This window comes from Mucilaginibacter calamicampi (genome assembly GCF_042676765.1).
Taxonomy (GTDB): Bacteria; Bacteroidota; Bacteroidia; order Sphingobacteriales; family Sphingobacteriaceae; genus Mucilaginibacter; species Mucilaginibacter calamicampi.
In genome coordinates, this window is sequence record NZ_JBHTHU010000005.1 from 805,234 (window position 1) to 862,904 (window position 57,671).

Annotated in this window: 52 protein-coding genes (2 of these 52 only partly in view); 25 read left to right on the forward strand and 27 right to left on the reverse strand. The window is 41.7% G+C overall.

The features are described 5' to 3' along the window. The 4 genes from ACFQZS_RS09260 to ACFQZS_RS09275 form a co-directional block, all read right to left on the reverse strand. A protein-coding gene (locus ACFQZS_RS09260) for a DUF3500 domain-containing protein (RefSeq protein WP_377099482.1) crosses the window boundary here: on the reverse strand, positions 1 to 1,013 show its 5' portion. It extends 97 nt beyond the left edge of the window; 1,013 of the gene's 1,110 nt are visible here — the first part of the coding sequence; its start codon is at positions 1,011 to 1,013; the stop codon falls past the left edge of the window. Positions 1,014 to 1,053: 40 nt separating this feature from the next. Then, entirely contained in the window at positions 1,054 to 2,325 is a 1,272-nt protein-coding gene (locus tag ACFQZS_RS09265; RefSeq protein WP_377099484.1) for a HupE/UreJ family protein, read from the reverse strand. Positions 2,326 to 2,558: 233 nt separating this feature from the next. Further along, positions 2,559 to 3,437: a diiron oxygenase gene (locus ACFQZS_RS09270; protein ID WP_377099486.1), complete on the reverse strand. Its 879-nt coding sequence runs from the start codon at positions 3,435 to 3,437 to the stop codon at positions 2,559 to 2,561. 330 nt (positions 3,438 to 3,767) lie between these two features. After that, the gene (locus ACFQZS_RS09275; protein WP_377099488.1) at positions 3,768 to 4,223 is read right to left on the reverse strand and encodes a DUF6265 family protein; all 456 of its coding nucleotides are present in this window, start codon (positions 4,221 to 4,223) and stop codon (positions 3,768 to 3,770) included. A 60-nt stretch (positions 4,224 to 4,283) separates the two neighbouring features. On the opposite strand from ACFQZS_RS09275, the gene ACFQZS_RS09280 reads away from it, so the two are divergent. After that, positions 4,284 to 4,658 (forward strand): VOC family protein, encoded by a 375-nt coding sequence (locus ACFQZS_RS09280; protein ID WP_377099490.1) that lies wholly within the window; start codon positions 4,284 to 4,286, stop codon positions 4,656 to 4,658. Positions 4,659 to 4,667: 9 nt separating this feature from the next. Here ACFQZS_RS09280 and corA read toward each other — a convergent pair whose 3' ends face one another. Both corA and ACFQZS_RS09290 read right to left on the reverse strand, forming a co-directional pair. Further along, positions 4,668 to 5,789 carry a magnesium/cobalt transporter CorA gene (gene corA, locus ACFQZS_RS09285; protein ID WP_377099492.1) on the reverse strand — a complete coding sequence of 374 codons (1,122 nt, stop codon included), beginning with the start codon at positions 5,787 to 5,789 and terminating at the stop codon, positions 4,668 to 4,670. Beyond that, positions 5,790 to 6,404: a WbqC family protein gene (locus tag ACFQZS_RS09290; RefSeq protein WP_377099494.1), complete on the reverse strand. Its 615-nt coding sequence runs from the start codon at positions 6,402 to 6,404 to the stop codon at positions 5,790 to 5,792. 35 nt (positions 6,405 to 6,439) lie between these two features. On the opposite strand from ACFQZS_RS09290, the gene ACFQZS_RS09295 reads away from it, so the two are divergent. Together ACFQZS_RS09295 and ACFQZS_RS09300 are read left to right on the forward strand one after the other, a co-directional pair. Then, complete coding sequence (locus ACFQZS_RS09295; protein ID WP_377099496.1) at positions 6,440 to 7,315, forward strand: lysophospholipid acyltransferase family protein; 876 nt, start codon at positions 6,440 to 6,442, stop codon at positions 7,313 to 7,315. Further along, positions 7,316 to 8,344 carry a glycosyltransferase family 2 protein gene (locus tag ACFQZS_RS09300; protein WP_377099498.1) on the forward strand — a complete coding sequence of 343 codons (1,029 nt, stop codon included), beginning with the start codon at positions 7,316 to 7,318 and terminating at the stop codon, positions 8,342 to 8,344. On the opposite strand, the gene aroQ is transcribed toward ACFQZS_RS09300, so the two are convergent. Next, positions 8,345 to 8,761, reverse strand: coding sequence for a type II 3-dehydroquinate dehydratase (gene aroQ / locus ACFQZS_RS09305; RefSeq protein WP_377099500.1), 417 nt, complete (start codon positions 8,759 to 8,761; stop codon positions 8,345 to 8,347). Positions 8,762 to 8,802: 41 nt separating this feature from the next. On the opposite strand from aroQ, the gene xerD reads away from it, so the two are divergent. Both xerD and ACFQZS_RS09315 read left to right on the forward strand, forming a co-directional pair. Continuing rightward, positions 8,803 to 9,702 (forward strand): site-specific tyrosine recombinase XerD, encoded by a 900-nt coding sequence (gene xerD / locus ACFQZS_RS09310; protein ID WP_377099502.1) that lies wholly within the window; start codon positions 8,803 to 8,805, stop codon positions 9,700 to 9,702. Between the two features lie 75 nt (positions 9,703 to 9,777). Then, positions 9,778 to 10,650 carry a YitT family protein gene (locus ACFQZS_RS09315; RefSeq protein WP_377099504.1) on the forward strand — a complete coding sequence of 291 codons (873 nt, stop codon included), beginning with the start codon at positions 9,778 to 9,780 and terminating at the stop codon, positions 10,648 to 10,650. Between the two features lie 231 nt (positions 10,651 to 10,881). On the opposite strand, the gene msrA is transcribed toward ACFQZS_RS09315, so the two are convergent. Both msrA and ACFQZS_RS09325 read right to left on the reverse strand, forming a co-directional pair. Next, positions 10,882 to 11,532, reverse strand: a complete 651-nt coding sequence (msrA, locus tag ACFQZS_RS09320; protein WP_377099506.1) for a peptide-methionine (S)-S-oxide reductase MsrA — start codon at positions 11,530 to 11,532, stop codon at positions 10,882 to 10,884. A 73-nt stretch (positions 11,533 to 11,605) separates the two neighbouring features. Continuing rightward, the gene (locus ACFQZS_RS09325) at positions 11,606 to 11,884 is read right to left on the reverse strand and encodes a DUF3820 family protein (RefSeq protein ID WP_377099508.1); all 279 of its coding nucleotides are present in this window, start codon (positions 11,882 to 11,884) and stop codon (positions 11,606 to 11,608) included. 116 nt (positions 11,885 to 12,000) lie between these two features. On the opposite strand from ACFQZS_RS09325, the gene ACFQZS_RS09330 reads away from it, so the two are divergent. From ACFQZS_RS09330 to ACFQZS_RS09340, 3 genes are read left to right on the forward strand one after another with little or no spacing between them, the layout of a single operon-like run. Further along, positions 12,001 to 12,873: a sugar phosphate isomerase/epimerase family protein gene (locus ACFQZS_RS09330; protein ID WP_377099510.1), complete on the forward strand. Its 873-nt coding sequence runs from the start codon at positions 12,001 to 12,003 to the stop codon at positions 12,871 to 12,873. 33 nt (positions 12,874 to 12,906) lie between these two features. Beyond that, positions 12,907 to 14,229, forward strand: coding sequence for an MFS transporter (locus ACFQZS_RS09335; protein WP_377099512.1), 1,323 nt, complete (start codon positions 12,907 to 12,909; stop codon positions 14,227 to 14,229). A 6-nt stretch (positions 14,230 to 14,235) separates the two neighbouring features. Next, positions 14,236 to 15,234: a Gfo/Idh/MocA family protein gene (locus ACFQZS_RS09340; RefSeq protein ID WP_377099514.1), complete on the forward strand. Its 999-nt coding sequence runs from the start codon at positions 14,236 to 14,238 to the stop codon at positions 15,232 to 15,234. 140 nt (positions 15,235 to 15,374) lie between these two features. Here the strand turns inward: ACFQZS_RS09340 and ACFQZS_RS09345 are convergent, their stop codons facing one another. Then, complete coding sequence (locus ACFQZS_RS09345; protein ID WP_377099516.1) at positions 15,375 to 16,772, reverse strand: MBL fold metallo-hydrolase; 1,398 nt, start codon at positions 16,770 to 16,772, stop codon at positions 15,375 to 15,377. Positions 16,773 to 16,826: 54 nt separating this feature from the next. Continuing rightward, complete coding sequence (locus tag ACFQZS_RS09350; protein ID WP_377099518.1) at positions 16,827 to 17,606, reverse strand: SAM hydrolase/SAM-dependent halogenase family protein; 780 nt, start codon at positions 17,604 to 17,606, stop codon at positions 16,827 to 16,829. A 100-nt stretch (positions 17,607 to 17,706) separates the two neighbouring features. Between ACFQZS_RS09350 and ACFQZS_RS09355 the strand changes: the two genes are divergently transcribed. From ACFQZS_RS09355 to ACFQZS_RS09370, 4 genes are all read left to right on the forward strand, one after another. Continuing rightward, positions 17,707 to 18,663 (forward strand): PhoH family protein, encoded by a 957-nt coding sequence (locus ACFQZS_RS09355; RefSeq protein WP_377099520.1) that lies wholly within the window; start codon positions 17,707 to 17,709, stop codon positions 18,661 to 18,663. Between the two features lie 85 nt (positions 18,664 to 18,748). Continuing rightward, positions 18,749 to 19,693: a phosphoribosylaminoimidazolesuccinocarboxamide synthase gene (locus ACFQZS_RS09360; RefSeq protein WP_377099522.1), complete on the forward strand. Its 945-nt coding sequence runs from the start codon at positions 18,749 to 18,751 to the stop codon at positions 19,691 to 19,693. 52 nt (positions 19,694 to 19,745) lie between these two features. After that, on the forward strand, positions 19,746 to 20,123 hold the full coding sequence (locus ACFQZS_RS09365) for an STAS domain-containing protein (protein ID WP_377099524.1): 378 nt from the start codon (positions 19,746 to 19,748) through the stop codon (positions 20,121 to 20,123). Between the two features lie 21 nt (positions 20,124 to 20,144). Beyond that, positions 20,145 to 21,056 carry a ribonuclease Z gene (locus ACFQZS_RS09370; RefSeq protein WP_377099526.1) on the forward strand — a complete coding sequence of 304 codons (912 nt, stop codon included), beginning with the start codon at positions 20,145 to 20,147 and terminating at the stop codon, positions 21,054 to 21,056. A gap of 43 nt (positions 21,057 to 21,099) precedes the next feature. Here the strand turns inward: ACFQZS_RS09370 and ACFQZS_RS09375 are convergent, their stop codons facing one another. Both ACFQZS_RS09375 and ACFQZS_RS09380 read right to left on the reverse strand, forming a co-directional pair. After that, positions 21,100 to 22,047 (reverse strand): MlaD family protein, encoded by a 948-nt coding sequence (locus ACFQZS_RS09375; RefSeq protein ID WP_377099528.1) that lies wholly within the window; start codon positions 22,045 to 22,047, stop codon positions 21,100 to 21,102. A 10-nt stretch (positions 22,048 to 22,057) separates the two neighbouring features. Beyond that, a complete protein-coding gene (locus ACFQZS_RS09380) occupies positions 22,058 to 22,978 on the reverse strand; it encodes an N-acetylmuramoyl-L-alanine amidase family protein (protein ID WP_377099530.1) in 921 nt (306 codons plus the stop codon). Between the two features lie 52 nt (positions 22,979 to 23,030). Between ACFQZS_RS09380 and ACFQZS_RS09385 the strand changes: the two genes are divergently transcribed. The 4 genes from ACFQZS_RS09385 (at position 23,031) to ACFQZS_RS09400 (ending at position 29,079) form a co-directional block, all read left to right on the forward strand. Continuing rightward, positions 23,031 to 25,763 (forward strand): putative LPS assembly protein LptD, encoded by a 2,733-nt coding sequence (locus ACFQZS_RS09385; protein ID WP_377099532.1) that lies wholly within the window; start codon positions 23,031 to 23,033, stop codon positions 25,761 to 25,763. After that, entirely contained in the window at positions 25,763 to 27,010 is a 1,248-nt protein-coding gene (locus tag ACFQZS_RS09390; RefSeq protein WP_377099534.1) for a competence/damage-inducible protein A, read from the forward strand. The genes ACFQZS_RS09385 and ACFQZS_RS09390 overlap by 1 nt, the downstream gene beginning before the upstream one ends. A 43-nt stretch (positions 27,011 to 27,053) precedes the next feature. Beyond that, positions 27,054 to 28,634, forward strand: a complete 1,581-nt coding sequence (locus ACFQZS_RS09395) for a dihydrolipoamide acetyltransferase family protein (protein WP_377099536.1) — start codon at positions 27,054 to 27,056, stop codon at positions 28,632 to 28,634. Positions 28,635 to 28,731: 97 nt separating this feature from the next. Further along, positions 28,732 to 29,079 carry a phosphoribosylpyrophosphate synthetase gene (locus tag ACFQZS_RS09400; RefSeq protein ID WP_377099537.1) on the forward strand — a complete coding sequence of 116 codons (348 nt, stop codon included), beginning with the start codon at positions 28,732 to 28,734 and terminating at the stop codon, positions 29,077 to 29,079. 69 nt (positions 29,080 to 29,148) lie between these two features. Here the strand turns inward: ACFQZS_RS09400 and sucC are convergent, their stop codons facing one another. Then, positions 29,149 to 30,342: an ADP-forming succinate--CoA ligase subunit beta gene (gene sucC, locus ACFQZS_RS09405; protein ID WP_377099539.1), complete on the reverse strand. Its 1,194-nt coding sequence runs from the start codon at positions 30,340 to 30,342 to the stop codon at positions 29,149 to 29,151. Positions 30,343 to 30,562: 220 nt separating this feature from the next. Between sucC and ACFQZS_RS09410 the strand changes: the two genes are divergently transcribed. The 4 genes from ACFQZS_RS09410 to ACFQZS_RS09425 are packed head-to-tail and all read left to right on the forward strand — an operon-like array spanning position 30,563 to position 33,724. Then, positions 30,563 to 31,222, forward strand: coding sequence for an ABC transporter ATP-binding protein (locus ACFQZS_RS09410; RefSeq protein WP_377099541.1), 660 nt, complete (start codon positions 30,563 to 30,565; stop codon positions 31,220 to 31,222). Next, a complete protein-coding gene (locus tag ACFQZS_RS09415) occupies positions 31,222 to 31,539 on the forward strand; it encodes a hypothetical protein (RefSeq protein WP_377099542.1) in 318 nt (105 codons plus the stop codon). Before ACFQZS_RS09410 ends, ACFQZS_RS09415 begins: the two co-directional genes overlap by 1 nt. Continuing rightward, on the forward strand, positions 31,529 to 32,146 hold the full coding sequence (locus tag ACFQZS_RS09420) for an HAD family hydrolase (protein WP_377099544.1): 618 nt from the start codon (positions 31,529 to 31,531) through the stop codon (positions 32,144 to 32,146). Before ACFQZS_RS09415 ends, ACFQZS_RS09420 begins: the two co-directional genes overlap by 11 nt. Positions 32,147 to 32,167: 21 nt before the next feature. Next, positions 32,168 to 33,724: a S41 family peptidase gene (locus tag ACFQZS_RS09425; protein ID WP_377099546.1), complete on the forward strand. Its 1,557-nt coding sequence runs from the start codon at positions 32,168 to 32,170 to the stop codon at positions 33,722 to 33,724. Between the two features lies 1 nt (position 33,725). Here the strand turns inward: ACFQZS_RS09425 and smc are convergent, their stop codons facing one another. Continuing rightward, the gene (gene smc, locus ACFQZS_RS09430; protein ID WP_377099548.1) at positions 33,726 to 37,268 is read right to left on the reverse strand and encodes a chromosome segregation protein SMC; all 3,543 of its coding nucleotides are present in this window, start codon (positions 37,266 to 37,268) and stop codon (positions 33,726 to 33,728) included. A gap of 141 nt (positions 37,269 to 37,409) precedes the next feature. Here smc and ACFQZS_RS09435 point away from each other — a divergent pair, with 141 nt between their 5' ends. Next, complete coding sequence (locus ACFQZS_RS09435; RefSeq protein WP_377099550.1) at positions 37,410 to 37,847, forward strand: hypothetical protein; 438 nt, start codon at positions 37,410 to 37,412, stop codon at positions 37,845 to 37,847. Here ACFQZS_RS09435 and ACFQZS_RS09440 read toward each other — a convergent pair. The 9 genes from ACFQZS_RS09440 to proB form a co-directional block, all read right to left on the reverse strand. Further along, positions 37,819 to 38,223, reverse strand: coding sequence for a hypothetical protein (locus ACFQZS_RS09440; protein ID WP_377099552.1), 405 nt, complete (start codon positions 38,221 to 38,223; stop codon positions 37,819 to 37,821). The two genes, ACFQZS_RS09435 and ACFQZS_RS09440, sit on opposite strands and share 29 nt — an antisense overlap. 80 nt (positions 38,224 to 38,303) lie before the next feature. Next, positions 38,304 to 40,646 carry a type I DNA topoisomerase gene (topA, locus tag ACFQZS_RS09445; RefSeq protein WP_377099553.1) on the reverse strand — a complete coding sequence of 781 codons (2,343 nt, stop codon included), beginning with the start codon at positions 40,644 to 40,646 and terminating at the stop codon, positions 38,304 to 38,306. 164 nt (positions 40,647 to 40,810) lie between these two features. Further along, the gene (gene mnmA / locus ACFQZS_RS09450) at positions 40,811 to 41,899 is read right to left on the reverse strand and encodes a tRNA 2-thiouridine(34) synthase MnmA (RefSeq protein WP_377099555.1); all 1,089 of its coding nucleotides are present in this window, start codon (positions 41,897 to 41,899) and stop codon (positions 40,811 to 40,813) included. Positions 41,900 to 42,191: 292 nt separating this feature from the next. Beyond that, on the reverse strand, positions 42,192 to 42,944 hold the full coding sequence (locus ACFQZS_RS09455; RefSeq protein WP_377099557.1) for a LytR/AlgR family response regulator transcription factor: 753 nt from the start codon (positions 42,942 to 42,944) through the stop codon (positions 42,192 to 42,194). 4 nt (positions 42,945 to 42,948) lie between these two features. Continuing rightward, positions 42,949 to 44,592, reverse strand: coding sequence for a sensor histidine kinase (locus ACFQZS_RS09460; protein ID WP_377099558.1), 1,644 nt, complete (start codon positions 44,590 to 44,592; stop codon positions 42,949 to 42,951). A gap of 166 nt (positions 44,593 to 44,758) precedes the next feature. Further along, complete coding sequence (locus ACFQZS_RS09465) at positions 44,759 to 44,968, reverse strand: hypothetical protein (RefSeq protein WP_377099560.1); 210 nt, start codon at positions 44,966 to 44,968, stop codon at positions 44,759 to 44,761. 136 nt (positions 44,969 to 45,104) lie between these two features. After that, positions 45,105 to 46,469 carry an NAD-dependent succinate-semialdehyde dehydrogenase gene (locus ACFQZS_RS09470; protein ID WP_377099562.1) on the reverse strand — a complete coding sequence of 455 codons (1,365 nt, stop codon included), beginning with the start codon at positions 46,467 to 46,469 and terminating at the stop codon, positions 45,105 to 45,107. Positions 46,470 to 46,941: 472 nt separating this feature from the next. Beyond that, a complete protein-coding gene (locus tag ACFQZS_RS09475; RefSeq protein ID WP_377099564.1) occupies positions 46,942 to 48,186 on the reverse strand; it encodes a glutamate-5-semialdehyde dehydrogenase in 1,245 nt (414 codons plus the stop codon). A 5-nt stretch (positions 48,187 to 48,191) separates the two neighbouring features. Further along, positions 48,192 to 49,271 carry a glutamate 5-kinase gene (gene proB, locus ACFQZS_RS09480; RefSeq protein WP_377099565.1) on the reverse strand — a complete coding sequence of 360 codons (1,080 nt, stop codon included), beginning with the start codon at positions 49,269 to 49,271 and terminating at the stop codon, positions 48,192 to 48,194. A gap of 337 nt (positions 49,272 to 49,608) precedes the next feature. Here proB and ACFQZS_RS09485 point away from each other — a divergent pair, with 337 nt between their 5' ends. Next, entirely contained in the window at positions 49,609 to 50,559 is a 951-nt protein-coding gene (locus tag ACFQZS_RS09485) for a CvpA family protein (protein ID WP_377099567.1), read from the forward strand. Positions 50,560 to 50,562: 3 nt separating this feature from the next. Here the strand turns inward: ACFQZS_RS09485 and cobA are convergent, their stop codons facing one another. Further along, positions 50,563 to 51,291 (reverse strand): uroporphyrinogen-III C-methyltransferase, encoded by a 729-nt coding sequence (gene cobA, locus ACFQZS_RS09490; protein ID WP_377099569.1) that lies wholly within the window; start codon positions 51,289 to 51,291, stop codon positions 50,563 to 50,565. A 180-nt stretch (positions 51,292 to 51,471) separates the two neighbouring features. Between cobA and ACFQZS_RS09495 the strand changes: the two genes are divergently transcribed. Then, complete coding sequence (locus tag ACFQZS_RS09495) at positions 51,472 to 52,278, forward strand: glycosyltransferase family 2 protein (protein WP_377099571.1); 807 nt, start codon at positions 51,472 to 51,474, stop codon at positions 52,276 to 52,278. Here the strand turns inward: ACFQZS_RS09495 and ACFQZS_RS09500 are convergent. After that, complete coding sequence (locus tag ACFQZS_RS09500; protein ID WP_377099573.1) at positions 52,271 to 54,976, reverse strand: ATP-binding protein; 2,706 nt, start codon at positions 54,974 to 54,976, stop codon at positions 52,271 to 52,273. The genes ACFQZS_RS09495 and ACFQZS_RS09500 overlap by 8 nt on opposite strands. A 190-nt stretch (positions 54,977 to 55,166) precedes the next feature. On the opposite strand from ACFQZS_RS09500, the gene ACFQZS_RS09505 reads away from it, so the two are divergent. Then, complete coding sequence (locus ACFQZS_RS09505; RefSeq protein WP_377099574.1) at positions 55,167 to 55,562, forward strand: response regulator transcription factor; 396 nt, start codon at positions 55,167 to 55,169, stop codon at positions 55,560 to 55,562. 14 nt (positions 55,563 to 55,576) lie between these two features. Beyond that, positions 55,577 to 56,782: a sugar transferase gene (locus tag ACFQZS_RS09510; protein ID WP_377099576.1), complete on the forward strand. Its 1,206-nt coding sequence runs from the start codon at positions 55,577 to 55,579 to the stop codon at positions 56,780 to 56,782. Positions 56,783 to 56,846: 64 nt separating this feature from the next. Here ACFQZS_RS09510 and ACFQZS_RS09515 read toward each other — a convergent pair whose 3' ends face one another. Then, on the reverse strand, positions 56,847 to 57,671 hold the 3' portion of the coding sequence (locus ACFQZS_RS09515; RefSeq protein WP_377099578.1) for a DUF4394 domain-containing protein. The gene runs 696 nt beyond the window's last position; only the last 825 of its 1,521 coding nucleotides appear in the window; the start codon falls outside the window, past its right edge; it ends in the stop codon at positions 56,847 to 56,849.

Genomic DNA, 57,671 nt, shown 5'->3' on the forward strand with positions numbered 1-57,671 from the left:
AACGAAGGCCCGTCCAAACGCACATAATCATTGCGGGTTACAAAATCGGTGGTTCCGGTAAAAGACAGGTAGGTATTATCCAGCTCTTTAGTATATTTTTTCAGATAAGCAGCGGCATCCTTTGCATCAATATCATCGGTATAAGTATTAATAGCCGCTATCACCAGCTTTTTTTGTGCCGACGTAAGACCGCCAATTTTTATACCCAGTGGGGTAGCCGGAAATTGCCCGTCTTTATTAGGACCCAGCACAACATCACGAAAGGTGTTGGTTAACCTGGCGGCTTGTTGCTGTTCTGGTGTTAGGGATGCCAGTATTGCAGCAAAAGCAGCATGCTCCTGCACCATAGGCTCGTTACTGCGGCCATTTTGCTCAAACTTACCAAAGGGTTCGGCACCGCGGAAGGATGGCGTAGCGCCTATTAAAACACCATCTTTGTAGGTATTGGCAAAAGCGGTGTGGTGGCCGCCGTATTGAATTTCAAATGCACCGGTTGCAGATGGTGTACCTAAAAACGCCATATAAAAGTTGCCTGCTCCGTAATCGCTGGATTTTTTTAGGGCCAGGTAATCATCGGCATTTAATAATTGCTGCATTTCATCAAAACCCTCATTAACATCAGTTCCGGATACCTCCTTTAGCAACGCCTTGGCAGCTTGCAATTGCTCGGGCGTTAAGTTGCCAAACTTTATACCTATGCGTTTAGCATTAGCAAAAGTTGCCGGCAGGTTACTCCATTTTTGCGCGTCGGCTTTTGAGTAGGGTAATTGTAAGGTAGCCAGTTGCTCGGCGTTAAGCATTCCCTTAAAAGTTTCGGCCAGGCAAACAACTTTGGCAATTCCCTTTGCTTTACCGCAATCAGGCGCAATAGCTGCAATAGGGGTAACGCTTTGATAACTGTTATCTGGCTTGCCGGGAAGCATAAAAAAGCCTGCTGCTAAAACAGATGCCATGCCAATAAAAAGTATATTATTTGCTGCCGGACTTAACCGCGCGGTTACAGAAACTGCCATAAAAGGAGTATAATTGGTTTGTAAAGTAAATATACTTTTTTTATTGATTGTCAATACGCTGCGTGCGCTTTAATTTGATGCTGAACAGGCAAGCCGTTATAGCTAACAAAATAATTAGCCGCGGTGCATAAGGTGTTATGTTATTCAGGGCTATGGTTATAGCATTTGCCCTGCCGGTAACGCGTTCCGCTATCCAGCCAAGCGCGGCAATGCCCGCTAATACAGCCGCAGGTATTCTGAATAGGGCGTAAAAATTGGTTCTGCTTAACAATATCAGCCATGGCGCTATTATCAATATAATAAAAAGCTGCATCAGCTCAATACCTAAATTAAAGCCAAGGATACTTAGCGCCAGCGTGCTTACATTCAGATCAAGCCCTGCTAGCACAGATGCAAAAGCCATCCCATGTATCAAGCCAAAACCAGCCGCTATATATACCTCCCTGCCCGGAAACAGCGGACGAACAGCATGGGCGGCTGACACCAATATGGACCCTGCAATTAGTATTTCTATAGGCTGGGAGGGAACGTTCAACCACCCGGAAGCGCATAACAGGAGCGTAATGGAATGGCCTATAGTAAAAGCGGTAACTATCTTTATCAGGTTAGTAAGGCTGTATTTAAGGCCGCCAAAGCGCCCCCATTTTTTATTCTCTGCAATAAGCATGGCAGGCAGCAAAAGCACTATCAAAAACAGCAGGTGATCAGTACCCTCTTTTATATGCTGCATGCCTAATTGCATCATACTAACAAAGCCTTTCCAGGTGCTGCCTTCTTCAAGCTTGATGGATAGTGGGTATATTTTGCCGCTGGGCACGTCCAGTTTTATGGTGCCTATAACACGCGCAGCGCTTTCTTCGTTAAGGCCTGTATACCAATCCTGTTGTAAAAGCACCAATGCCTCGTGCGTTATCACCTGGTGCATTATAACATCATAATCAAAAGTAAATTGACGCAGATCGGCAGCCTTTGCGGGTGTTAATTCAAACGTAATTTCTACTTGTTGATATTTACCAACAGCGGCGTCCTGTGCCATAGTTAACTTAACCGACCTGATAACGGCACGCCGCCATGCAGTTACACCTGTAAAAGCCTTAATATGGTCTGCAAAGTAAATTCTGAAGTAAGGGTCGGTAGTGATATGATCAACAGGATGATTTATCGCGCTTTCCAATTCCGGTAGCGGCATTTTTGCTTCGCCTTTGATGTAACCATCCATAACGGATAGTTTGACTACAGATGCAGGCATGGGGTGCGCGTAACCTATCGCAACTGCAAATAATAGAAGAAAGCTAAGAATGTATTTACGCATTCAGAATAATTGGTGGTTGGAAGGTAGTGATTTTTTAATTAGAGATTAATCATCGGTAAGCGGCTATGCATAAAACATCCCGTCATGCTGAATTTATTTCAGCATACCATTTGCTCAGCAGGCCGCAAAGCATATCGGATATACAAAATTCAATACCTACAGGTGGGATGCCGAAATAAATTCGGCATGACGGAGCGGGATGTTAAAAAAGTGGTGCCTAAAGTTTCCCGCACTTACACTTTAGCACCCAAAACCCATCGCCAGGCAAAGCGGGTCAAACGGTTAAAGCCGCGCCATTCCTTCACAAAATCAATAATATCATCCAGGCATTTTTCGGCAAATTTTTGTTTAAAGTTTTTGCGGGCCATCCGGTAAACTTCATCGGGGTTTGCTACGCTAATACGCTCATATATTTCGCGCTTAACGTACATGGTACGTACAAAAAGGATATTGAAAAGAATAACATAGCTGTATAGCGTACGCTTGATGTAGCCAGCTTTGGCGGCGTAGTCATTCAGCAGACTTTTGGTGAATAGAATATGGCGGCCTTCCTCAATGTTATGCAGATCAAACATCTTTTTTATTACCGGGTAAATATCCGGCGAGCGGCGTGCATAATTACCGTACACATCTGTAACCAGCTCAACCGACACGCTGCCCATAAACAGATAATCTGCCGGAAGATACTTATTGCTAAAGTGGCCAAAGAACTTGTGCATTCTGCTTTGCGGCAGGGGCTTTCCACCCAACTTGGCAATGGCCTGTGCAAACATTTCCTGGTGGCGCAGTTCCTCAATCATCTCCCGTATCAAAAACTGATGTTCAACACCATCAGGTGGTAGGGTAAGCATGTGGCGCGTCATAAAAAGGCAAAACAACAGCTCACCCCATCCATAGGATGCTATCACCTGTACCAGCTCATGCCGGCCCAGCTCAGTTTTTTGGGTGGGGGTAAGGGTTTCATAGATATCCAAACCCTGCAAAGAAGTAAGCGTTTCGGGCAGAAAAATATCATCAGCCTCAGGCTCCAGTTGCCAGGGAATATACGTTTCGGGCATCAGCGGCCTTTCACGACTGATCTTTATTAGCCGCTCTATCTCCTTTACATTCATATAATGTATATACGCATATATTGGTTAAACGTTTACAATACGGTTTTCTTTTTTAAAGTGCCATTCCAATTACAATAACTACAATGGCAAAATTGACGGCCAGACCAATTAAATGCACTTTTTTTGATTCGTGTATTATTGAATCGATTATCAAAAATACAATACCAATCAAACATACCATTAAGGAGATTAATAACGGCATGGGTGGGGTATGTGAATCAGTAAAGCCGTACCTGATTCCGCAAAATAGAGATGTTAAAAATCCAAAGCTATATAAGGTATAGTAGACTTTTTCGCGTAGAGACATTATTATATGAATTAATTAATCATTTACCTAACCCGCTTATAATAATAATCTATCTTTTCATACTTCCCCTTAAATTTTCCGTCAACCCATGCATGTATAGAGTCGGGTTTTATAAAATGATAAATAACACGCTGCGGAAAATCGTGCGTCTGGTCTTCAAATATGTACTGATTGTTCTTCGCTGATTTTAATTTAAAAGATGTTTTGTCGCCGCTTTTTGCGCCTGTTACATTGTAAGATATAATGCCGCCTTTGTTAACCAATCTCACCCGTTCAAGCACTGTGGTATCTTTCCCCTTAACATCAAATGCAATAGACGATAACTCGTTACCGCTAACTTTGACCCATTGCTCGCAACTATAACTATTGGCGGTTTTCATTTTCCACGTACCGCCAACTAAAGCACTCAGCGCACTAAAATTATCAGCAGTAATAAAACCGCAGAACAGTATTGCAACAAACGGGAAAAATCTTTTCATGCTTAAATATACAAACAATAAATATCCGGGCGTGTTGCTTTTATAACAAACACTACAATTATGTTTAATAGTTCAAAAGCGTTTAGCGGCTTTTCTGTTGATGATATACAAAAAGCTAAAAAGTTTTACGAAGAAGTACTGGGTTTACAAACCGAAAGCCCTATGGGTATGCTTGCGATTAAAACCAATGGCAATAACAACATTCTTGTATACCCTAAGCCCAATCATCAACCTGCAACGTTTACGGTACTCAACTTTCCGGTTGATAATATTGAAAAAACGGTTGATGCACTGATAGCTAAAGGTGTTACGTTTGAGCAATACCATTTTGGAGAGATTGATACCGATGAAAAAGGCATTGCACACGGCGAGCCAAAGATTGCCTGGTTTAAAGACCCGGCGGGTAATATTATTTCGGTAATTGAAGAAAAATAAACGGCCCCATTATAGCTTGCTAAACCAACCCTTGCGCCAGAAAATAATTATCTGAATTACCGCTATAAATAGCATAGCGGCAACAGCATAATAATACCCGTGTTCGCTATACAATTCGGGCATGTTGTCGGGCATTACTTTATTGGTTACAGGGTCAATTTTGGCAAAATTCATTCCGTAAATCCCTGCTATGAACGTAAGCGGTATAAATATGGCCGAGATAATGGTCAACACTTTCATTATCTCATTCATGCGGTTACTCACCATAGAAAGGTACAGATCTATAATGCTTGATGTGATCTCCTTGTCATTTTCAATCAGATCCATTATTTGCACGCAATGGTCGTAAGCGTCGCGCAAATACATTTTAACATCTTTGCTTATAAGGCGATTATCCGTGCGCAAAATGTCGTTTATCTTATCCCGCTCGGGCCATACGGCCCTGCGTACATTTATTAATGACCGCTTTAATTGCTGCGCATTATACATTACACTCTTGTCGGGGCTGTCATACAGCTTATCCTCCAGCTCATCTAACGATTCGCCTATTTGTGCCAATACCACAAAATACAGGTCTAAAATAGTATCTGTAAGCGCATAGGCCATATAAGCTGGCCCTGCAGTGCGTATTAATCCCTTACCTGCACTAAGACGCGTTTTAACGGCCGGAAAACACTCCACATAAGTTTCCTGAAAAGTGATCAAAATGTTGCCTTTTATCAGCGCAGAAAATTGTTCGTTAGCCAGCTCACCTTCATCATTAAAATAAATAACGCGGCTAACCATAAAAACATAATCGTCGTATTCGTCAAACTTGGGGCGTTGGTGGGTATTAACAATATCCTCTAACACCAGCGGATTAATATCCAGGCTGGCGCCCAGCGTTTCAAGTAATTTTGCATCGCCAATACCACTTATTTGGATCCAATGCGTAAGCGATCTCTGTTTTTTAACCTGCTGAAGCACCACGTCAATGTCCTTTGCATCGGTAGTGGTTAAACCATCTTTGTTGTAAGAAAATACTTCCATTTTAGGCGTCAAAGCACTTTTATCAATGTTTAGTGTACCCGGCATAAGCCCAACGGTTCTGTACCGGCTTTTGCGCTGTATTTTCTTGATGCTGCTGGTCATTTACAAATAGTTGATAGTTTGCGGACCCTGATTAAACAGGAGGTCTACAATGCTCAGGTTTTTAATAAACCCGTGGCGTTCTTCAAAAACCTGAAAATAGGGCTTTTGTTGCAGATCAAATTCTTTTTTTGAGCTGAAGCTATGCCGTAGATCTACTACGTTAGCAGGATACACAGCCTGGTAACTTTCTGTTTTTTGTGGTGTTAGAGGTACTTTAACAGACTTTAACAGCAGACGCAACAACTCTTCATTAAAATCAAAAAGAAAATCAAACCGCTTTTGATAGAATGGTGCAAATGCATCCTCGTAATATTCAAAGTAAGCAGAGCGGCGATAGCATGATTCTAAGCTCATCCAATGCAGGCGCTGCCACCTAAAATCATAGCTTATCTTCACATCCTTCACGGGGGTATGCACTTTTGATCCTTTAATTACGGGTACCACTAATGACAGTACTCCATCAGGCGAATAAATATTGGCGCGGTTACGGTAAGTTTGCTTCGGAAAATGTTCCTGGTTTTCTATCAGAATATCAGGCTGATGAGCTATTAGTTGTGAGAACCACGCCACCGGTGGCAGATAAAACATGGGCAATAAAGCACCTTTTTCAATCATATCAATTATGTTTGCAGATACAACCGGCTAAAATAATGATAAATAAAGGGCTTTCGAGGCTATCACTATTCTTTTTGTACCTCATTTCCCTGCTTCCCTTCTGGTTGCTTTATTTGATATCCGATTTACTATTTGCAGTTTTATACTACATTGTGGGCTATCGCCGCCAGGTTGTACAGGAGAATTTACAAAATTCATTTCCTGAAAAAACAGAAGCCGAACGCAAACAGATTGAAAAGAACTATTTTAAATACCTTGCCGACCTGATTGTTGAAACAGTTAAAATGGTAAGCATTTCTAAAGAAGAACTGCAGCGCCGCGTGGTTTTAACCAATCCTGAAATTATTGAAAGGTACACTAAAGAGAATAAAAGCATTACGGCTGTTGCAGGCCATTATTGCAACTGGGAATGGGCAGGACTGGAGTTTAGTGTTGATTCGCGCTTGTTCTTTATTTATAAACCGTTAAGCAGCAAAACATTTGATGATTTTTTTATTAAGGTGCGCTCGCGGTTTGGTGGCGTAGCAGTGGCTATGAAGCAGACGTTGCGCACCATGGTGGCCCATAAAAACGAGTTTACGGTTACGGTTTTTGCAGGTGACCAAACACCGGTGCAAACCGATGCCAATTATTTTACCACTTTTTTGAATCAACCAACAGCCGTTTTTTTAGGGATAGAGAAAATTGCTAAATTGATAGACTCCGCGGTAATATTTTACGATATGAAGCGGGTTAAACGGGGCTATTACACCTATACCATTGTGCCATTGGTAGAGCATACAAAAAGCAGCGCCGAATATGAAATTACCGACGCGCACGTTAAATATCTTGAAATGATGATAAGGCGCGAGCCGCAATACTGGCTATGGTCGCACAGAAGGTGGAAGTTTAAGCCGGGAGACAATAATTAAATGAACGATAAACCAAAAGTTGCGATAGTTATATTGAATTGGAACGGTGTTAACCACCTGCGCAGTTTTTTACCATCAGTACTTACTTCTTCTTATCCCAACCTGGAAATTGTGGTGGGCGATAATGCCTCTACAGATAGCTCTCTTGCCTTTATTGAGTCTATGTATCCATCTGTTCGCGTTATTCGAAACAACGAAAATTATGGCTTTACAGGAGGCTATAATAGGGTGCTGGCACAGGTTGAGGCAGATTATTATATCTTGCTGAACTCTGATGTAGAGGTGCATCCCGGCTGGATTGAACCTGTTATTGAATTAATGGAAAGTGACCCGCTGATTGCGGTTGCCGCACCTAAAATACTCGACTTTAATAAAAAAGACCATTTTGAGCATGCCGGGGCAGCGGGAGGGTTTATTGACAGCTTTGGTTATCCCTTTTGCCAGGGCCGCATGTTTTACGAAATAGAAACGGATAACGGCCAATATAATACGTCACGTGAAGTATTTTGGGCAAGCGGTGCCGCCATGTTTATTAAAAAGAAGTGCTGGGATGAAGCGGAGGGTTTTGACGAGCGCTTTTTTGCCCACATGGAAGAAATTGATCTTTGCTGGCGATTAAAAAACCGTGGCTATAAAATAATGTATTGTGCCGATGCAGAGGTTTACCATTTAGGAGGAGGGACGCTGAACACTGAAAACCCCTTTAAAACGTATCTTAATTTTCGGAATAACCTTTTGTTGTTAAAAAAGAACTTGCCTTTTTGGCGAGGCGCTTCTATAATTATAGCGCGTTTCTTTCTTGATCTTACCGCCCTGCTCCGTTTTTTAAGCGAGGGTAAGCGCAAGGATGCCTGGGCCGTGAGCAAGGCGCATCAAAATTTTGTACGTAATATTTTTAAGTCGGAAAAAGAGCACCACAGAGGGAAACTGCCTATAAGGCTTACCGGCATGTACCGGGGCAGTGTAGTGTTGGCCTTTTTTGTAAAAAAGTGCCACAAGTTTAGCTGCCTTGATAAAAACAGGTTGTAATTAACCTATCAGGCTCTCAATACCCAGGCGATAACCGTCAAGGCCAAAGCCTACAATGATGCCCTTACAATTGGCTGAAATATAAGAGTGGTGCCTGAATGCTTCGCGCTTGTGTACATTGGAGATATGCACCTCCACTACGGGCGTATTTATAGCGGCAATAGCATCTGCAAGTGCTACGGAGGTATGTGTATAACCAGCCGCATTTAGTACAATACCATCAAAGCTAAAACCAACCTCGTGCAGCTTATTAATTATTTCGCCTTCTACATTGCTTTGGTAGTAGCTGATGTTAACGTCCGGAAAACGCTCTTTCAGACTGGCTAAATAGGTTTCAAAGCTGGCATCGCCATAGATTGATTTCTCGCGTGTGCCTAACAAGTTTAAATTTGGGCCGTTTATAATTTGTATATTCATTTGTTCAAACTTAAATATAAATCAATCAAAAGTAAAATCTATTGGACTGGCCATCGGCAATAAAAGGATTTAAAGTGTATATGAAGCTGGAGCGATCGCTATCAGCTAACTCTGTAGAAGCCTATAGCAGGGATATTGAAAAACTGTTTCAGTTTGCGCAAACCGGTGAAGTAACTTTAAAACCGGAGCAAATAACACTGACCGATCTTCGTCGCTTTATTGGTTTTATTAATGAATTAGGTGTGCTGCCGTCCTCACAGGCTCGGATACTCTCCGGTGTAAAAGCATTTTACAAATACCTGCTTACCGAAGATCTGATAGTGAGTGACCCATCAGAATTGTTGGAGTCGCCCAAAATTCAACGTAAACTACCCGACACGCTCAGTTATAGCGACATCAATAAATTAATAGCTGCTATTGATCTGTCAAAACCCGAAGGCCCCCGCAACAAGGCCATAATGGAGGTGCTATACGGCTGCGGGTTGCGTGTATCAGAATTAACGGAACTGAAACTATCCAACCTTTACCTGGATATTGAATTTGTAAAAGTTACAGGCAAAGGAAGCAAAGAACGTTTGGTACCTATCGGCGGCGAAGCTATAAAGGCGCTAAAAATCTGGATTGATAATGTAAGGGTGCACATCCCCATAAAAAAAAGCGAAGAGGACTTTGTGTTTTTAAACCGCAGGGGGGCGAGGCTTAGCAGGGTGTATATATTTATGATGATAAAGGATTTGGCCCTTACAACAGGTTTGCAGAAAACAATAAGTCCGCACACATTCAGACATTCCTTTGCAACGCATTTGGTGGAGGGCGGTGCTGATTTGCGCGCAGTGCAGGAGATGCTGGGCCACGAGAGTATTACCACTACCGAGATCTACACCCACCTCGATCGTGAGTATTTAAAAAGCACTATTATTCAGCATCATCCGCGTAATTAGCTCAATTTTCTGAGTCGTAACACTTCAATTCTACCATATTTTTCCTATTTTACAGCACCTTGAAAGATATATGCTATGACGAGAAAAACCAGTACGAGAACCGAAGCATCAAAAATTGCAATGATAGTAGCCGGTATTATATCTGCTGCTTTTGGATTAAAAGGCTTTTTAATTCCTAATCATTTTATTGACGGTGGCGTTACAGGTATCTCTCTTTTAGTTAGCTCCATAACCGGCTGGCCGCTGTCGATTCTGTTATTTATAATCAACATCCCGTTTATTTGGTTGGGCTATAAACGTGTGGATAGAATTTTTGCTTTGAAAACGCTGGTAGCTATTGTTGTGCTGGCATTGATACTGTTTTTGGTAGAGTTTCCGGACATTACAAACGATAAACTCCTCACAGCGGTATTCGGTGGTTTTTTCCTCGGATTGGGTATTGGTTTGGCTATGCGCGGCGGCTGTGTTATTGATGGTACCGAGCTGCTGGCTGTATACATCAACCCAAAATCTTTCCTTTCTATCGGGCAGATCATCCTGGTAATAAACATTGTAATATTTTGTATAGCCGCTTTTTTTCTCGGAGTAGAGTCGGCTATGTATTCCATTTTAACTTACCTGGCTGCCTCAGAAACGATAAATTATGTAATACAAGGTTTTGATGAGTTTACGGCAGTAACCATTATATCACCAAAAAGCGAGCTGATCAAAAACGTTATTATGCGCCACCTGCACAGGGGAGTAACCGTTTACAAAGGCGAGCGCGGGTTTGGCAAAACCGTTTTTGAAGATAAAGACATTGATATATTGTTTACGGTAATAACCCGCCTTGATGTGCAGCGCCTTGTAACCCGTGTGCAGCAGATAGACCCCAACGCTTTCATTACCACCCATTCTGTATCTGAAGTAAGAGGAGGCTTGGTAAAACGACTAAATATCGGTCATTAAGTCGCTCTAAATCCGTTTAAAACCAATCAAAACATTTTGGCTAAAGCCGCATAATATGTTTTAATGAACCGTTGGCTAAAGCCAAACGGCAGTGAACTGAACCTTCCTATACGTGCCAATCATTGCCGTCACATTTATGTGACGGATATTATGAGTAAAGAAAAAGGGCTTTAGCCAAAGTTTAAGAGCGGTTTCGAGCTGTTAAGTCGAGATGCCAAGGTCACCACAAGCTTACTTTTTAAACTCGGGTTTTAACAATTCCGGAACAGCCTTGCGCATTTTCATTACTTTCGGAACTGATACGGTGCGTATGTAACCTCTGTCCTGATGTTCGCGATAGTAACCCTGATGATAGGCTTCGCCACCGTAAAATGCGTTATATGCTGCAACTTGCGTTACAATAGGGCCTTTATAATGCTTTGACGCGTTCACCTCTTTTATAACTTTCTGAATGACCTCTTTTTCAGCAGGCGTGCGGTAAAATATCGCCGAGCGATAGCTGGTGCCTTCATCAGGTCCTTGACGATTCAATGTAGTGGGGTCGTGCGCATAAAAAAACGCGGTAACCAGTTGTTCGTAGCTTATCACTTTTGGGTCATAGTAAACCTGTACTGCTTCGGCATGCCCTGTTTCTTCTGTACAAACATCTGCATAGGATGGATTTGGCAATTTACCGCCAGAATAGCCTGCTATAACCTGCTCCACGCCCTTTAACTCAGACATGGCTTCCTGCGAGGCCCAAAAGCATCCGGAAGCAAAAGTGGCAACTGCTTTACCAGCTTTAACCGCAGGTACGCGTACAAGCGTTTCGTCTTGTTCCTGCGCGTTTGCGCAGCCGAAAGACATTAATAATAGTGCGATATATAAAATAGATCTCTTCATAATTTTTGTATTTGATCAAATATACGCAGCAAGTTTAATTGCAGATGGTCATTAAAGCGTAAGATTGATTTGGTTAAAATTTTATTTTAGGAATTGTACCCACCGGCGACGATACGTTGTTACGCATAGCGGCTTTAATTAAATCCAGTATACGGGTAAGGCCATTCACTTTTATTTCATAAACGGTTGAGAGCATCATGCCTAATTTGCCCGCGGGCAAGCCTTTGTTTTTAAGCCACTCCAGGTAATACACAGGCAAATCACTTATTAATGTTCCTTTGTATTTGCCAAAGGGCATTTTAGTGGTAACAATATCTGTTAATACCTTAACGTCGGGCTTTATCGGTTCCATGCAGTTGCTAAGATAAACCTTATGCCTTTATCGCGTTAGCAAATGAAAAACTTTTAATAATGGCTAATTAAAAAAACTTAATACCTTAGATTTTCCAATATAAACTGTTCCCAACCATGATATCAAGAAGACATTTTGTTAAAACCTCGGCTATACTGTCTGCAGGAGTTTTGGCCGCCCCGCAATTATTGGCTGCCGATAAAAAGTATATCGGCCTGCAATTGTATACCGTTCGCAACGCTATGCAAAAAGATCCGGCCGGTACATTAGCCAGGGTAGCTGGCATAGGGTATAATTCGGTAGAAGGTGCAACGTATTCAGGCAGTGAGAAATTTTACGGTTTAGATGCCGCAGCATTTTCAAGTTTGCTTAAACAGAATGGTTTAGAAATGCTAAGCGGCCATTATGCGTTGGGCGAAGAAAAAACTAATCCAGGCAGCATACTGACAGGTTGGGAAAAAGCTGTTGACGAAGCAAAAAAAGTAGGGCTGAAATATATGGTATGTGCCTATCTGAACCCGAATGAGCGGGGCAGCCTTGATCATTATAAAAAATTAGGAGCCGATTTTAATAAAGCCGGCGAGCTTTGCGCCAAAGCCGGCATTCAATTTTGTTATCATAATCATGATTTTGAATTTATTCAGCAGGATGGCAAATATCCGTATGAAACGCTTTTAGCCAATACAGATAAGAACCTGGTAAAAATGGAAATGGATATTTACTGGGTTGCCAAAGCAAAGCAAGACCCTATAGCCTTGTTTAACCAGCATCCGGGCCGTTTCCCTTTGTGGCATGTTAAAGACATGGACAATACCCCTCGCGCTAACTTTACCGAAGTAGGCAACGGCGTTATTGATTTTAAAAAGATATTTACGCAGGCCAATAAGGCGGGTATGAAATATTTCTTTGTAGAGCAGGATAGCACACCCGGCGATCCGTTTGATAGTATCACCAAAAGCTTTACTTACATTAAACAGAATTTAGTTTAGGAAAGCAAAAAAGGAAATATCTTTAGCGCGTAAATGGAAGCTAAAAATAACCCCAAAACCATATGGGCGTGGTGCATGTTTGATTGGGCCAACCAATCATACAACATGGTTATCACATCAACTATTTTCCCGGCTTATTATGTGTATATAACAACAACAGCTAAAAATAAGGATATAGTTACGTTTTTTGGCCACAATTACGTTAACACGGTATTGTCTAACTATATGCTGGCTGCTTCGTACCTTATCGTTGCTGCGTTGTTACCCATCCTTACATCCATTGCAGACTATCGCGGTAATAAAAAGCGTTACCTGCAATTATTTACCTGGCTGGGCGCGCTGGCTTGTGTTGGCCTGTTCTGGCTAAAACCCGGCGGGCCCTATGAGTTTGGTATGATCTGTTTTGGCCTGGCATCAATAGGTTATTGCGGAGGCTTTGTGTTTTATAACTCCTATCTGCCCCAAATAGCCAGTCATGACAAACAGGATTCTGTAAGCGCCAAAGGTTTTATTTATGGCTATGTAGGCAGTATTGTAGTACAGATAATTTGTTTTGTGGTGGTTCTGTCGCCGCAAACCTTTGGTTTAAAAGACGATGATATGCCCGCGCGGATCTCTTTTTTAATAGTAGGCGCGTGGTGGCTTGGTTTTTCTATTATCCCATTTAAAATGCTGCCCATGGGTACACCTAATACAGGCTCGCATAAATTTAACGTGCTAACGGGCGGTTTTAAAGAACTGGCAAAAGTTTTCAATAAAGTTAAACAAATGCCTTTGCTAAAGCGCTATTTATCTGCTTTCTTCTTTTATTCCGTTGGTGTGCAAACCATCATGTTAGCTGCGGCTAACTTTGCCGCCAAGGAGCTTAAAATGCCCGAAGACTCGCTCATCACAATCATTTTGGTTATACAGGTTGTGGCTGTTCCGGGTGCTTTATTAGCTGCTAAATCATCAGATAAATATGGTAATACCAGAACACTGATCGGTTTGGTTGCAATTTGGACAGCCGTATGTTTTTGTGTTTTCCTGATAACCAGCTCTACCCAATTTTATGTAGCTGCAGTAGTAGTGGGCATAGTAATGGGAGGGGTGCAATCGCTTTCGCGTTCTACCTACTCTAAATATCTCCCGCAGAACATACCCGATACGGCTTCGTTTTTTAGTTTTTATGATGTTACAGAAAAGCTATCTATTGTTGTGGGATTATTCTGTTTCGGCTTTGTAGAGGCTATGACGCACGAAATGCGCGATTCAACTTTGGCGCTCGACGGTTTTTTTGCCGTTGGATTAATATTACTGATATTACTCTTTATAGCAGAAAAACGACACACTAACCCTGTAAATAAATTAAATTAAACCTGTATGAAAATTATACGCTGGGGCATTTTAGGTACCGGATACATTGCCCGCAGATTCGCATCAGATCTGAAACTGGTTGAAGGTGCTCAACTAACTGCCATAGGGTCTCGCAACCTTTCGTCTGCGCAGCAATTTGCTGATGAATATAATGTGGCAAATTACTTTGGCAGCTATGAAGAGTTGGCGGCGTGCAACGATGTTGATGTAGTTTATGTAGCTACACCACATACCCTGCATATGGAGAATACGTTAATGTGCCTCAATAACAACAAGGCGGTATTGTGCGAAAAACCTTTTGCTATTAATAGTCGCGATACGGAGGAAATGATTGCCCTTGCCCGGCAAAAGAAACTTTTTTTGATGGATGCCTTATGGACAAAGTTCCACCCGCATTATATAAAAATGCTGGATATGGTTAAGGGTGGTGAGTTGGGCGATATAAAATTAGTATTATCCAATTTTGGTTATGTAGTAACACCTGAGCATTCAACACGCCTTTTAGATCCGGCCCTGGGCGGAGGTTCAATTTTGGATATCGGCATCTATAATATTTTCACCACGCTGGATGTTTTAGGCGTGCCCGATGATATTAATGTTAAAATAGTTGCCACTGATAAAGGAATTGACGAGCAATGCTCGGTTGTATTCTCGTACAATAATGGCGCAATGGCCAGTCTGTTCTCAACCTTTAGAACTACGTTGGCTACCGAAGCAGAGGTTTGCGGTACTAAAGCCAGAGTAAAACTCACTCCGGATTTTTACACGGCTTCGGCAAATGTAGAGTTGTATGCAGATGGGGGTAAAAAAGATATACCGGTTAACCGCGAAAGCGGTTTTGGCTACCAGTACGAGGCACGCCACGTTAACGAATGCTTAAGGGCAGGGCTAAGCGAGAGCCCCGTAATTCCACATGATTATACTATAATGCTGATGGGTATTCTTGATAAAATACGTGGATTGGCAGGTGTGTCGTATATTGAGGATAAGTATTTTGGGTTGTAGCTAATAGTTTAACTTTTAGCCACTATTGCTAAGATTGTCATTGCGAGGTACGAAGCAATCGCACGCACAAAAGCGCACTATGCAAAGTTCGCGATTGCTTCGTACCTCGCAATGACACATTTTTTTTAGAATAGTCTTATCTACAGTACGTAAGCCACATCCTTCTCAGGAATAGTAACCTTATAACCATCAACTGTCAAAGCATCACTCAACGCCTGCATACTGCCTGTTTCGCCATGTACCAGGAAAATGTTTTTCAATGTTGATTTATCCTGGTGTTTCACCGTATTGATCAGGTCGTTATGATCGCCATGGGCGCTTAATACATCGGTTTGCTTTATAGTTGCATAAACGGCAAGGTCGCGGTCTTTTATATGGACAATAGAGTCGCCGCGCAATAAACGATGACCTAAAGTTCCTTTAGCGCAATATCCAATAAAGAGGATGGTACAATAATAGTTCTGAATGTTATAAAACAGGTGATCCTGAATACGCCCGCCCTCCAGCATCCCTGCCGATGAAATGATGATACAAGGCTCGTAATAGTTAGATACCTGGCGGCTGTCTTTCAGCGTTTCAACATAGGTAAGGTTATCAAACTCAAATTCATCGCCCTGTTTGTTATAAAACTCTTTAGCTTCATCGTTCACAAGGTTGTGGTGTTTTCTGAAAATAGTGGTTGCCATACCGGCCATGGGGCTATCAACAAACACTTTTACCTTAGGTAATAAGCCGCTGCTGAAAATTTTATTGAGCGAAAACACGAGCGATTGCGTTCTGCCGATACTGAACGCGGGAATGATCAAGCGGCCCTGTTCTTTGATACAAACTTTTTCTATTACCTCAACAAAGGTTTCCTCAACCGTTTTACCGTGCGTATGCATGCGCCCGCCGTAGGTTGATTCTGTAACCAGAAAATCAACAGGAGGGATAGGTTCGGGATCATTTAATACCGGGTAGTTTTTACGGCCAATATCACCCGTAAAGGCAATTGATTTTTCTTCCCCTTTATCCATCACCTTAAAAACTGCCGATGCCGCGCCCAACAAATGCCCGGCCGGGATGAAAGTAAGTTCCACATCGCCGCTTATTTTAAAAGGTTTGTTAAAGCCAATGGTAACAAAGCGCTCCATGGCATCCATAACATGCTTTTGCAGGTAAAGTGGCTGCGCGCCGCTGTTAAACTTGCCCTTGTTTTTACCGTATTTATTCTTTTTCCCCGCTTTGTTTAAAAAGATATTCACAGAGTCCATCAGCAGCAATTCGGTAAGGTCTGCAGTGGGAGGGGTGCACAGTATTTGCCCGGCAAAACCTAACCTTACCAAAGTTGGTATATTGCCCGAATGATCTATATGTGCGTGGGTTAAAACAACAACATCAATATCCCGCGGGTCGAATGGGAAATTTTCGTTGGTGTGAATGCTGTGGTCTTTCTCGTAGTCAAGCCCGCAATCAATCAGTATTTTGTAATTATCCAGTTCAAGCAAATGCATGCTGCCTGTAACCTGTTGGGCAGCGCCATGTATAGTTAATTTCATTTTATATCTTTCAGCACTTGGCTTGTGGATTTTTTTATCTGCCGTGAAGGGTTTTTAATTACCAAAGTCTATCAAAACACTGTCGCCCAAATTAAGGCCGAGCAGACCGCTGGCGTTGCCTTTGTTAATGGCAATCTCCAGGTGGTCGCTTATTCCAAACAGGCAAAGCTTTTCGCCTTCGGGTACTTCGTTATAATGCCAGCTTAAATGGGTAATGGTTTCGTTACGCTTAAAATATAATGTAAACTGCCTGCCCTGTTGTATACGGTTAAAAAACTCTTTGGTAATATTAGTTATAACGTTCTGAAAAGAATCAATATAGATAACCACGCCTTTTATCAGATTTTTTTCAATAACGGGCTGCAGGTTCATTTTGTTTTCAACGCTGTTTACGGGCAAACCAATTTCGCTTAGTTTCCCCCCATTCGCCATGTGTACTGCCGCCTTAACAAATATATCTGCCAGCGGAAAATGCAGGAATTTAAGATCCTGCATAATATTAAGCTCTACCATTTCATCAGGGGCATCGTTAAACATCAGCGAAAAAATGCCATTATCGGCCCCTATAAAAAAATGATTTTTGTATTGTACACCCAGGTAGCGGGTTTGTTCGTTAAAAACGGTATCAATACCTATAAGGTGTACCGTTCCCTCGGGAAAGTAGTAATAACTGTTTTTTAAGATAAAGGCTGCCTGCTGTACATTAAAGGCGGCAACGCTATGCGTTATATCAACAATTGTAACCGTGGGCAATAACTTTAGGATGCTTCCTTTAAGGGCGGCCTGGTATATATCCTTGTCGCCCAAATCAGTAGTTAAAGTTATAATTGCCATTAATTTTTTAAATATTTATTGCTAATCTTGTACAGGCAGCAAACGCTGCAAATATTCAATTTTAATTCATAAAAATCGGCAACAAAATAATCATTTACTATTGAACGAACTTAAATTATCTATCGAAAACATAAACCCGGCAGTGTTGTGGGGGCCTAATAATGATCATTTTGAGATCATTAAAAAGCAATATCCAAAGCTTAAAATTGTTGCGCGTGGCAATGATGTAAAAATATTAGGAGATGATGCCGAACTTTCATTGTTTCAGGAGAAATTTACGCACTTGTTACAGCACGTTGAGCGTTATGATAATTTAAGCATTACTGATATTGAGCGGATATTAGGCTCAAAGGTTGATAAAGCCGCTGCTCCGGAAAGTGTTGACAAATCAACCACCGGAGACGTGATTGTTTTTGGCCCCAACGGTGTAATGGTTAAAGCGCGTACCGCCAACCAGCACAAAATGGTGGATAGCATTAACAGAAGCGACATTTTGTTTGCTATTGGCCCGGCCGGTACAGGTAAAACTTATACCGCTGTTGCCCTTGCAGTAAGGGCGCTGAAGAACAAGGAGATTAAGCGTATTATTTTAACCCGCCCCGCTGTTGAAGCAGGAGAGAATCTTGGCTTTTTGCCCGGCGATTTAAAAGAGAAGATAGATCCTTACCTGCGGCCATTGTATGATGCTTTGGATGATATGATACCTGCCGAAAAACTTAAAGTATATCTGGAGAACCGTACTATCGAGATAGCTCCGCTGGCGTTTATGCGCGGCCGTACGCTGGATAACTGCTTTGTGATTTTGGATGAGGCCCAGAACGCTACAGATATGCAATTGAAGATGTTTTTAACGCGTATGGGGCCGTCGGCAAAGTTTATTGTTACGGGTGATGTTACGCAGATAGACTTACCAAAAAAGCAGCAGTCGGGCTTGCACACGGCCCTGCGTATTTTAACTGATATTAAAGGCATTGATATAGTTTACCTGAGTGGCGAAGACGTGGTAAGACACAAACTGGTACGTAAAATTTTAGCTGCTTACGGGGATATTCAATAGAGTGACGTGTGACGGGTAATGAGTGACGAGTTAATCACTTGTATATAATAACCCGTCACTCGTCACCCGCAACTCGACACTAACAATGAACGCAATAAAAGAAACACATTTTAATTTTGAAGGACAAACCGCCTTTTACAAAGGCAAGGTGCGCGATGTTTATACTGTAAAAGATAAGTACCTGGTAATGGTGGTTAGCGACCGCATATCTGCTTTTGATGTGGTGCTGCCTGAGCCTATACCTTACAAGGGGCAGGTGTTAAACCAGATTGCCGCAAAATTTTTAAAGGCCACGGCTGATATTGTACCTAATTGGGTAATAAATGTACCCGATCCAAGCGTTACTATTGGCCGTATTTGCGAGCCATTTAAGGTGGAGATGGTGATACGCGGTTACCTGGCCGGCCATGCAGCGCGGGAGTATGCTTTAGGTAAGCGCCAGGTTTGCGGTGTTAGCTTACCCGATGATTTAAAAGAGAACGATAAACTGCCTGAGCCTATAATAACACCGACCACAAAAGCGTCAGTTGGCCATGACGAAGATATTTCGCGTGAAGAGATATTGAGCAGGGGTATAGTATCTGAAGAAGATTACCTGCAACTGGAAAGGTACACCCGTGCGCTTTTTGCCCGTGGTACTGAGATAGCCGCAGCGCAAGGTTTAATTTTGGTTGATACCAAGTACGAATTTGGTAAAGTGGGCGATACCATTTACTTGATTGACGAGATCCATACACCCGATTCATCGCGTTATTTTTATAGCGAGGGCTACGAGGAGCGCCAGCAAAATGCCGAGCCACAAAAGCAATTGTCAAAGGAGTTTGTACGCAGGTGGTTAATTGAAAATGGCTTTCAAGGCAAGGAAGGACAGGTAGTGCCCGTTATGACGCCCGAAAAGGTGCAGTCAATATCCGAAAGGTATATTGAGCTTTACGAAAAAATAACAGGAGAAGGTTTTGTAAAACCAGAGGGAGAAAATGTTTTAAACAGGGTAGAGCAGGCTATTAATAATGCGCTGTCCGGTTTATAAGTTTTCTTTTTAAGAATATTCCTATATTAGCAGAACAATAGAAAGAAATAAGATGAAGTTTACCGTTGATAAACACGAAAAATATATATTACTGAAGTTGAATGAGTCAAAGTTAAACTCATTGATAACCCCTCAGTTAAAGTCTGAATTGATACTAACAAACACCGAAGGGCAGCGTAACATAATACTTGATCTTTCGCAGGTTAAATTTGCCGATTCTTCAGGTTTAAGCAGTTTATTAGTAGGTCATCGCCTGTGTAAAAATGCATCTGGTTCTTTTATCCTTACCGGCCTTAATGATGCTGTTTCGCGTTTGGTTACTATATCACAACTGGAAACGGTACTTACTATCGTTCCTTCATGCGAGGAAGCCATAGACCTGATATTTATGGAAGAGATAGAAAAAGAATTGAAAAAAGAAGCAAGATAAACCCTAAATTGTTTACCTGGTATGAGATTCGAAGTAACCATATTAGGGAGCAGTTCGGCTACACCCATTTATAACAGAAACCCTACTTCGCAGGTGCTCAATGTAAACGAGCGCCTGTATTTGATTGATTGTGGCGAAGGTACGCAACAACAAATGCTGCGGTTTGATATAAAAGCCAGTCGTATAGATCACATATTCATCAGCCATTTACATGGCGACCACTATCTGGGCCTTGTTGGTTTACTGTCCTCTCTGCATCTAAACGGCCGAAAAAAACCGCTTTTTCTTTTCGGCCCGGCTCCGCTAAAGGAAATTATTGATTTGCAGCTAAAATACTCAGAAACGGTATTGCAATACCCCATAGAGTTTACCCCTACAGACGCTAATAAAATAGAAACGTTGTTGGCTAATGAAGATGTGACAGTAGATACCATTCCACTTGACCATCGCATAGCCTGCACGGGATTTTTATTCCGTGAAAAAAAGCGCTTACGTAAATTGATTAAGGAGGAGATTGAGCGATTGGATGTACCTGTTCATTTATACACAGCTATTAAAAAAGGGGCAGATTATACGGCGCCTGACGGTAAAGTGTACCAAAATGATTTGCTATCTATAGACTCTGCTACGCCACGAACGTATTGCTACTGTTCTGACACTATGCCTGTTGAAAAATACTATGAGCAAATAACCGGTGCAGACCTGTTGTATCACGAAGCTACCTTTCTAAATACTATGCTTGACAGGGCAAAAGAAACGCATCATACCACGGCACTACAGGCGGGCGAAATTGCCTTAAATAATCAGGTAAAAAAGCTGTTGATAGGCCACTTCTCGGCACGTTATAAAGTGCTGGATGAATTGCTTGAAGAAGCCCGATCTGTATTCCCGGACACTGAACTGGCCATTGAAGGGAAGACGTTTTTGATTTAAGTAGCTACTTGATACTGCCTAAAAAGCTACTTGCTACCAAACCCTACTTATCCTTTCCGCCGCCAAACACAGAGAAGTGCACGTAACGTTTTGGATTAGCTTTCAGGTCAATAAACAGGGCATCTAAATTATTAGATGCGCTTTGCAAATTGCGGTACAACTGCTGGTCGTTTAATAATAAACCTAACGAGCCATTATTACTATTGATCTTAGCTGTAGTGGCTTGCAGATCAGCCATAGCCTTATTAGCATTATCAAGCGTTTGTTTAATGTTGCCATTGGCAATATCAGTGCTAAAACGGTCGAAATTGCCTGTTATCTTATTCAAATTGGCCGCGCTTACTTTTAAGCTGGCTGTTACATCTTCTGTATTGGTTAAAATGCCGTTAATATGGCCCGTTTGCGCGCCAACTAAATTGTCAATTTTTTTAGTTGTACCCTCTAAAGTTTGCAAAGAGTTGGCAATGCTGTTAAAGCTACGATCAACATTGCGCTGAAAATTTGGATTTAATATTTTGTTGATGGCCGCTAAAGACGAATCTAACTTATTCATCAGGTTTTCGGCTTTGGTTTGAATAGGTTGAAGACTTTCTGTAAGGCTGCCTTGTATATCAGCCTGAAGCGTATCTTTATTTTCTTTATATTGTTTACTATCGCCCAATTCAAAAACAATGGCTTTGCTACCTAGCAGGTCAGTACTTACCAAGCGGGCAACTGTGTTTACCGGGATGTTATATTTTGAGTCTACCTTAAATTCAACCGTAGTATGGCCAGACTGACCCAGTTCCATTTTGGATACGTGCCCTATAGGAAAGCCATTTACCAATACCGGTTTTGAAACCGAAAGGCCATCTACACTTTGATATATAGCATAAAATTTATTTGAGCTCGAGAATACGTCGTTTCCCCTCAGAAAACTATATCCTAATATCAATATTGTGATAGCTACAGCTGTTAGCGCGCCTATTTTGGTTTCGTTTGAAATTTTCAAAGTATGTTGTTTAATTTCTTATTACTGTTTGTTCAACCTGAAGTTTATAGCTTTTAATTGCCCGCAATATTGATGCAACTATTTCTTCCTGTCCTTTTTCGGAGTTAAGATAATCCTCTTCTTCTAAATTAGTTATATAACCTATCTCAATCAAAACCGAGGGCATCGCGGCATGTACCAAAACATTAAGGCTCTGTTCCCTAATTCCCTCTAATCTTCTTCCGTCTACGCTAACAAATTCATCGGCAAGAATGTTTGCAAGGGTTATGCTTTTCTGTCTAAAACGTCTTAAATACTCATTTGTTAAAATAATGGTGATCGGATCATTCGGATCTGCTTCATCGTCCATTTGACTTACCTGATTGCTTTTAATTTCCTTCTGCTGCTCACCTGATCTTTTTAAACCATACACCAGCATTAAAACACCCTTGCCAGATCTGTCTATCACACTTCTGGTGCTATAAACAGCCCTGCCTTTTTTAGTGCCTACACGCTCGCGTATTGTTTTATTCGGAAGCGCGTTGCAGTGTATAGAAATAAATAAATCTCCTTTATTCTCATTTGCTATTTCCGGCCTGCGTTGTAATGATACGTCGGTTTCGGTTTTACGGGTCATAACTACATTTACACCCTCTATATCTTTTTCTATGGCCTTTTGCAATTTTTGAGCAACCATAAGCGTTACACCTCTTTCAGTTGAATAAATGCCTGAAGAGCCTACTGAAAATTTACCCGGTCCTGGCGGATTAGGCTTAACACCATGGCCGGCATCAATAACAATTGTTCTTAATTTATAACCGGTATTTATAACCGTGTCGTTTTTAACCGAAGGTGTTAATATAGAAGAGGCTGACGTCGGTGAAAACAATAAAATACCTGCGCCTAATAGGGGTAGTGCATAAATCAATCTTTTCAATGCCTTATTTTTCATTATTTTTGAGCGCTGTTAACTATATCTGCAAATATATTATTCGAAATCAATTTTGAAATTTATTAACCTGTTTTTTCTATTTGCAATTATTTTAATGGTTGGTATGGTTGCTGCGGAAGGCCGCACACATCGTACTATTATTAACGCTGCAATAGCAGATACTATTATCCCCCTTAAGTCTACCGACAAATATCCGCTTTTGAACAAGAAGCAGGGTATCCCGTTGGGTAGCCCTGAAAATATTAAACCGCTTAGCGATACATTGCGTTTAAGCGATACAACAAAAAAAGATTCGAGCAGCCTTACCGACCAACTGGAAGCAACTGCCAAAGACTCGACGGTTACTATTAACAATGATACCGTGCGGTTTTATGGTGGCGCACGTTTAAAGTACGGTGATTTTTCGCTCGATGCCGATTTTATAGAAGTTGATAAAACCAAAAAGATAGTATTTGCGCGGGGTACCCATGATCCTGTAACAGGCAGGTATTTCGGTCGCCCAATTGTTAAGCAGGGCTCAGACGCACCAATAACTTCAGACTCATTAAGGTCTAATTACGAAACCAAAATGGGAAAGACCTGGAACTTGCTAACCCAACAGGAAACCAATTATATATCGCACGGGCAGGCAAAAAAAATTAGCGAAACCGAAGTGGCATATCATAATGTTATTTTTAGTGCCTGTGATAAACCGGACCCCGATTATGGAATTGTGATTACCCGGGGTATTATGGAAAAGAAACGCATCATATCAGGCCCGGCTTACCTTATGATAGCAGGTGTGCCTATGCCATTGGGTCTGCCTTTTGGCTTTTTTCCTAAAACTGATACCAAGACCTCTGGTGTTATATTACCTACTTTTGGCGAAGATGCTACGCTGGGTTTTTTTCTGCGTGGCTTTGGTTATTACTTTGCCATAAATGATTATATGGACCTTACCACTACCGGAACGTATTACTCCAATGGGTCATACGAGGTAACCAGCGCCATGAATTATCAGAAGCGATACAAGTACAACGGCGGGCTTACACTTAGTTATGGTTCGCACAATTACGGCCTGGCAGGAGACCCTGCTGCTACAGATTTCCATATCAACTGGAACCATTCGCAAAGCCCTAATGCTAACCCGGGCAGAACTTTCAGCGCATCCGTTAGTGCAGGTACATCAAGCTTTTATCAAAATAATCCGGCAACAACGGGTTATAATTTGCAGTCGCTAACGCAAAACCAGCTGCAATCGTCAATTTCTTACGCGCGCATATGGCAAGGCACGCCGTTTGCACTAAACATTAGTTTAGCGCATAATCAGGATCTGACAAGAAAAACAGTTAATCTTGATTTTCCTCGTGTTACGTTCAGCATGTCAACCATAAACCCGTTTGACAAGCGCGACCGTGTGGGCGAGCAAAAATGGTATCAGCGCATTACCGTAGGTTACACCTTAAATGCAACAAATAATTTATCTAATATTCCGGAAAAGGAATTATTTACTACACATACCCTTACAAAACGGATGCGTAGCGGTGTTACGCATCAAATCCCCGTAGGCTTGAGTTTAAATGTTTTAAAGTATTTCCAGTTTAATACCGGCTTTAACTATAACGAATATTGGGCTTTTCAAACAACCAGGCAACGTTTTGGCCGTGCAGATTCGTTAATTACTGATACGGTTCCGGGTTTTACCCGTGCCGGGGATTATTCCCTGAGCGGCGGCTTCAGTACAAAAATTTACGGAACAAAAAATCTTAAGATCGGATCACTAAGGGCAATACGGCACGTTATTACACCTAATATTAATTTTTCTTACCGGCCAGATTATTCGGGGTTAAATAGGGCATACAATAAAGTTGTGGTAAGTAATGCCACTGTGCCGTATCCGGTAATAGCTAGGCGTTATTCCATTTTTAACGGATCGGCAGTTGCCGGGCCGGCAGGCGGAACGTCCGCAGGGGTGGGTATTGGTATTGATAATAATATTGAAGCAAAAGTGCGGGCCAAAAGTACTGATAGCGTGCAAACCGACCGGAAGATAATACTTTTACAGGGTTTAAGCTTTAATACATTTTATAACATTGCAGCCGATTCTTTCAAGCTTGCAGATATCACATTTTCCGGCCATACCTCCATAATTCACGATCGTGTAAATATCAATTTTGGCGGAACGTTTGACCCATATAGCACCAAAATTCTCGACTCAATATCTAATAACCAGATTGTAAGAGTTGCACGCCGTGTAAACCGTTATACCTGGCAAGACGGAAGGTTCCCGGCACTGGTAAATTTTTCATTAACTATAGGAGGTAGCTTAAATGCGGCTGCTTTAAAACAACCGGCTAACAAGCAACTTCCACCGGGCCAGAATATGTTAGGGGCTACACCAGACCAAGCTGATAAACTTGCACTGTTAAATAGCGACCCCGGCGCGTACATTGATTTTAAAGTTCCGTGGAACCTGACATTCAATTACAACTTTAGCTATTTTAACAGCTATACGGGTTCAACAGTAGCAAATACCATTATGGTTAATGGTGATGTTAGCATTACCCAAAAATGGAAAGTGCAATTTAATACCAACTACGATTTAAAGTTGGCCAAGTTAAGCAGTGCAACATCATTTGCTATATATCGCGACCTGCACTGTTGGGACCTTGCAATAAGCTGGCTACCTTTTGGTTACTACAAATCATATAACGTTACGCTGAAGGTACGATCAGATATATTGCAGGCGCTGAAACTAACTAAGCGAAGCGACTACACCAGCAACGGCCTTTTTAACAGATACTAATGCGCGCAGAAGTTATTACCATAGGCGATGAAATACTGATCGGTCAGATAGTTGATACTAATTCAGCCTGGATGGCCCGCCAGTTAAATAATATCGGAATTAAAATTAAGCAGATCTCATCAGTATCTGATGATCGTCAGCATATTTTAAACGCGCTGGTCGAAGCAGCCTCGAGAGCCGATATTATTTTAATTACGGGCGGGTTGGGCCCAACAAAAGATGATATTACAAAAAACACGCTGGCAGAGTACTTTAATGTAGCACTGGTTGAAAATGCAGAAACTTTAGCCAACGTTACACGCATTTTTGCAAAGTCAAACCGGCCCATGTTAGATATTAATAAGGCCCAGGCGCTGGTACCCCAAAATTGCGAAGTTTTAATAAACCACAACGGCACCGCGCCGGGCATGTGGTTTGAAAGCGATGGCAAGATCTATGTGTCTATGCCTGGTGTACCATTCGAGATGATGTACCTGATGGATGAACAGGTTATCCCGCGCCTAAAAACGGCATTCAAACTTCCCGAAATTATTCACAAAACAATGCTTACCGCAGGCGAAGGCGAATCGTTTTTGGCTATCCGCATAGCGGATATTGAAGATAGGCTGCCGGAACACGTAAAATTAGCTTATTTACCCAAATTAGGGCAGGTAAGGCTGCGTCTGAGCGCGTATGATGGCGGCACTGCCAACCTTGAACAGGAAATTAATATGTTCGCCGCTGAAATTGCCGAACGCGTAAGTGATGTTTTGGTTGCAACGGAAGATGTAACGCTTGAAAAAGCGGTACTTAACGTAATGGAAAGCAAAGGCCTTACGCTTTCTGTCGCCGAAAGCTGTACCGGCGGATATATTGCACATTTGCTTACCCAACACGCGGGTTCCTCAAAAGTATTTGCAGGCGGCGCGGTTACCTACAGCAATACTTTAAAGCAGCAAATTTTAGGCGTGCAGCGCCAAACGCTGGATGTTTATGGCGCCGTGAGTGAAGAAACGGTTAAGGAAATGCTTAACGGCGCATTAAAAAATTTCAACACCAATTTTGCTATAGCTGTTACTGGTATAGCAGGCCCGGATGGCGGCAGCGCCGATAAACCCGTCGGAACTGTTTGGATAGCAGTAGGTTCGATTGAAAAAAAACTGGTAAAAAAATTCACATTCGGCAGCAAAAGGCTGCAAAACATTGAAAGAAGCGCAGCGGGGGCGTTAGCAATGTTGAATACTTTACTAAAGGATGTTGATAAATAATGCGGTATTTTTATAATTTTGACCTCATAACTATATTTTCTGTATGGCCAGATACGAGCTGTTATTGCCAAAGATGGGTGAAAGTGTTGCAGAAGCAACAATAATTAAGTGGGTTAAAAACCCGGGCGATTATATTGAAGCCGACGATGCGGTAATTGACATAGCAACCGATAAAGTAGACTCAGAGGTGCCTTCCCCGGTATCGGGCACACTGGTTGAACAGCTTTGCAAGGCTGATGATGTAGTTCAGGTAGGGGCTGTTGTTGCAATTATTGAAACAGACGAGCCGAAGGAGGAAGAAACACCCGCACCTGTTGAGAGCGAACCCCAATCAAAATCTGGCAGCGCTAAAAAGAAATCTGCACCTCAACCTGAGCAGGAAATAACTGAACCGGTGGCCACAGAGCAAACAGAGCAGTCAATTCCGGGAACTGATTTGTTGGAACAGGCGCAGACTTTGCTGCCACAGCGCTCCCCGAACGAACCACAACGTTTTTATTCGCCATTGGTAAAACATATAGCTTTCCAGGAAAAAGTGGGCGTGGAGGAGCTTGACCGCATTCCGGGAAGCGGATCTGACGGGCGCTTAACAAAAGACGACCTGTTAAATTATTTAAGGATAAGAGACAAAGATAAAGTTGCTGCAGACGCGCCGCCTACGTCGCCTGCGGGTTATGAAATAGGGGTTGATGTAACCCCCGTAGTGGAGTTGCCGAAAGTTGTTGAACCGGAACCAGAACCAGAACCGGAGCCCCAGCCTGAACCAGAACCAGAATCGGAACCGGCGGTTGCAGCAAAACCGGAAGTTAAGCCTGTGGCAGAAACGGCTCAGTCGAAGAAAGAGGAGAGCGCTGTTAATACCGAAGAGGAAGAGCCTTTAATGGAAGCACAGGCTCCGGCAGCATCCTTTTCTGGTACAGACGAAATAATTGAAATGGATCGTATGCGCAGGCTTATTGCCGAGCATATGGTGATGAGCAAGCATACTTCACCGCACGTAACATCATTTGTTGAAGCAGATGTTACTAACTTGGTTATGTGGCGGGATAAGATAAAGAATACCTTTGAAAAGCGCGAAGGAGAGAAAATAACCTTTACGCCTATTTTTATTGAGGCGGTTGTTAAGGCTATAAAAGACTTCCCGCTTATAAATTCATCTGTAAACGGAACGCAGATAATACGCAAAGCCGCTATCAATATCAGCATGGCTACAGCTTTACCAAATGGAAACCTGATAGTTCCGGTTATAAGAAAGGCAGATGAGCTTAACCTTTTAGGGCTTACCAAGGCCGTTAATAACCTGGCCACAAAGGCACGTAATAACAAGCTACAACCCGACGATGTGAAGGAAGGTACATTCACTATAACCAACGTAGGTACGTTTGGTAATCTGATGGGTACACCTATTATTAATCAGCCGCAAGTAGCCATCTTAGCGCTTGGAGCTATAAAGAAAAAACCCGCTGTATTAGAAACACACGAGGGAGACTTTGTAGTAGTAAGGCACATGATGTTCCTTTCATTATCCTATGATCATAGGGTAGTAGACGGTGCCTTAGGCGGATCATTCGTTAAGCGTGTTGCTGATTACCTTGAAAATTGGGATATCAACCGCGGCATTTAACCTTTTGCTTATAAATTGCTTGTTGTTGCAAACAAGTACTTCGCGTTTTTAGTTTAATGTATGTGCGTTAAGCGCAAATTACTTAAACTATTTTACCATGGAAAATTACGAAACCTTAGTGGATGCCACTAATGATTTAATGAAAAAAGGATATACAGCTAATCTTAGTATTGAAGGTGATACGGTTGACGATAAATCGCGCGATATACATATGACAGCCGACGATTTTTCAATTGATGAATTTTACCGTTTTGAGGGGCAAAGTAACCCGTCTGACATGTCTATTGTTTATGCGGTAAGTTCGCCTAAATATGATCTGAAAGGTTTGATAGTTGACGCCTACGGTACTTATGCAGTGGATAATTCATCTGCTATAGGGGCTAAGTTGCATCATTTTATGATAAGCCATAATTTGCATAGTAGCGACAGGCCAACGGCATCGTAGACAATATTATTAAACAAAAAAAGCGATGAGTATTAAACCCATCGCTTTTTTTATTGAAGTATAGCCTGATTACTGAGCTAACACTTCTTTAACTCTTTCTGCAGCTTCTTTCAACAATATTGCTGAGTAAACTTTCAGTCCTGAGTTATCAATTAGTTCCTTCGCTTCTTTAGCGTTTGTTCCTTGTAAACGTACGATGATTGGAACGGGAATATTTCCTATTTCCTGGTAAGCGTCTATAACACCTTGCGCAACACGGTCGCAACGTACAATGCCGCCGAAGATGTTGATCAGGATAGCTTTTACGTTCGGATCGCTTAATATGATATTAAAACCGGCCTTAACTGTTTGCGCGTTAGCAGTACCACCAACGTCAAGGAAGTTAGCAGGCTCGCCGCCGGCTAATTTAATAATATCCATTGTTGCCATTGCTAAACCTGCACCGTTAACCATACAACCTACGTTACCATCCAGTTTAACGTAATTAAGGTTTGATTTGCCTGCTTCAACCTCTGTAGGGTCTTCCTCGGCGGTATCGCGCATAGCAGCAAAATCAGCATGGCGGTATAATGCGTTGTCGTCAAGGTTTACTTTAGCGTCAACTGCTAATATTTTATTATCAGATGTTTTTAACACCGGATTGATCTCAAACATTGATGAATCGGTAGCCTCATAAGCTTTATATAAAGCAGCGATAAATTTGGTCATATCCTTAAAGGCATCACCAGATAAACCTAAGTTAAAAGCAATTTTACGGGTTTGGAAACCTTGTAAACCAACTTTGGGGTCAACTTCTTCTTTAAATATCAAATGAGGAGTGTGTTCAGCAACTTCTTCAATATCCATACCACCTTCGGTTGAATACATAATAATATTGCGGCCGGCAGCCCTGTCTAATAAAACACTCACATAAAACTCTTTGGTTTCACTTTCGCCGGGATAGTAAACATCCTGTGCCACTAATACTTTGCTCACCAGTTTGCCTTCCGGCCCTGTTTGCGGAGTAACAAGCTGCATGCCTAAAATAGCACCTGCTTTTTCTGCTACTTCATCCAGATTTTTAGCAAGCTTTACGCCTCCGCCTTTACCACGGCCACCTGCATGTATCTGAGCCTTAACCACAACCCAGCTTGAGTTGTAATCTTCTTTTAACTTTTTAGCTGCTTCTACGGCCTGTTCAACAGTATCGGCAACTATGCCTTCCTGAACTCTAACACCAAAACTTTTTAGTATGGATTTACCCTGGTACTCGTGAATATTCATGTTTTTAAGCGGATTTTGCGGTAAATCTACAATTTTATAGCCACAAAAATTGCGTTTTTTGCATAATTTGCTTGTTACAATAGGTAAGTTGAATGTTATAAGTTCTGAGTTATATGTTTTATGTGTAAGTTTTAGAAATATAAGCAGCTATAATACCCCGATACTTACAACCTGCAACTCAGAACTTACAACATACAACAATAAGCGTTACCTTTGTACAATGTTAAAAGCAACTGCCATACAGAAGGCATACGGACAGCTCAGAATATTAAAAGGAGTTGATATTGAGGTAAGCAAAAGCGAGATAGTTACTATTGTTGGCGCATCAGGCGCAGGTAAAAGTACGTTGCTGAATATCTTGGGAACGCTGGATACACCCGACGCAGGACAGCTGTTTATAAACGGTGTAGAGCTTAATAAATTAAACAACAAAAAACTTAGCGACTTTAGAAACAGGCAGATAGGTTTTATTTTTCAGTTTCATCATTTACTCGCCGAGTTTGATGCGTTAGAGAATGTTTGTATCCCGGCATTCATAGCCGGTACGCCCAAGGCAGAAGCAGAAAACCGCGCAAAGGAATTGTTAGACATGCTGGGCCTTAGCTCCAGGATAAACCACAAGCCAAACCAGTTATCGGGAGGGGAGCAGCAACGTGTTGCTGTTGCCCGGGCTTTGATCAATAAACCCGCGTTGATATTTGCAGATGAACCATCAGGTAATCTTGACTCAAACAACGCGCGCGAACTGCATGAACTTTTTGTTAAGCTGCGTAAAGAGTTTGAACAGACCTTTATTATCGTTACGCATAACGAAGAGCTGGCTAATATATCAGACCGTAAAGTTTTTATGAAAGATGGTTTAATAGCGCAATTAGCTTAATGGCAAATATTTTAATAACTGAGGCTCTTTCTGCTAAAGCACATAAAATAAAAAGCGAATATGCCGCGAACGGCGTACCCATTATTATGGGCGATTTTAACGATGTGCCTGTTGTAATGCTAAAATCAGGTGCGATTAAAAATCTGCCGAGGCCCGACTCAGTGGCCTATCCCCACCAAATACTTACGTTTTGCCTGGATAATAATGTGAATACCGTGTTTGTGTTAAACGAGCACGAAATTAACGCGTTAGAGCCCGCACTGCAATTGTTTTTTGAGTATGATATTGACATACAATTAGTTAAAAATGACTTATAGCGATATAGATAAACGAAAAACCGCATTTATATTTGAATTAGATAAAGTTATATATCCTGAAAAGGATTATTTGTTCCAGATCTACTATCTGTTTGCAAGCGCAATAGAATATACCGATCTGATAGACGCCAAAGTGGCAACCGATTTAATGGTGTCTACGTATTTAGAGGAAGGTAATGAAGTTGTATTTGATAGGGTAAAAGAGAAGTTGGGTGTAAATGAGAAATACCGGAAAAATTTTCAACATTTATTATTGACCGCTAAACTTCCGCTTAAATTATTAGTCTATAGGAACGTTTTAGATCTGTTGCAGGAAATTGTTGTTGACCGTAAAAAGATATTTATTGTCACCAACGGCAATCCTCAGCAGCAGCTTAATAAAATTAGGCAGATAGAATGGAACGGCCTGGAGCAATACTTAACCTGCTATTTTACTGAGGAAAGCAGGCCAAAGCCCGAAACTGACGCGGTGGAACAATTGATGAACGAACATAGTTTAAACAGACGGGATATACTGATGATAGGTGCAACTGTTTCTGACAGCTTATGTGCCGAAGCTGTGGGAATTGATTACACAGATGTAAACGTCTTTTTAGCAAGTAATTAGAATTAATCTTAACTTACATTTATGAGGAAAGTATTAACGTTTGCAGCGCTATTCATTATGGTTGCTGCTACATCGTGCAAGAAAAACGGAGCTGAACCGGACCCTACAACTCCGGTTGCGCCTGCTGTTAAGCCTTCTGCCTTTGATTTGATGCGTGATTCGGTTTTTCTTTACGCTAAAGAAGCTTATTACTGGAACGATGGTTTACCTGATTCTGCAGCCTTTAAGCCGCGAAGCTTTACAGGTACCAGCGATCTTAACGCTTTAGCAAAAGAGGTTGATGCCCTGTCGCAATACAAGATCAATCCGGCTACAGGAAAACCATATGAATATTATGCGTCTTCACCGGGTGAGGCAAAGTATTCTTTTATTGATGGTGGCGAAACCTCAACTGAATTGGGTGGAGCAAAAGCTGATTTTGGTTTCGCACCGTTATATATAGCTGTTGATGATCTGCGGATAAAATATGTCTATGCCGGCTCCGCGGCCGGATTAGCAGGTATAAAAAGAGGATATAAGGTTATCACAATAAACGGCAATAGTAATATTACATATGACAATGGCGGCACGCGTACGCAATTTGTTGCTAACGCGTTTTTCAACAGTAATTCTATAACATTGGTTTTAGAAAGGCCTGATTTTACGCGTTTTACAACTACATTGAACGCGAGCGGTTACACCACAAACCCGGTAATTAATTATAAAATTATTGATACCGGCAATGGGCATAAGGTGGGTTATTTTGTGTTTGCCTCATTTACTTCTCCCGCTAATGCTACAGCAAAACTTGACGAAGCGTTCAATTATTTTTCGTCAAATGGAGTAACAGACCTGGTAGTTGATCTGCGATATAATGGTGGTGGTTATGTGTCAACCGCAGAGTATTTAAGTAATTTAATAGTGCCTGCAGCAAAAAATAATACGGTTATGTATAGCACATATTTTAATAATATTTTAACCAGCGGCAAGGCGAAGTTGTTAGCTAACCAGGTACGCCGCGACCCTACCACCAACCAGAAATATAATTACGCGCAGTTTGATTATACAGTAGAAGGTAATGCCGTTCCCTTTTCAAAAAAAGGGTCGCTTAATCTTAACAGTACAAGTAACGTATTTTTTATTGTTGGCAGCGGCACCGCCTCAGCCAGTGAATTGGTTATCAACAACTTGAAACCGGTAGTAAACGTTAAGCTAATAGGTTCAACTACTTATGGTAAACCTGTTGGCTTTTTTGATATCAGGATCAATAAATACGAGATGTATATCCCTGAGTTTGAAACAAAAAACTCGCTGGCACAGGGTGGATATTACACAGGCATGGAGCCCGAATCTGCAACTTATCCTGGAAAAAAAGGTACCGATGATGTTAGCCGTGATTTTGGAGATCCCGAAGAAGCCTTATTTAAGCAAGCTTTAAATTACGTTAAAAATGGCACGTTTTCAGCGCCTCAACAACAGGTTTTAAGCAATAGCAAACTGGCCACTTTCTCTTTAGAGCAATCTGTTGACGCTGCAAAGGCATTGGATGCAGGCGGTTTCAGCGGAATGATCTATGATAAGCCGCTGAAGCTAAAATAAATTAATCAGCCAATTGCCTTATATCAACAGGCACCACGCGAGAGATACCTTGTTCAACCATTGTCACACCGTAAATTATATCGGTGCTGGCAATGGTTCTTTTATTATGTGATACAATGATGAACTGCGAATCGCTGGAGAATTTGCGGATGATGTTATTGAATTTATCAATATTGGTATCATCCAGCGGCGCGTCAACCTCATCGAAAATACAGAAAGGTGCGGGTTTAAGCAGGTAAAGCGAGAATAGGATAGCAGTAGCCGTAAGCGTTTTCTCACCGCCTGATAACTGGTTGATAGATAGTGGCCTTTTACCTTTTGGCTTGGCAATGATGTCAATATCAGATTCCAGCGGGTTGTGTGGGTCAGACAGCACCAGGTCGCAGGAGTCTTCTTCGTTAAACAATGAGCGGAACACATGAATAAAATTATCCCGAACCATTGTAAACGCTTGCATAAATTTCTCGCGGGCTGTGTCGTCAATTTCTTTTATTGTTGACAGGAGGGAGGCTTTAGCTTCTGCAAGGTCTTTTTTCTGATTTTGAATAAACTCAAAACGTTCATTCATCTCATTATAAGCTTCAACCGCCATGGGGTTAATGGCCCCAAAATCATCCAGTTGATTTTTTAACTTTTCCGTACGTGCGCGCAGTTCTGTTTCGTCCTCATCAGCCACTGCTTCATTTTCGGGCAGGTCCTGAATATCGATATTAAACTCTACCGAAAGGCGTTCCTTTAATGCATTTAACTCAATGCGCAGGTTGTTCCGTTTATCCCTAAGCTCCGCTTCAATAACCTCAGTATTTTCTTTTTTGCGTCGCAAGGCGCTTATCACTTCCTCAGCTTCGGTTATTTTTCCCCGTAGTTCATAGTACTCCCGTTCAGCTTCCTGGGTAGCTTTTTCCAGATCATCCTTTTGAGTGTACATTTCCAGCAAGGTATCATCAGACAGATCTGAATGTTGTAAATGCTGTTGTATAGCTTCCTTAACCTTCTCCATTTCTGCGCTGTTCTGGCGTATCCGCCCTTCCAGGCTTTCCTGTTGTGTGTCTCTATACTCAAGGTCTTTTACCAACCCGGAAACCTTATTCTGCTGCTGATGAAAGCGTATATTTTCCTGATTATACGCGTTGGCGTGTACGGTTACCGCCTCGTTTACTTCATTGAACGCCGCTTGCTTGTCCAGCAGTAATTCGGCTTGCGCTTGCTTACGTTCCTTCAATTCAACCAGCAAAGGTTGCAGGCCGGCCATTTCTTCTTTAATTCCGGCTACTCGCCTGGCAATGTCGTCCTTGCGGTTCAGGCTGGTTTCGATAAACGTTTCGTATTGCTCGCGGCGGGTTCTAACCGTTATTAATTCGGTAGTTAAGCGATTAAGTTCTTCCTGCCTTTGTTTAACCAGAGCAGCCTTGCCGGCAGCCTTTAATTCGGCCGATCGTGTTTGAAGGTCGTTGGCACGTGTTTTTAGTTCAAACAGGTCGATGTCAAGGCTTTTTATATCCTTAGCCAGATTTTCAAGGTTCTTTGCCCTGCCGATACGTTTACCTTCAAATAAACCTACTGAACCACCCGCCATGGTATATTTTGATTTGCTGAATTTGCCGCTTTGCGCCAACAGCACTATGCTATCAGGTAGTACGCTGTTATTTAACTCTGCCTCATCATTAACCAGGTAAACATTTTTAAGCAAGTGCTTACAAAGTGCCTGATACTTTTTCTCTACTTCGGTAACATTCAAAGCCGGTATACGTGTACCGTTAACCCCTTCTTTAAAAGGAATTATTTCTGCATCATCAGTATAATTACTTAATATAAAAAATTGCGCCCTGCCTCGCGATGAACTGCTTAACAGGTTAACCGCTTTTATTGCGTCATCATACGTATCAACCACATAGTGATTCATTAGCGGCTCAAGGTAGTTCTCTATGGCAACGCGATATTGTTCACGACAAAATAACACATCGCTGAACAGGGGGACGTTCTTTACCCAATCGCTGTTATTCTTTAAAAACCGGATAGATTCCGGGAAGCCTTCCAGATTGTCGACCAAACTTTTGGTAAGGTTATATTCATTCTGCTTGGCATCCAGCTTACGGCTTTCGGTTGTTATTCTTTCCTTAAGGGTTGTTAACTCTTCGTCTGTGGTGGCTATCTGCTCTTGCAAAGCGGTTTCGCGATCAACTTCATGGGCCACCTCGGCTTCCAGCTTTTCGGCGCGTTGCTCCAAATCGGCTACTACCTCATTAAAGTGAGATAGTTCTACCGTTTTGTTGCTGGCATCATCCATATTGCGCTGGCTTTCCTGCTGTAGCGCCTGCTCTTGTATCTGCAGTATGTCAATGTCCTTTTCTGCCTTGTAAACCTGGTTTTGCAGGCTGTTATTGATGTTATTCAGCTCGTTTAACTCATTGCGTGCAGCGGTTTGCTCTATACGGATATCGTCAGCAAGTGATTTTAACTCAACAACCTTTGCTGTTACTGTTTTTAAATTTTCATCTTCCTGTGCCTTTTCTTCTGACAGGCGCTTAATGTTATAAAGCACATGATCCAGCTGTTTACGGTCTCGGTCAAGCTCTTCACTCAGACGGCTTTCTTTATCCTGCTGAAACTTAAGCTGCTCGTTCTTTATCTTTTTCTCGCTCTCGTAAGCGCGTATCTTTCCGACAAACTCATTAGTGGCTTTTTGTTGGATGGACAGGTTTTTCTCTTTAGTAACACTTTCCAGCTTTTGCTTTTGTACATCAGCCTCCAACGTATCCATTTGTGTTGTGATGCCTGACTTTTCTTCGCGCTGTTTAAGTTCCTGCGCCTCAATGGTATTTAATGATTCAGCGAAAGAGGCCAAACGGAAGGAAGCCAGTTTTACGCTTAGTGTTTTGTATTCTTCTTTTAACCTGTAGTAACGTTCTGTTTTTTTGGCCTGGTTCTCCAGCATCTTCAGGTTCTTCTGGATCTCAAACAATAGATCTTCTACACGCTCCAGATCGGCCTCTGTGTCCTTTAACTTATTAAAGGTTTGTTTTTTACGAAGTTTATATTTAGAAATACCTGAAGCCTCTTCAAACAAATTGCGTCGCGAACCTTCTTTGTTGGAAATGATCTCCTCAATCATTCGCAGCTCAATTATCGCGTAAGAATCAGAGCCAACGCCGGTATCCAGAAACAGATCGGTAATGTCTTTTAAGCGGCATTGAACATCATTTAAACGATACTCACTTTCGCCGCTGCGGTATAGCTTACGCGTTAAAGTAACCTGCGAATATTCAGTAGGGAGAATGTTTTTGGTATTATCAAAAGTGAGCGAAACTTCGGCAAGGTTTGCGGCTTTACGGCTTTTGGTTCCGTTAAAGATCACGTTATCCATTTTCTCAGATCGCAGCGCACGCGTGCTCTGTTCGCCCAGTACCCAACGGATAGCATCAACCACGTTGGATTTGCCGCAGCCGTTAGGGCCAACAATGGCGGTAACGCCCTCGTTAAAGTTAATGGTGATCTTGTCGCCAAAACTTTTAAAACCCTTTATCTCTAATTGAGTAAGCTGCATTTATAGGTAATTCTGCCTTGTTTAATTCAATGGTTCAAAATAAAATAAAAAAATGGTTTAAAGGGAATTTTTGATCGGTTGAATGATTTTAAAACTGATATTTATGTTGTAAGTTGCATTTTATTAATGACCTTATTATTAATGAAAAGAATAGCCCTTGCATGTTTATTAGGTATTTCTGCTTGTACGATGAAAATGCCTGATCATAAAAAAGCGGAAAGCGTAGTCAGAAGATTTTTGGATAGTACTTACAACCATAAAACTGTTCAGATATTAGAATTTAAAGGTTTTACAACTATGGACGAATATCGCAAGCAACTAAAACAGGATATTATCCAATCAAATAAAAAATATGTTGGAATGTCTGATACAGACAAGCAAAAAATCTGGGGAAAAGTAGAAGCTATCTTAAAATCCGGGGACACTTATGGTTTAAAAGGGAGCAAGATTGTGTGTATGTATAAAGCTGATGGCGAGACGCATAATGCCGAATTTTTTATTGACACAGCATTTAAAAGCGTTTATCGTAGAACGGAATTAAAGTCGAAAACTACATTATCATCACCCCCGGTTTATTAACCAGCGGCAGCTTTATAAAATTAGAATCAACAATACTTTCGGGGAGAAAGATGAATTTTTTATCGAAGATCTGGGTGCCAATATAGTAGCTTACCCAATATTCATTATTTAAGCCAAAAGTGGCTTCATCAATAGGTTCAATCACTTTAAAAGCACTGCCCTCAACCACCGGGAACATATGCCTTAAAACAGAAGTTTTTACCTGCTCACCATCCTTTTCGCCGTAACCTTTTGATGTGATGAGCACGTTTTCAATGGGCTCCTTTTTTAGGTTGATCAGGTATACGTACCAGGTTTTCGCTTCAATGCTCTCGCCCTCCAGCGCAACCGCCACAGCTATATCCTTAACTTCGTTATCGGGGAGGTCTTTGATCATTTTTTAGGTTGTAAGTTGTAGGTTGCGAGTTGCAGGTTGTAAGTAATAACTACCTGCAACTCGCAACCTACAACTGCATTCTACTTTTTCTTCACAAACTTCTTACCGCCTTTTTTAGGCGCTTTGCTGTCGGCATCCGCTAAAGCCTTGCATTGTTCAAATGTTAGGGAGCTTGGGTCTGTTACATCCTTGGGTATTTTAACATTTTGCTTACCAAATTCTATGTACGGGCCCCAGCGGCCGTTCAGTATTTTTACGGTTGGATCTTCGTTAAACGCTTTTATCAGCTTTTCTGCATCCTTTTTACGTTTGGCTAGTATCAGTTCAATGGCCTGCTCCTCGGTAACATCATGCGGATCAATTTCTTTAGGTAATGATACAAAGGCGCTGTTATGGCTAATGTATGGCCCGAAGCGACCGATTGCAACCTTCATTACCTTGCCTTCAAATTCGCCCACGTTTTTGGGTAATTTAAACAGTTCAAGCGCTTCTTCCAAAGAGATGGTCTCTATGCTTTGCCCGGCGCGTAAACTGGCGTACAGGGGCTTATAATCCTTATTGTCGTCGCTGGCATTCTCGCCTATCTGCACAAATGGCCCGTAGCGGCCAATACGTACAGATATCTTCTGGCCATTCTCCGGGTGTAAGCCTAATTCGCGTTCTCCGGTGGCTTTGTCTGCCGTCTGGATGGTATTTTCTACATCCTGATGAAAGCCTTTGTAAAATACCGAAAGCATTTTAGTCCATTCTTCCAGGCCCTGCGCTATTTCGTCAAATTGTTTTTCAACCTTAGCGGTAAAGTTAAAGTCTACAATACCGTTAAAGTGCTGTACCAGAAAGTCGTTTACTACGGCACCTATATCAGTAGGAGAGAGCTTGCCTTTTTCGGCACCGGTAGTTTCTGTGCGCTCGTCTTTAGCTATACTCTTATCCTTAAGGGTCAATACCCTGAATTTGCGTTGCTTGCCCTCACGTTCCTCCTTCACCACATAACCACGGTTTTGTATGGTTGATATGGTAGGAGCATAGGTAGATGGGCGACCGATACCCAGCTCTTCCAGTTTCTTAACCAAACTTGCTTCGGTATAACGTGATGGCGGGCGAGAGAAGCGCTCTGTAGCTGTCATTTCCTGTAGATCCAATAACTGCCCTTTGGTTAACGGTGGCAACATGCTGTTTTCGCCGTCTTGTTGGTTATCTTCCTCTTCGTCGTCTGATTCCAGATAAACCTTTAAAAATCCGTCAAATTTCATTACCTCACCATTGGCTACCAATTCATCTTTACGGGTAGATATGCCAATTTTAGCCGTAGTTTTTTCAAACTGTGCCTCGCTCATTTGCGATGCTATGGCACGTTTCCATATCAATTCGTATAAGCGTTCTTCAGAACTATCGCCCGCAATTCTATGGTTATTGAAGTAAGTAGGGCGTATAGCTTCGTGTGCTTCCTGCGCACCTGCGCTTTTGGTTTTATAAGTACGGCGGTGATAGTATTTGTCGCCGTAGGCACTTGTAATTTCCTGTGAGGCAGCGTTTAAGGCCGTGTCAGATAAATTAACACTATCGGTACGCATGTAAGTGATATGCCCTGCTTCGTACAACCTTTGCGCCACCTGCATGGTGCGCGAAACAGAATAACCCAGTTTGCGGCTTGCCTCTTGTTGTAACGTTGAAGTGGTAAACGGTGCCGCCGGCGACCGCTTGGTTGGCCTTGTATCCAAAGAGTTGACATTGAATATGGCGTCAACACAGTCTTTTAAAAACTTCTCGGCATCATCCTGTTTAGCAAAACGTTCGGCCAGTTCGGCCTTAAAGGCTTGTTTACCTTTGCCAAATATGGCCACTATTTTAAAAGCAGCCTCTGAATTAAATTTATTGATCTCGCGCTCACGGTCAACGATCAACCTCACAGTGACAGATTGCACGCGACCGGCCGATAGGGAAGGCTTAACTTTTTTCCATAACACCGGCGACAGTTCAAAACCCACTAATCTATCCAGCACACGGCGCGCCTGCTGCGCGTTTACCAGGTTGTAATTTATTTTTCGAGGATTTTCTATAGCGCTTAAAATAGCAGGTTTTGTTATCTCGTGAAAAACGATGCGCTTAGTAGTAGCTTCTTTTAAGTTAAGCGTATCAAACAAATGCCATGATATGGCTTCTCCCTCGCGGTCCTCGTCCGATGCCAGCCAAACCATGTCGGCTTCTTTAGCTAATTTCTTTAACTCGCTTACTACCTGTTTTTTATCGGCAGGTACTTCATATTTCTGTTTAAAATTATTGGCTATATCAATAGCATCTTCAGACTTTACCAGATCGCGAATGTGCCCGTAGCTCGACTTAACGGTGAAGTCTTTCCCCAGGTATCCTTCAATAGTTTTGGCCTTAGCCGGAGATTCTACTATGAGTAAATTTTTAGCCATTAAAACAGTATTTTCTGCAAATAAAACATAAAGAACCCGAAACGCAAATTTGTATGGCGCTTTTATTTTAAAGAAGTATTAATTATTTGCAGAAAAATAAATGACTTTTATACTTTTTCGTAGATTTTTTTGGCAATAATGTAATAAAAAGAATATTATTCTATCTACATTAAAAAACCACCGCCTAAAAGGTCGTTCCCTTCATAAAAAACAGCAGATTGGCCAGGTGCCACGCCTGATACCATATGCGCGAAGTCTACCTTCATGTGCTCGCCCATTTGTACAATGTGGCTTTCGGCACCGGCGTCCTTGTAGCGTATTTTGGTAACTGCCTCAATTGGCTCGGTAATGGTGGCATATTTTATCAGGTTAAGGTCTTTTACCCAGGCCTGTTTGCTGTGCAGTTCATCCTCCGTACCTAAAACAACGGTGTTAGTGTGCGGATCAATCCGGGTAACAAACATAGGGTGCCCCAACGCTATGCCCAAACCCCGGCGCTGACCGATGGTGTAAAACGGATAGCCCTGGTGTTTGCCCACTATGGTGCCGTCTGTAAGCACAAAGTTGCCTCCGGCAACTCTTTCCTCCAGCGCGGGTACTTTGTGGCGCAGAAACGCTCTGTAGTCGTTATCGGGGACAAAGCAAATTTCATAGCTTTCGCTTTTGCCGGCCAGTTCTATCTGCCCCATATCTAAAGCCATTTGCCTTATCTCAGGTTTTGAAAAGCTACCCAAAGGGAATTTAGTACGCGCCAGGTTTTGCTGTGATACGCCCCAAAGTACGTAGGATTGATCCTTATTCTCGTCTTTACCTTTGGATATTACATAGCGGCCGTTGTCCTGCAGGCGGATGTTAGCGTAATGGCCGGTGGCAATAAATTCGCAATCCAGCTTATCGGCGCGTTTTAATAGCGCCTCCCATTTAATATAGGTATTACATAGCACGCATGGGTTAGGGGTGCGGCCCGCCAGGTACTCGTCAACAAAATTATCAATAACAAAATCGCCAAACTCATTGCGGATATCCAGAATATAATGCGGGAAGCCATAACCCACCGCCAATGCGCGGGCATCATTAATACTATCCAGGCTGCAACAGCCTGTTTCTTTTGAGCTGCCTCCGGCAGATGCATAGTCCCATGTTTTCATGGTAAGGCCAATTACCTCGTACCCTTGCTCATGCAGCATTACTGCCGCTACCGAGCTATCAACCCCGCCGCTCATGGCTACTAATATTCTACCGTGCTTACTCATTATTTTGCAAAGATAGTGATTAGTTGATTAGTGGTGATTTTGCTGAGTTAATTTGGCTTTTGGGTGACGGTTGAGGGTGGGTGAGGAGTGAGTTGTATTTTGATTAGTATGGTTGGAGATTTATTTGTAGCGTAGTAGGAGTGATGCTACGCCCTGCTAAAGGTTGCCCTACGTATTTAATGTATTGGCTTAAATAACCTACCTAAATATTTGACTAACAATGTTGTTTTCCTTAAAGTTAATCTGCCGCGCATCCAAATTTTTTCTCGGATAGGATTTTAACCTGAGTGCCTTACCTCAGCGATCTATTCAAAGCCATTTTAACTGCCTCCTTATTAGGGCGTGAAACGGGTACTTTGTCGCCATTGGTTAACACCAGCAATCCGCCATCTTCTTTTACCCAACTTTTTATATGTATGGCGTTAACAAGGTGGCTTTGATGTGTGCGAAGAAAACCTGATGGTTTTAACAGATCATCGTATTCTTTTAGCGACCGTGAAACCAATACCCTTTCCCCATTGGCGAGGTGGAAAAAGGTGTAGGAATTGTCCGCTTCGCACCGTACAATGTCGCTTACCAACACATAACGTATTTCATGTAATTGCGGTAGGGCTATTCTGGCACCTTCCCGGTCGCTGTTGCGCACATGGCTCAGCAAAAAATCAAGCTGTTTACTTTTCTCCTTGATTTTAAGCTTTTCCCTTGCTTTGTTAACGGCAAGCACCAGGTCGGCAATGGCAACCGGTTTTAATAGATAATCAAGCGCGGCAAACTTTATAGCATCTATACCATATTTATCATAGGCGGTGATGAAGATCACCTCAAATTCCTTTTTTGGCAGCAGCTTTAAAAAATCAAAGCCCGTTGTTTCGCCCATTTGTATATCTAAAAACACAAGATCAGGCGATTGCTCATTGGCAAGTGTAACTGCAATTTCTATAGCTGTCGCAGTACCCACAACTGTTACATCAGGGCAGTATTGCTGTAATAAAATCTGCAGATTTTCGATGTTATGCAACTCATCGTCAATAATAAGTGCTTTCATCAACTTACAGCCATTGGGTTAAAATTATAACAACTGATGTTTTTGATGCTGTGGAAGTGATCTGCAGCATTGTAGGGCATTCTTTAAAGGTTTGATTCAATAAATCTATCCTTTTTTTGCTCAATTTCAAACCTAAACCGCTATGGTTCTTATTAGCATCAAACCCTTTTCCGTTATCTGTAATGGTTATTTTTAGATCGCTACCTTGTTTTGTAAAACTTATGTTTATGTCCCCCGTCCCTTTTAAGGGCATTACGCCATGTTTTACCGCGTTTTCTACAAAAGGCTGAACCAGCATTACCGGAATCTCTATGTTATCATTTACACCCTCATCCGCATCAACCTGGTATTGAAAGGAAAACCGCAGCTGCTCCATGGCCAAATAGTCGTTTAACAGGCTGATTTCTTCCCTTATACTTATAGTTAGGCTATCGTTCAACACGTGCCGGGTTAAGCCGGCAAACTTGCTGAGGTAATTATTGGCCTGCTCCACTTCGTTTTTATTTATTAAACTTTGGATACCGCTTAATGCGTTAAAAATAAAATGCGGGTTTAAATTTGCCCTGACCATGTTTAAATCGTTTCGCGCAGCATCGGCCTGTAAATCTGCCAGCCTTAATTTTGCCTTGTTTTTTTTTCTTATCAGATAAATAATTGGCAACGCAATGCCTGCAATTATAAGTACTACTATAATAATTATAACAACCAGCTCCCCGGTAGAATATACATTTGGTGCCTGTAAAACTTTAAGTGAGAATTTAGTGATTTGCGTTTTGCCGTTTTTTAATTGTTCAAGCGATAGCTTTCCGGGTGCTATTATCACTTCATAATCGCCGGGTTGTCTAAAATAGTTAAAGCCGATATCGAAACCGGGAGTACCCTCGTAGTCGTTGTTGTATAACCAGGCGTTGCTCTGCAATACGATCCGTTCCCCATCTTTACTACGTTGAACTACATATATATTATAAATAAAATCCAGATCCGTTTTTTTCATAGACAATGAAATGGATACGTTGTTTCCATGGTCTGTTATTGTAGCGCCATCCTTAATAGCCGTGGTTTTAAACTTATTATAGGTTAAACCATTATAAGTTATCTTTTTGTCCTCGTTTAGGGTAGAAAGTGATATTTGAAGCAGCTGTGCGGGTTTTATTGGCTTATTATAAATAATAACTGTTGTCACTTTATTTAGGTCGGTAAGGCAGTATATTCTTAATGTTACTTTTTTACCGGCCGTATTATTTATACCAAAATTCATAGTGGCATATCCCGGGTGCGCACTCCATTTGTTCCATTCAAAATCTACCTTGGTTAATTGTTGGTTTAATGCTATAACAGTGCTGTCGTTCTCTGTGATGGAATAACGATAATACTTTAAACTGTCTTTGTAAAGCCTTGTAGTAACCGTAACCGTTTTGGCCCCCTCTAAAAAAACTACATTGCCTAAAGGATCATTAGTTATGTAGTTAAACGGGCTTATAGATTTGGTATTTTCATCGGGCTTCAGAAAAATCTGAATTTTGGAGTTTAATGAGCTAACGCTGTAGTTGTTTATTTCGCCGTCTACATCCCTGACAGGGCGTTTTTCCTGTGCTAGACACACTGATGCAGCTAAAAAAGATAAGAAGAAGGTAAGTAAGGTTTTCATGTCTGTACGTTTAATTTTCATCAAACTTGCCGCAAATACTTTTTTTAAAAAACATAGAAGTTGAAAGTAGCTGCATCAGACTAACATACGTGTGTATCGGGTTTGAATTGTGCGTACAGGCTTGCAGCCTGAACACACAAAAATTATGCAAGACGCTTAATTCTAACTACCGCATAAACCAATGCACATAACTGCAACTGCTACATACAAAGCAGGTAGCTGTACTGCCCATCCATTCTACATTAAAAAAAGTTTGGGTAGGAGAATGCAACTGCTCTTTACGTACATAGAAGGTTTCGTTTTTGCAAAACATACAAATGAGTTGCTTGTCGTCAATTTGGTAAGGCTTTGGCTCTTCGGCGCTAAATAGTCCCATATGTGATTTAGATTATGATAGCTATTGGATATTTAAATGATTAATATGTTACAAAGGTGTGTTGTTCTGTATAAGTAGGGGTGTCGCAATCTCTTTAATCACTACTCTTTCGTTCAACCTTCAAACACCAATCTTGTTAAGCAATCCACACCGTTTTAATATTAACAAACTCGTGTATGCCAAACATACCTAACTCGCGCCCATAACCCGACTCTTTAATACCACCAAAAGGCAAACGAGGGTCAGATTTAACCAAACCATTAACAAAGCACGAACCTGCCTCCAGTCGTGTAGCGGCTATGCGCTCGCCACGTTTATTATCAGCGGTAAACACAGCACCGCCCAAACCAAAAATGCTATCGTTGGCTATGCGGATAGCATCGGCTTCGTCCTTAGCGCTTATAATGGCGGCCACGGGGCCAAATAGTTCATCATCATAAGCTGGCATTCCTTTTTTTACATGGCTAAGCACGGTAGGCGGATAGAAGGCATTCTTGCCATTGGGTACTTTGCCACCTAACAGGCATTTGGCGCCCCTGGTAACCGATAGCTCCACCTGTTGATGTAGCTCATCGCGCAGATCAACCCGTGCCTGAGGACCGATGTAGGTGGCCTCGTCCAGAGGGTCGCCCATAACTTTGGCTGCCATCTTTTCTACAAACAGCCGGGTAAACTCCTTTTCTACTGATTTAACCACTACAAAGCGCTTGGCAGCTATGCAGCTTTGTCCACCGTTAACCAATCGGCTGTTAACGCAGATCTCCGCCGCTTTTTCAAGATCAGCATCTTCTAATATAATATAGGCATCGCTGCCGCCCAGCTCTAAAACGGTTTTCTTAATTAATGAGCCGGCCTTTTCGGCTACCTTTTTGCCCGCTTTGGTGCTGCCGGTAAGGGTTACCGCTTTTATAAGCGGGTTTTCAATAACGCTTCCTACAGATTTACTATCCAAAATTAAGGTTCTGAATACGTTTGCAGGGAACCCGGCCTGTTTAACAATATCCTCAATAGCCAAAGCGCAACCCATCACGTTTGATGCATGTTTAAGTACACCACAGTTGCCCGCCGCCAGGGCAGGGGCCAAAAACCTGAACACCTGCCAGAACGGGAAGTTCCAGGGCATAACAGCCAGCACAACACCAATGGGATTAAACGTTACATAACTTTTTGAAGCATCAGTATTTATAGGTTGATCTTTTAAAAAGCTGGCTGCATTTTCTGCGTAATATTCACAGCAGGCAGCACACTTTTCTATTTCCGCTACGCCCTGTTTTATGGGTTTACCCATTTCGTTGGCCATCAGCCCGGCTAATTCATTTTTTCGGCTCAACAGCTGTTTTGACATAGCCATTAGCAGCCTGCTTCTTTCGTCAGCAGAACTTGTTTTCCAGGTTAGCCAGGCATTATGTGTTTTTAAAATAATGTTGTTGGCTTGCTTGTTACTATGCTGCTTGTAAGTAGCTATAGTTTTACCATTAACGGGGTTCACAGACAATAACATATGCAGGTGATTTTCTTTTTAAAGGTTTTTGATATTTCTCGAGTACACAGGTGCCCTTTCCTGTTAATTTAAGGGATGTTATTACAATATCCAAAATCACGCCGAAAAAATGAGTTTTGAAGTCTTTTATAGATGTTTTTTGCAGCTTTTAAACAAAAGGAAATTCAGTAAAATAACATTTACGTTACAAATTTTTTAGTTAATGGGTGTTTAAACTACGATTATAAAATAGGTGTAAAATCATTGTTAAAAATTTACTAAAAATGAAGCGAAATATTGCAAAAAGTAACTGAAAATATAAATTTGTTATACCCCTAAAGTATAAGAGATGAAAATGATAAAACAACTGTCAATCGAACAAAAGATGCAGGTGGTTATTTTTACCATCATTTGCTTCGCTGCCCTTATTAATTATATAAGGCTGTAATCAGAGTTAACCATGTACCGGGTGGGCCGGTACATGGTTTTATAATCAGGCTCTTATCTGTCCGTTACCTTTTACCAACCACTTATAGCTTGTTAGTTCCTGTAGCGCCATTGGGCCGCGGGCATGTAGTTTTTGCGTGCTTATTCCAATTTCGGCACCTAAGCCAAATTGAGCGCCGTCTGTAAAAGCTGTAGAGGTATTTACATAAACCGCGGCTGCATCAACACGGTTTAAAAATATCTCCATATTCTTTTCGTCTTCGGTTATTATGGCTTCGCTGTGTTTTGAGCTGTAGGTGGCTATATGGTCAAGCGCCTGTTGTAAATTGTCAACCGTTTTTATTGACATTTTCATGGATAGAAACTCCGTTCCAAAATGCTCTGAGCTTGCCGGATGAAGCAGGTTAGCAGGATAGGTGTCCTTCAAAACTGCAAAAGCCTTATCATCAGCAAAAATGGTCACACCTGCATCGCCAAGTGGTTTGGCTAACTGACCAAGATCATTTAATCGCGAAGTATGAATAATTGCGCAATCCAAAGCATTGCAAACACTAACCCTGCGCGTTTTAGCATTTAATATAATATTGGTTCCCTTTTCCAGGTCAGCCGACTCATCAAAATAGGTGTGCACTATGCCGGCACCCGTTTCAATTACGGGCACTTTGCTGTTTTGCCGTACGCTGTTTATTAATCCCTGGCTTCCGCGTGGTATTATTACGTCAACATAACCAACGGCCTGCATGAGTGCTTCGGCGGCTTCCCTTTCTTTAGGCAGCAATACAGCTACGTTAACATCAATATTATGGGCCGCCAGTACTTTGTGTATTACCTGGATTATAGCCTGGTTAGAATAGGCCGCGTCACTGCCGCCTTTTAATATGCAGATGTTGCCGGTTTTAAAACATAAAGCGAATACATCAAAAGTAACGTTGGGCCGTGCTTCATATATAACACCAACAACTCCAAGTGGTACACTTACTTTTGATACGTTTAAACCGTTAGGCAAAGTTTTATCAGACAGGATATGGCCAAGTGGGTTTTCCAGCTTAGCAACATTAATAATGTCTTTTGCTATATCGCTAATGCGTGCCTGGGTAAGTTTTAGCCTGTCGTAATTTGGATTTGCCGGATCCATACGGTCCAGATCTTTTTTATTCTCTTCCAGTAAACGATCGGTCTGAGCTACAGTTTCGGCGGCCAACGCCTCAAGTACGGTATTAATTTGTGCAGCGGTAACATCAAGATTGCGTGCCGCTGTCTGCGCGTTCTCAAAATATGAAGAATAGCTCATAATATTTATGATTGCAGGTAAAGATAATCATAGTGTACCAATGGCTTTTGGTTTTTACGCCCCATGCTCTCTTTTGCCTTATCGGCACCGTATTCGGCAATGCCTAAACCTATCAGCTCATTGTTATCATCTATCAGTTTAATTATCTCCCCCTTTTTAAAGTCTGATAAAATATCGGTAATACCTACGGGTAATAAACTGGTTGCTTTATTAGATGTAAGTGCATCCCGCGCTCCGGCGTTTACCTGTACTATGCCTGTGGCGGCCTTCTCAGAGTGCGCTATCCACTTCTTCTTTTCAGAAGCGGTTTTGGTAGGCAGAAAATGGGTTTGAATAGCTGTGTTGTTCAATAGATCCAGCAAAATATTATCCTTTGTGCCGTTGGCTATGTGCACGGCTATACCCAAACGCGATGTTTTTTGCGCCATTGTTGATTTGGTGATCATGCCGCCACGCCCAAACTGCGATTTACCGGATGAGATAAAGGATGAAAAATCTATATCGAAATCTTTTACTTCACTAATTACGGATGAGCCTTCTAAACCAGGGTCGCCGTCATAAATACCATCAACATTGGTTAACAGTATCAATGCCTGGGCATTCAGCATTGAAGCGATAAGCCCGGCCAACTCATCATTATCGGTAAACATCAATTCTGTTACAGATACCACATCGTTCTCGTTTACTATCGGCACAACATTATGCTGTAAAAGTATCTCCAGGCAGTTCTTCATATTAAGGTAATGCTGCCTTCCCTTAAAATCATCAGTGGTTACCAACACCTGCGAACACAGCAAGTTGTGCTGCTCAAACAAGTGGGCGTAAATATTGATCAACTTAACCTGGCCAATTGAAGCTAAAAGCTGCCGCACTGCAATAGCATCGTATTTATCTGACACTGATATCAAACTCCTGCCTGCTGCTACCGCGCCTGATGACACTAAAATAACCTCAATTCCCAGCTTTTTTATAGCGGCTATCTGGTCAACCAGCTTACCTATACGCACCTGATCGGGCAGGCCGTTACTTTGTGTAAGCACGTTTGAACCAATTTTTATTACAATTCGGCGATAGCTGAAACTCATATTTTGTGTTAAAAAACTGCTATAAATATCAAAAAAAATACTTGTTTCGACGTATTTTGATTGTAAAATGTTTAAAAATATTACAAATGGTACATTTTTAGGTGTTTGCGATACATAATCGGTTATTTTTTGTCAAAAATGACCTTAAACTGCCTTTTTTTATGTTAAAATTAACTTTTTTGGCTTTTTTTTAACTTTTTTTTAACCTTGGCGAGTCGCTACAAGATAGTATTTACATAGCGTTTTGTATGGTGGTTAGCGCCGCTGCTGGTATTAATTATAATTGAAAACTATCATTTTAAACCGTTATTGCGTTTATTTGCTATAAAGCTGCTAAATGAATTATATAGATATTGTTTTATTGCTGGTGATGGCGCTGAGCGTGTGGTTTGACATAAAACGCGGCTTCATTATATCATCATTATTCCTGGTTTCGTGGGTAAGCAGCCTCACGGCCGGTTTTATTATTTATAAGCCACTTGGTAATATATTATTAAAGGTTTTGCCAATTGTTGAGTTCTGGATATACCCGCTTGCCTTTGTTCTAACCATTATAACAGCACGTTACCTGTTCGATAAGATAACCGTCCGGATTTTAGACAATGTTCCTGAGAGGGTTGATGACCATATTGTTAATAAGCTAGCCGGAGTTATTCCCGGAGTTGTTAATGGATTTGTATGGTCGGCACTTTTGGCTACTTTTCTGTTTTTGACACCGCTTACCAATGTTTCGCGAGATGCCCACGACGCTTACCTTACTAAAGGGCTAACATCAAAAGTAAGCTGGCTCGAGAAAAAGCTGTCGCCCATATTCGGCGAAGCCTTTAATAAAACCATTAAGAAAACCACGGTTGACGGCGAGCACGATATGGTTACGCTGCCCTTTAAGGTTAAAGACGCGGTAGTGCGCCGCGATTTGGAAGCGGAGATGCTGGCCCTGGTAAATAAAGAACGTGCTGCCAAAAGGTTAAAACCGGTAGTAGCCGATGAGGAATTAGCAAAAGTGGCCCGTAAACATGCTATGGATATGTTTGTAAGAGGGTATTTTTCGCACTATACGCCAGAAGGCAAAGATCCGTTTGACAGGATGAGAAAAGATAAGATTGTTTTCTTAACTGCCGGAGAAAACCTCGCGCTGTCTCAAACCCTGGATATGGCGCATGATGGCTTGATGAAATCGCCGGGACACAGGGCTAATATTCTTAACCCCACTTTTGGGCGACTTGGTATTGGTATATTAGATGGAGGTATTTACGGCCTTATGATCACCCAAAATTTCAGAAACTGATGTTTATGGTGCAAGCTGAACTACGGGACCAATAATTATCAGCGCGGGATAGGTAAGCTGTTTACTTTCGGCTAAAGCAGCAAGGTCTTTAACTTTACCTTTTGCAGATTTTTGCTGTGGTAGCGATGCATGTTGTATAATAGCCGCCGGGGTATCGCCTTTACCGGCATCAACATACGCGGCTGATATCACCGGGATCTGTTTCATGCCCATATAAATAACCACGGTAGTATTGCTTTGCATAGCCAGTTTCAGATCAGCAGATAGGGTGCCATCTTTTTTTGTGCCTGTTATTGCCCATATACCCTCGCTTACAGCACGATGAGTTAGCGGGATATCTCCTAATCCTGACGCCTGCATACTGGTTACACCGGGTATATAATGGGTTTTAATACCATGCTCGCGCGCGTAGAGTATCTCTTCAAAACCTCTTCCAAAAATAAATGGATCGCCGCCTTTTAAACGCACCACTCTGCCACGACTAAAAGCGAAATGTTTTATCATAGCATTTATATCTTCCTGAGGTGTATAGGCCCCATAAGGTTGCTTACCCACGTAAACATGATCACAGTTTTCGGGCGTAAGGTCCAGCAATTGTTTATTGGCCAGGTTGTCATATAAAACCGCTCCGGCTGTTTGTAAAATTTTGTAGGCTTTAACCGTAATAAGATCCGGATCGCCGGGGCCGGCGCCAACAACAAACAACTCTGGGATAATTTCTTTTTGTTCCATTTTAAACAGGGGAGGTGCAATAATACAGCAAACAAATATAATCGCTATTTTAATGTTGCCATCAGCAGGAAAAAAAAATAAACAATAAGCTGACGATTATTAATGGCCCCTTACGACACCTTTTTACGTAAATACCGTATAAATGCTATATTTATAAATATTTATACAACGCTCCAGCAAATGAAGCCAGTTTTTATTCCGCAATACATAACAGATTATTTAAAAAATAATAACCAGGCCCCGGCCACACTACAAGCTATAAGCCAGGCTTACAATCGCAATCTTGTAAAAGACGGTGTTATTGATGTCTCTATCGTGATTCCTGCTTATAATGAAGAGGAAAACATAATACCCACATTAACATCGCTTTGCAGTAATGTAACCGGCAAAAATGTTGAGATAGTTGTAGTAAACAATAACTCGAAGGATAAAACTGAAGAGTTGGTTAAAGCCTGCGGAGTTAACTGCGTTTTGCAAACTATACAGGGAATAACGCCCGCGCGTAATTTTGGCCTGCAGCACGCCCGTGGCACGTATATTTTAAATGCTGATGCGGATACGATATATCCGAACAACTGGATAGAGGAAATGACCAAGCCCCTTGAACGGGCTGAAGTGGCTTGTACTTATGGTATATTTTCGTTTATACCGATTGGAAGTACCGGACGAATTACCTATTATTTTTATGAGTGGTTTGCTGAGCTAACGCGTTTGTACAATAAATACAAAAAAACCGAGGCTGTAAACATGTATGGCTTTAACTCCGGCTTTAGGCGCGAACAGGGTTTGGTGGTTGATGGCTTTAACCACCCGCCGGGTACTAATGAAGACGGATACCTGGCACTTAAATTAATGGGGAAGGGTTTCGGAAAAATGTACCGGGTAAATAATGCTGTTGTTTGGACGACTGACCGGCGAATTCAAATAGACGGCGGCTTATGGAAAGCCACTGCCAAACGTTTAAAACGGGTGCTAAATATTAAGTAGTAAACAAGTCGGGATAATCTTGCCTTAACTGCGAAAAAACCTTTTCTAACCCAGCATCAAGCGCTTTTATCAAGGCATTTGGATCGCCTGTTTGCGTTTCAAGATCAAATACAAAGGGAACAAGTGTATTTACGCCCATGTTGCCAAAGGTTGATTTTAGCTTATGCGCAATTTGGCCTACTTCGGCCCAATTGTTTTTGCTCGCCGCATCCTTTAGCTTTTCAAAATCCTTACTTACAAAATCAACAAACATCACTATCATCTTTTCAATAAAAGCAGGATTACTTTTACCTATAGACTCTATCATTGAAATGTTATATAATCTCTCCTCTGGCTCGGCAACGTTTGACGATGCTTCATCAATTGCTCCGGTTTTAACGGGCTCCAAAGGTTGGGCAGCTAAATTTAAAACCTCTTTTATTTTTTCGTGCAGCTTTTCTTCCGCGTATGGCTTGGTTACATAGTCGTTCATACCCGCATCGCGATATAACTTGGCGTCGCCCTGTAAAGTGTTTGCAGTAAAGGCTATTATAGGTATTTGGGCCTTTTCAGTATCGGGAAGTTCTCTGATATGGCGGGTAGCGGTCATGCCGTCCATTTCGGGCATTTGTATATCCATTAATATTAAGTCGTAACTATTTTCTTTAACCTTATCTACAGCTACTTTTCCGTTTACAGCTATATCTACGCTTATTCCCCATGATTCGAGCATGGTTTTAACTAAAAACTGGTTTAATTCTATATCCTCTGCCACCAATATTTTTTTATTGATCTTAGAAAGGTTTAAATTCTGTGTTTTCATTTCGCTCACTTCCTGCAGTTGCCCTCTTTTAAACGGCAAACTAAAAGTAAAAGTACTGCCCGTGCTTACCTTGCTGCTCAACTCCATGCTGCCTCCCTGCATCTCCACAAGGTTTTTGCTGATGGATAAGCCCAACCCGGTGCCGCCAAATTTGGTGATGTTTGATGGACCCACAACAAAGGGATCAAAAATAGTGCTTAAACGGCTTTCGGGGATACCGATACCTGTATCTTCAACAACAAACTCAATAATTACGTCTGTCTCTGTATAATGAAGCAAACTAAGTGTGATCTTGATTTTTCCTTTGTTGGTAAATTTAATGGCGTTGCTTAACAGATTGTTTAGTATCTGCGCCAAACGATGTTGGTCTCCGTTTACTACTAAATTTGCCGGGAGCGTGTTGCTAAGCAACAATTCCAGCTTTTTCTGCTCCGCATTACGTTGAAAAGAATGTACTAACGACTTAACCTTATCAACAACTTTAAATGCGTGGTGCTCAAACTCAATCTTGCCCGAACTGATCTTCTCCATGTCAAGAATATCATTTACAATGGTAAGCAGGTTGTTAACAGAATCTGATATCAGGTGCGCATAATGCGTTTGTTGGTCGTTTAACGTAGTTTTAGTAAGCAGGTTTGTTACGCCAAGTATACCGTTCATGGGTGTGCGCAACTCATGGCTCATGTTAGCCAGGAAGGTATCTTTTACTTTAGCTAATTTTTCTGTATTACGCTTTGCTAATAATAACTCCTTTTCTGCCAGTATCCTTTCGGTAATATCCTGCGCAAAGCCAATAACATAAGGTGCACTGTCTTGCTCCTCAACCTTATAATTTTGATAGAAGAGGTATTTTGTTGTACCGTTTTTATGCCCGGCCCTAAAAATGCCTTTGCTTATACCGGAAGAAATAACTTTTTGAAGATACTCCGTTTGTATTTTATCCTGGTCTGTCGGTGGAAGTAATATTTTGAGATTTTTGTTTACTACTTCATCGTTGCTATAACCCAAAACAGCTGAAATTGCCGGGTTAACTGATAACATGGTTCCGTCCAGATCATGCGTATAGATCAGCGCCGGAGAAAAATCATACAGATCGCGGTATCGCTTTTCGCTTACTTTTACCTGTTCCTCAATTTTTTTCCGGTCGGTTATGTCTAAACCATAACCAATTATAAAATCAATGTTATTTTGCCCATCCAGCACGGGGCACATATTTCTGACAATTGTACGAACAGACCCATCTGGCGTTGTTATAAGCTCCTCCCAGGTTCTTTGCTGTTTGGTGCGCATTACTTCGTTAAAGTTTTGCCGCCTTACAGTTGCCAGGCTTTGCGGCCTGTTTCGGTATGCACAATATTCTTCGTCTGTTTTACCGATAGTCCATTTTCTAAGTTCCGGGTCTTTAATAGCGCCCGGATTGATAAACCGGTAGGTGTGGTTAGTATCTAAAACAACCACATCTGAGGGAAGCTCGTTTAAAACACGCTCAAAAAAATGCTCGTCAAAAGGTCTGTCGCCGCTTGTTTTGTTAGCGTTAACAATAGTATCATCAGCGTTTAAACCGGGGTTGCCGGCTACTGTATTGCCGGTAAACAGATATTTTCCGCTGTGTTTAATATATTCAAGATTGCCTTGTAAAATAGTGTCGGGAGCGGTAATTACACTTATCTTCATGTTAAAGCCGCCAAGTTCTGTAAGGCTGCTTTGCAGCGCGTTTGCGCTGCCATGATCTACTATCTTAAAAACATTGTAAAAGTATAGCCCGGGCTCACTACCGATAATTTTAACCAAAGCTTTGCCTAATCCCTCTATACTAAAATCCTTATTGATAAGAATATAGTATGGGAACAGTCTGTTAAGTTGTTCATTATCAAAAGTATATTCAACTAGGCCCATTCAGTAATACCGTATTACGTAAAAAACGGAAGGAATGTTTAAAACAGGTTTAAAAAAGTGTTTATAAAAAATTAATTTATTAGCTAACTTAACAAAATTAATTGCGTTAAAAGGTAACAAAATAAATATTGAAAAATATTGAATAAAAATATTCGCATCCTATTACAATTTCCCGCAGATTTGCTCAACTATGAATTTTACGAACAGCAGCCAAACAAAAATACTAATTGTAGAAGATGACCTGTACATGCAGGCCATACTTAAAGAGTTTTTAAGTGCTACATACGAGATAGTAATTTCGCAAGATGGAATGGAGGCGCTGGCCTTTATGCAAAGTGGAAATGTACCCGATCTGATAATTTCTGACCTTAATACGCCAAAACTTAATGGGTTAGAATTGATAACTCAGGTAAAAGTGAGTGACTTTTTCAAGTCGATACCTATTATAATATTATCAGGCGAAGACAGCTCAGAAAAACGCATTAAATGTTTAGACAGCGGCGCTGATGATTTTATAGTAAAACCATTTAACCCCGCCGAACTGGAGGCACGTATAAGAGTGGTTTTAAGACGTATTGTGAACTAAAGCGCAGCCTGGTTATGAGTGAAGAAAACACCGAAATAAACAATACAAAGTTAATTGCGCTGGTTGGCTTAGATGATACCGCTACTGCGATATTCAATACCCTTAATTTTGGCGAGTGCGAACTTGTGCACTACAAAACCGGTATGGAAATGGCCGCTGCATGGCAAAACGGGCAATTGCCTATAGCTGCCGTTGTTTGCAACAGCGAGATAATGGCGCCATCCGGCCTGGCTTTAGTTGAGGCGCTTAAGAACAAAGGGTTACCTTCGGTGCCGTTTTTTCTGATCGTTAACCACCTAAATAAAAACCTGGTTAAGCTGGCTTTATCAACAGGAATTGCCGACGTATTTAAACTACCGCTTAAACCTGAAAACATACAAGAGAAGATAATTTTTTTAATTAATAACTGGGCTACACTTAAGACTAACCTGCAAAATACCACACCCAAGGTTAAAAAAATTGAGCTTAGCAAAAGGATATTCGACCTTGTTTTTGCTGGTGGGGCTTTACTGTTTTTGTCGCCTTTGTTTTTGATAATATATATACTTGTTAAATTAGAGTCAAAAGGGCCTGCATTTTATTATTCGTTGCGGGTAGGAACCGGCTATAAGGTATTTAAGTTCTATAAATTCAGATCGATGTATGTAAATGCCGATCAGCGTATAAAAGACCTTAAGCACCTTAACCAATATAATATTGATGCGGGTAATGAACCAAAGCAAACGGAGACAGCATCGCATCAGTTTTTATGCGATACCTGCCAGAGTTATGGTAAATGCCAGTATCCGCTCTACTCAGATAATGTAAACTGGTGCGAAAAAGACTTCAGATTTAATAAGCAAACTAACGCGGGGTCTGCATTCTTTAAAATTAAGAATGATCCGCGCATAACCAAAGTAGGTAACTTTATACGTAATACCAGTATTGACGAGCTACCGCAGCTTTGGAACGTTATCATCGGTAATATGAGCATTGTGGGTAACCGCCCTTTACCGCTTTACGAAGCGGAGAAACTAACCACGGATAAGTACGTTTTACGCTTCTCGGCCCCTGCAGGTATTACCGGTTTGTGGCAGGTTGAAAAACGCGGTAAAGGCGAAATGAGCGAAGATGAAAGGCTAATGCTTGATAATACCTATGCCCAAAACCATAGCTTTAAAAACGATATAAAGCTGATATTGAAAACTATACCGGCGTTATTTCAGAAAGAAAACGTTTAGTTAAACACAATAACAAAAAGCCATGCATTAAATAGTGCATGGCTTTTTGTTGCTTTAAATAATATTAGAAACCTAAACCAAGGGTAAAAGCCTTATAAGTACCGGTTATGGTAGCGCCGGCTGTTGCGGCACCGCTAGTAAGATTGATAGTGTATACCTTGGTGGTTCCACCAACATTTAATAAAGCGTAAGCAATGCCGCTTTTGCTACCAATATCAAATCCGTTAGCAGCTGTTGCTGTAACACCCAATGGGCCTACATCTGTTAAAGTGCCTGAGTTAGGTGGATCTTGTTTAACCAATTTATTGGCTTGTGTATCTATATCATACAAAACAGTTGTAGTTGCACCTGCAAAGTTGTTTGTGTAGGCAGCAGCTGTAATAAATGGTGTAGTGCCTGATAGATTACCGTCTACGGTAAGTGTCCCGTCAATAGGATTTACGCGCAGATTTTGCCCTGTGTTACTTACAATCCTTACCCTGTCGGCAACGGGGTTAAAATCAAAACCAAAATCAGTGCCTGATAAAAGGGTAGCGAAAGGAGCTGCACCAACTGCCGCAGCCGCACCCGATGATGTGTTAAGTACATATAATCTGCTTGTGCTACCTAATGCAAAAAGCTGACCAGTGGCCGGGCGAAAATCAATACCTAACACGGTTTCACCGGCTGCCATACCGGTAATAGCTTTGCTAACCGGAGATGGAGATAAGGGGTTGAAAATAACCAATTCATTAGCGGCGTTTATAGCATAAGCTACCGGATCGGTAGGTATAGCCAAACCAATAATATCGCCGGGGAAATCGTTCCGTAACCTGGCAGCCTTACCGGTAGCCAGATCAATAGCATACAGACTGGTTTTGCCTGATACCTTAATAGTGGCCAGCGTAAG

What these genes read in the sequence shown, in the direction of transcription:
- ACFQZS_RS09500 (WP_377099573.1), bottom strand. Translation starts at nt 54,976, where the DNA reads ATGGGCCTAGTTGAATATACTTTTGATAATGAACAACTTAACAGACTG.
- ACFQZS_RS09465 (WP_377099560.1), bottom strand. Translation starts at nt 44,968, where the DNA reads ATGGGACTATTTAGCGCCGAAGAGCCAAAGCCTTACCAAATTGACGAC.
- msrA (WP_377099506.1), bottom strand. Translation starts at nt 11,532, where the DNA reads ATGAAGAGATCTATTTTATATATCGCACTATTATTAATGTCTTTCGGC.
- ACFQZS_RS09420 (WP_377099544.1), top strand. Translation starts at nt 31,529, where the DNA reads ATGACTTATAGCGATATAGATAAACGAAAAACCGCATTTATATTTGAA.
- ACFQZS_RS09300 (WP_377099498.1), top strand. Translation starts at nt 7,316, where the DNA reads ATGAACGATAAACCAAAAGTTGCGATAGTTATATTGAATTGGAACGGT.
- smc (WP_377099548.1), bottom strand. Translation starts at nt 37,268, where the DNA reads ATGCAGCTTACTCAATTAGAGATAAAGGGTTTTAAAAGTTTTGGCGAC.
- ACFQZS_RS09360 (WP_377099522.1), top strand. Translation starts at nt 18,749, where the DNA reads ATGAACGCAATAAAAGAAACACATTTTAATTTTGAAGGACAAACCGCC.
- ACFQZS_RS09295 (WP_377099496.1), top strand. Translation starts at nt 6,440, where the DNA reads ATGATAAATAAAGGGCTTTCGAGGCTATCACTATTCTTTTTGTACCTC.
- ACFQZS_RS09425 (WP_377099546.1), top strand. Translation starts at nt 32,168, where the DNA reads ATGAGGAAAGTATTAACGTTTGCAGCGCTATTCATTATGGTTGCTGCT.
- ACFQZS_RS09410 (WP_377099541.1), top strand. Translation starts at nt 30,563, where the DNA reads ATGTTAAAAGCAACTGCCATACAGAAGGCATACGGACAGCTCAGAATA.
- ACFQZS_RS09280 (WP_377099490.1), top strand. Translation starts at nt 4,284, where the DNA reads ATGTTTAATAGTTCAAAAGCGTTTAGCGGCTTTTCTGTTGATGATATA.
- topA (WP_377099553.1), bottom strand. Translation starts at nt 40,646, where the DNA reads ATGGCTAAAAATTTACTCATAGTAGAATCTCCGGCTAAGGCCAAAACT.
- corA (WP_377099492.1), bottom strand. Translation starts at nt 5,789, where the DNA reads ATGACCAGCAGCATCAAGAAAATACAGCGCAAAAGCCGGTACAGAACC.
- cobA (WP_377099569.1), bottom strand. Translation starts at nt 51,291, where the DNA reads ATGGAACAAAAAGAAATTATCCCAGAGTTGTTTGTTGTTGGCGCCGGC.
- ACFQZS_RS09335 (WP_377099512.1), top strand. Translation starts at nt 12,907, where the DNA reads ATGGAAGCTAAAAATAACCCCAAAACCATATGGGCGTGGTGCATGTTT.
- ACFQZS_RS09350 (WP_377099518.1), bottom strand. Translation starts at nt 17,606, where the DNA reads ATGGCAATTATAACTTTAACTACTGATTTGGGCGACAAGGATATATAC.
- aroQ (WP_377099500.1), bottom strand. Translation starts at nt 8,761, where the DNA reads ATGAATATACAAATTATAAACGGCCCAAATTTAAACTTGTTAGGCACA.
- mnmA (WP_377099555.1), bottom strand. Translation starts at nt 41,899, where the DNA reads ATGAGTAAGCACGGTAGAATATTAGTAGCCATGAGCGGCGGGGTTGAT.
- ACFQZS_RS09390 (WP_377099534.1), top strand. Translation starts at nt 25,763, where the DNA reads ATGCGCGCAGAAGTTATTACCATAGGCGATGAAATACTGATCGGTCAG.
- ACFQZS_RS09475 (WP_377099564.1), bottom strand. Translation starts at nt 48,186, where the DNA reads ATGAGCTATTCTTCATATTTTGAGAACGCGCAGACAGCGGCACGCAAT.
- proB (WP_377099565.1), bottom strand. Translation starts at nt 49,271, where the DNA reads ATGAGTTTCAGCTATCGCCGAATTGTAATAAAAATTGGTTCAAACGTG.
- ACFQZS_RS09415 (WP_377099542.1), top strand. Translation starts at nt 31,222, where the DNA reads ATGGCAAATATTTTAATAACTGAGGCTCTTTCTGCTAAAGCACATAAA.
- ACFQZS_RS09435 (WP_377099550.1), top strand. Translation starts at nt 37,410, where the DNA reads ATGAAAAGAATAGCCCTTGCATGTTTATTAGGTATTTCTGCTTGTACG.
- ACFQZS_RS09325 (WP_377099508.1), bottom strand. Translation starts at nt 11,884, where the DNA reads ATGGAACCGATAAAGCCCGACGTTAAGGTATTAACAGATATTGTTACC.
- ACFQZS_RS09495 (WP_377099571.1), top strand. Translation starts at nt 51,472, where the DNA reads ATGAAGCCAGTTTTTATTCCGCAATACATAACAGATTATTTAAAAAAT.
- ACFQZS_RS09395 (WP_377099536.1), top strand. Translation starts at nt 27,054, where the DNA reads ATGGCCAGATACGAGCTGTTATTGCCAAAGATGGGTGAAAGTGTTGCA.
- ACFQZS_RS09455 (WP_377099557.1), bottom strand. Translation starts at nt 42,944, where the DNA reads ATGAAAGCACTTATTATTGACGATGAGTTGCATAACATCGAAAATCTG.
- ACFQZS_RS09440 (WP_377099552.1), bottom strand. Translation starts at nt 38,223, where the DNA reads ATGATCAAAGACCTCCCCGATAACGAAGTTAAGGATATAGCTGTGGCG.
- ACFQZS_RS09400 (WP_377099537.1), top strand. Translation starts at nt 28,732, where the DNA reads ATGGAAAATTACGAAACCTTAGTGGATGCCACTAATGATTTAATGAAA.
- sucC (WP_377099539.1), bottom strand. Translation starts at nt 30,342, where the DNA reads ATGAATATTCACGAGTACCAGGGTAAATCCATACTAAAAAGTTTTGGT.
- ACFQZS_RS09370 (WP_377099526.1), top strand. Translation starts at nt 20,145, where the DNA reads ATGAGATTCGAAGTAACCATATTAGGGAGCAGTTCGGCTACACCCATT.
- ACFQZS_RS09485 (WP_377099567.1), top strand. Translation starts at nt 49,609, where the DNA reads ATGAATTATATAGATATTGTTTTATTGCTGGTGATGGCGCTGAGCGTG.
- ACFQZS_RS09270 (WP_377099486.1), bottom strand. Translation starts at nt 3,437, where the DNA reads ATGAATGTAAAGGAGATAGAGCGGCTAATAAAGATCAGTCGTGAAAGG.
- ACFQZS_RS09365 (WP_377099524.1), top strand. Translation starts at nt 19,746, where the DNA reads ATGAAGTTTACCGTTGATAAACACGAAAAATATATATTACTGAAGTTG.
- ACFQZS_RS09315 (WP_377099504.1), top strand. Translation starts at nt 9,778, where the DNA reads ATGACGAGAAAAACCAGTACGAGAACCGAAGCATCAAAAATTGCAATG.
- ACFQZS_RS09510 (WP_377099576.1), top strand. Translation starts at nt 55,577, where the DNA reads ATGAGTGAAGAAAACACCGAAATAAACAATACAAAGTTAATTGCGCTG.
- ACFQZS_RS09345 (WP_377099516.1), bottom strand. Translation starts at nt 16,772, where the DNA reads ATGAAATTAACTATACATGGCGCTGCCCAACAGGTTACAGGCAGCATG.
- ACFQZS_RS09470 (WP_377099562.1), bottom strand. Translation starts at nt 46,469, where the DNA reads ATGTTATTGTCTGTGAACCCCGTTAATGGTAAAACTATAGCTACTTAC.
- ACFQZS_RS09380 (WP_377099530.1), bottom strand. Translation starts at nt 22,978, where the DNA reads ATGAAAAATAAGGCATTGAAAAGATTGATTTATGCACTACCCCTATTA.
- ACFQZS_RS09505 (WP_377099574.1), top strand. Translation starts at nt 55,167, where the DNA reads ATGAATTTTACGAACAGCAGCCAAACAAAAATACTAATTGTAGAAGAT.
- ACFQZS_RS09460 (WP_377099558.1), bottom strand. Translation starts at nt 44,592, where the DNA reads ATGAAAACCTTACTTACCTTCTTCTTATCTTTTTTAGCTGCATCAGTG.
- ACFQZS_RS09340 (WP_377099514.1), top strand. Translation starts at nt 14,236, where the DNA reads ATGAAAATTATACGCTGGGGCATTTTAGGTACCGGATACATTGCCCGC.
- ACFQZS_RS09330 (WP_377099510.1), top strand. Translation starts at nt 12,001, where the DNA reads ATGATATCAAGAAGACATTTTGTTAAAACCTCGGCTATACTGTCTGCA.
- ACFQZS_RS09265 (WP_377099484.1), bottom strand. Translation starts at nt 2,325, where the DNA reads ATGCGTAAATACATTCTTAGCTTTCTTCTATTATTTGCAGTTGCGATA.
- ACFQZS_RS09275 (WP_377099488.1), bottom strand. Translation starts at nt 4,223, where the DNA reads ATGAAAAGATTTTTCCCGTTTGTTGCAATACTGTTCTGCGGTTTTATT.
- ACFQZS_RS09290 (WP_377099494.1), bottom strand. Translation starts at nt 6,404, where the DNA reads ATGATTGAAAAAGGTGCTTTATTGCCCATGTTTTATCTGCCACCGGTG.